General features: G+C 39.7%; 52 protein-coding genes, 11 tRNA genes and 5 rRNA genes (2 of these 68 cut by a window edge). 49 read left to right on the top strand and 19 right to left on the bottom strand.

Features of this window, described 5'->3' with window-relative positions:
• The 16 genes from MKY49_RS00305 to rrf (MKY49_RS00380) all read left to right on the top strand — a co-directional run.
• Positions 1-2,375, top strand: a 23S ribosomal RNA gene (locus MKY49_RS00305); it begins 553 nt to the left of the window's first position.
• Between the two features lie 110 nt (positions 2,376-2,485).
• Positions 2,486-2,601 (top strand): 5S ribosomal RNA (gene rrf, locus MKY49_RS00310).
• Positions 2,602-2,611: 10 nt separating this feature from the next.
• Positions 2,612-2,687, top strand: a tRNA-Val gene (locus MKY49_RS00315).
• Positions 2,688-2,690: 3 nt separating this feature from the next.
• A tRNA-Thr gene (locus MKY49_RS00320) sits at positions 2,691-2,766 on the top strand.
• A 7-nt stretch (positions 2,767-2,773) separates the two neighbouring features.
• A tRNA-Lys gene (locus MKY49_RS00325) sits at positions 2,774-2,849 on the top strand.
• Positions 2,850-2,866: 17 nt separating this feature from the next.
• Positions 2,867-2,951, top strand: a tRNA-Leu gene (locus MKY49_RS00330).
• Positions 2,952-2,987: 36 nt separating this feature from the next.
• Positions 2,988-3,062: transfer RNA gene (locus tag MKY49_RS00335), tRNA-Gly, on the top strand.
• 5 nt (positions 3,063-3,067) lie between these two features.
• Positions 3,068-3,156: transfer RNA gene (locus MKY49_RS00340), tRNA-Leu, on the top strand.
• 7 nt (positions 3,157-3,163) lie between these two features.
• Positions 3,164-3,240 (top strand) — tRNA-Arg (locus tag MKY49_RS00345).
• Between the two features lie 10 nt (positions 3,241-3,250).
• A tRNA-Pro gene (locus MKY49_RS00350) sits at positions 3,251-3,327 on the top strand.
• Positions 3,328-3,341: 14 nt separating this feature from the next.
• Positions 3,342-3,417 (top strand) — tRNA-Ala (locus tag MKY49_RS00355).
• Positions 3,418-3,560: 143 nt separating this feature from the next.
• A 16S ribosomal RNA gene (locus MKY49_RS00360) occupies positions 3,561-5,112 on the top strand.
• A gap of 94 nt (positions 5,113-5,206) precedes the next feature.
• A tRNA-Ile gene (locus MKY49_RS00365) sits at positions 5,207-5,283 on the top strand.
• Between the two features lie 12 nt (positions 5,284-5,295).
• Positions 5,296-5,371, top strand: a tRNA-Ala gene (locus tag MKY49_RS00370).
• Positions 5,372-5,458: 87 nt separating this feature from the next.
• Positions 5,459-8,386: ribosomal RNA gene (locus MKY49_RS00375) — 23S ribosomal RNA — on the top strand.
• A 188-nt stretch (positions 8,387-8,574) separates the two neighbouring features.
• A 5S ribosomal RNA gene (gene rrf, locus MKY49_RS00380) occupies positions 8,575-8,690 on the top strand.
• The 16S, 23S and 5S rRNA genes sit together here with 11 tRNA genes alongside, the layout of an rRNA operon.
• A 44-nt stretch (positions 8,691-8,734) precedes the next feature.
• Here the strand turns inward: rrf (MKY49_RS00380) and MKY49_RS00385 are convergent.
• Positions 8,735-9,406 (bottom strand): LytTR family DNA-binding domain-containing protein, encoded by a 672-nt coding sequence (locus tag MKY49_RS00385; RefSeq protein ID WP_274795191.1) that lies wholly within the window; start codon positions 9,404-9,406, stop codon positions 8,735-8,737.
• Between the two features lie 213 nt (positions 9,407-9,619).
• Here MKY49_RS00385 and aceA point away from each other — a divergent pair, with 213 nt between their 5' ends.
• A complete protein-coding gene (gene aceA, locus MKY49_RS00390) occupies positions 9,620-10,903 on the top strand; it encodes an isocitrate lyase (RefSeq protein WP_274795192.1) in 1,284 nt (427 codons plus the stop codon).
• A 110-nt stretch (positions 10,904-11,013) separates the two neighbouring features.
• Positions 11,014-12,612, top strand: coding sequence for a malate synthase A (aceB, locus tag MKY49_RS00395; RefSeq protein ID WP_322612078.1), 1,599 nt, complete (start codon positions 11,014-11,016; stop codon positions 12,610-12,612).
• A gap of 238 nt (positions 12,613-12,850) precedes the next feature.
• Here aceB and MKY49_RS00400 read toward each other — a convergent pair whose 3' ends face one another.
• On the bottom strand, positions 12,851-13,516 hold the full coding sequence (locus tag MKY49_RS00400) for an O-methyltransferase (RefSeq protein WP_396631772.1): 666 nt from the start codon (positions 13,514-13,516) through the stop codon (positions 12,851-12,853).
• Between the two features lie 128 nt (positions 13,517-13,644).
• Between MKY49_RS00400 and MKY49_RS00405 the strand changes: the two genes are divergently transcribed.
• The 6 genes from MKY49_RS00405 (at position 13,645) to MKY49_RS00430 (ending at position 18,697) form a co-directional block, all read left to right on the top strand.
• Positions 13,645-14,538, top strand: coding sequence for a LysR family transcriptional regulator (locus MKY49_RS00405; protein WP_341385375.1), 894 nt, complete (start codon positions 13,645-13,647; stop codon positions 14,536-14,538).
• Between the two features lie 68 nt (positions 14,539-14,606).
• The gene (locus tag MKY49_RS00410; RefSeq protein ID WP_274795196.1) at positions 14,607-15,002 is read left to right on the top strand and encodes a GntR family transcriptional regulator; all 396 of its coding nucleotides are present in this window, start codon (positions 14,607-14,609) and stop codon (positions 15,000-15,002) included.
• 4 nt (positions 15,003-15,006) lie between these two features.
• The gene (locus MKY49_RS00415; protein WP_322612080.1) at positions 15,007-16,104 is read left to right on the top strand and encodes a DUF1648 domain-containing protein; all 1,098 of its coding nucleotides are present in this window, start codon (positions 15,007-15,009) and stop codon (positions 16,102-16,104) included.
• A 72-nt stretch (positions 16,105-16,176) separates the two neighbouring features.
• The gene (locus tag MKY49_RS00420; RefSeq protein ID WP_274795199.1) at positions 16,177-16,848 is read left to right on the top strand and encodes a response regulator transcription factor; all 672 of its coding nucleotides are present in this window, start codon (positions 16,177-16,179) and stop codon (positions 16,846-16,848) included.
• Positions 16,845-18,218, top strand: coding sequence for a HAMP domain-containing sensor histidine kinase (locus tag MKY49_RS00425; protein ID WP_274795200.1), 1,374 nt, complete (start codon positions 16,845-16,847; stop codon positions 18,216-18,218). The genes MKY49_RS00420 and MKY49_RS00425 overlap by 4 nt, the downstream gene beginning before the upstream one ends.
• Before the next feature lie 74 nt (positions 18,219-18,292).
• Complete coding sequence (locus tag MKY49_RS00430) at positions 18,293-18,697, top strand: hypothetical protein (RefSeq protein ID WP_274795201.1); 405 nt, start codon at positions 18,293-18,295, stop codon at positions 18,695-18,697.
• 71 nt (positions 18,698-18,768) lie between these two features.
• On the opposite strand, the gene MKY49_RS00435 is transcribed toward MKY49_RS00430, so the two are convergent.
• On the bottom strand, positions 18,769-18,891 hold the full coding sequence (locus MKY49_RS00435; protein ID WP_312507184.1) for a hypothetical protein: 123 nt from the start codon (positions 18,889-18,891) through the stop codon (positions 18,769-18,771).
• Between the two features lie 170 nt (positions 18,892-19,061).
• On the opposite strand from MKY49_RS00435, the gene MKY49_RS00440 reads away from it, so the two are divergent.
• From MKY49_RS00440 to MKY49_RS00450, 3 genes are all read left to right on the top strand, one after another.
• Positions 19,062-19,775, top strand: coding sequence for a glycosyltransferase family 2 protein (locus MKY49_RS00440; RefSeq protein WP_274795202.1), 714 nt, complete (start codon positions 19,062-19,064; stop codon positions 19,773-19,775).
• Positions 19,776-19,858: 83 nt separating this feature from the next.
• Entirely contained in the window at positions 19,859-20,119 is a 261-nt protein-coding gene (locus tag MKY49_RS00445; protein WP_004233098.1) for a metal-sensitive transcriptional regulator, read from the top strand.
• A 126-nt stretch (positions 20,120-20,245) separates the two neighbouring features.
• Complete coding sequence (locus MKY49_RS00450; protein WP_341385376.1) at positions 20,246-21,550, top strand: transglutaminase domain-containing protein; 1,305 nt, start codon at positions 20,246-20,248, stop codon at positions 21,548-21,550.
• A 28-nt stretch (positions 21,551-21,578) separates the two neighbouring features.
• Here MKY49_RS00450 and MKY49_RS00455 read toward each other — a convergent pair whose 3' ends face one another.
• The 7 genes from MKY49_RS00455 to MKY49_RS00485 all read right to left on the bottom strand — a co-directional run bounded on the left by MKY49_RS00455 (position 21,579) and on the right by MKY49_RS00485 (position 29,752).
• A complete protein-coding gene (locus tag MKY49_RS00455) occupies positions 21,579-22,526 on the bottom strand; it encodes an N-acetylglucosamine kinase (protein ID WP_274795204.1) in 948 nt (315 codons plus the stop codon).
• On the bottom strand, positions 22,523-24,037 hold the full coding sequence (gene argH, locus MKY49_RS00460) for an argininosuccinate lyase (protein WP_322605224.1): 1,515 nt from the start codon (positions 24,035-24,037) through the stop codon (positions 22,523-22,525). The genes MKY49_RS00455 and argH overlap by 4 nt, the downstream gene beginning before the upstream one ends.
• Before the next feature lie 26 nt (positions 24,038-24,063).
• Positions 24,064-25,785, bottom strand: coding sequence for an ABC transporter permease (locus MKY49_RS00465; RefSeq protein ID WP_274795206.1), 1,722 nt, complete (start codon positions 25,783-25,785; stop codon positions 24,064-24,066).
• Positions 25,786-25,797: 12 nt separating this feature from the next.
• Positions 25,798-26,868 carry an ABC transporter ATP-binding protein gene (locus MKY49_RS00470; protein ID WP_274795207.1) on the bottom strand — a complete coding sequence of 357 codons (1,071 nt, stop codon included), beginning with the start codon at positions 26,866-26,868 and terminating at the stop codon, positions 25,798-25,800.
• 83 nt (positions 26,869-26,951) lie between these two features.
• Positions 26,952-28,058, bottom strand: coding sequence for an extracellular solute-binding protein (locus MKY49_RS00475; protein ID WP_341385377.1), 1,107 nt, complete (start codon positions 28,056-28,058; stop codon positions 26,952-26,954).
• A gap of 197 nt (positions 28,059-28,255) precedes the next feature.
• On the bottom strand, positions 28,256-29,170 hold the full coding sequence (locus tag MKY49_RS00480; RefSeq protein ID WP_322612084.1) for an EamA family transporter: 915 nt from the start codon (positions 29,168-29,170) through the stop codon (positions 28,256-28,258).
• 18 nt (positions 29,171-29,188) lie between these two features.
• Positions 29,189-29,752, bottom strand: a complete 564-nt coding sequence (locus MKY49_RS00485; protein WP_274795210.1) for a GNAT family N-acetyltransferase — start codon at positions 29,750-29,752, stop codon at positions 29,189-29,191.
• A gap of 145 nt (positions 29,753-29,897) precedes the next feature.
• Here MKY49_RS00485 and MKY49_RS00490 point away from each other — a divergent pair, with 145 nt between their 5' ends.
• From MKY49_RS00490 to MKY49_RS00510, 5 genes are all read left to right on the top strand, one after another.
• Positions 29,898-30,845, top strand: coding sequence for a carbohydrate kinase family protein (locus MKY49_RS00490; RefSeq protein WP_274795211.1), 948 nt, complete (start codon positions 29,898-29,900; stop codon positions 30,843-30,845).
• A 20-nt stretch (positions 30,846-30,865) separates the two neighbouring features.
• Positions 30,866-31,303 (top strand): protein-tyrosine phosphatase family protein, encoded by a 438-nt coding sequence (locus MKY49_RS00495; RefSeq protein ID WP_274795212.1) that lies wholly within the window; start codon positions 30,866-30,868, stop codon positions 31,301-31,303.
• A 119-nt stretch (positions 31,304-31,422) separates the two neighbouring features.
• Positions 31,423-31,626: a PLDc N-terminal domain-containing protein gene (locus MKY49_RS00500; protein WP_016992404.1), complete on the top strand. Its 204-nt coding sequence runs from the start codon at positions 31,423-31,425 to the stop codon at positions 31,624-31,626.
• Entirely contained in the window at positions 31,623-32,507 is an 885-nt protein-coding gene (locus tag MKY49_RS00505) for an ABC transporter ATP-binding protein (protein WP_274795213.1), read from the top strand. Before MKY49_RS00500 ends, MKY49_RS00505 begins: the two co-directional genes overlap by 4 nt.
• Entirely contained in the window at positions 32,504-33,286 is a 783-nt protein-coding gene (locus tag MKY49_RS00510) for an ABC transporter permease (RefSeq protein ID WP_341385378.1), read from the top strand. The genes MKY49_RS00505 and MKY49_RS00510 overlap by 4 nt, the downstream gene beginning before the upstream one ends.
• A gap of 54 nt (positions 33,287-33,340) precedes the next feature.
• Here MKY49_RS00510 and MKY49_RS00515 read toward each other — a convergent pair whose 3' ends face one another.
• Both MKY49_RS00515 and MKY49_RS00520 read right to left on the bottom strand, forming a co-directional pair.
• A complete protein-coding gene (locus MKY49_RS00515) occupies positions 33,341-33,994 on the bottom strand; it encodes a GAP family protein (RefSeq protein ID WP_322605221.1) in 654 nt (217 codons plus the stop codon).
• A complete protein-coding gene (locus tag MKY49_RS00520; RefSeq protein WP_341385379.1) occupies positions 33,984-34,757 on the bottom strand; it encodes a MerR family transcriptional regulator in 774 nt (257 codons plus the stop codon). Before MKY49_RS00520 ends, MKY49_RS00515 begins: the two co-directional genes overlap by 11 nt.
• Positions 34,758-34,946: 189 nt before the next feature.
• Between MKY49_RS00520 and MKY49_RS00525 the strand changes: the two genes are divergently transcribed.
• A complete protein-coding gene (locus MKY49_RS00525; RefSeq protein WP_274795217.1) occupies positions 34,947-35,651 on the top strand; it encodes a CBS domain-containing protein in 705 nt (234 codons plus the stop codon).
• A gap of 24 nt (positions 35,652-35,675) precedes the next feature.
• On the opposite strand, the gene MKY49_RS00530 is transcribed toward MKY49_RS00525, so the two are convergent.
• Positions 35,676-36,395, bottom strand: a complete 720-nt coding sequence (locus tag MKY49_RS00530) for a YetF domain-containing protein (protein ID WP_274795218.1) — start codon at positions 36,393-36,395, stop codon at positions 35,676-35,678.
• 106 nt (positions 36,396-36,501) lie between these two features.
• Between MKY49_RS00530 and MKY49_RS00535 the strand changes: the two genes are divergently transcribed.
• Positions 36,502-37,707, top strand: a complete 1,206-nt coding sequence (locus MKY49_RS00535; protein ID WP_341385380.1) for an MFS transporter — start codon at positions 36,502-36,504, stop codon at positions 37,705-37,707.
• Positions 37,708-37,735: 28 nt separating this feature from the next.
• Here MKY49_RS00535 and MKY49_RS00540 read toward each other — a convergent pair whose 3' ends face one another.
• On the bottom strand, positions 37,736-38,422 hold the full coding sequence (locus MKY49_RS00540) for a histidine kinase (protein WP_274795220.1): 687 nt from the start codon (positions 38,420-38,422) through the stop codon (positions 37,736-37,738).
• 567 nt (positions 38,423-38,989) lie between these two features.
• Between MKY49_RS00540 and MKY49_RS00545 the strand changes: the two genes are divergently transcribed.
• The 11 genes from MKY49_RS00545 to MKY49_RS00595 all read left to right on the top strand — a co-directional run bounded on the left by MKY49_RS00545 (position 38,990) and on the right by MKY49_RS00595 (position 48,542).
• Positions 38,990-41,401, top strand: coding sequence for a Na+/H+ antiporter subunit A (locus tag MKY49_RS00545; protein WP_341385381.1), 2,412 nt, complete (start codon positions 38,990-38,992; stop codon positions 41,399-41,401).
• Positions 41,391-41,813 (top strand): Na(+)/H(+) antiporter subunit B, encoded by a 423-nt coding sequence (locus MKY49_RS00550; RefSeq protein WP_341385382.1) that lies wholly within the window; start codon positions 41,391-41,393, stop codon positions 41,811-41,813. Before MKY49_RS00545 ends, MKY49_RS00550 begins: the two co-directional genes overlap by 11 nt.
• Before the next feature lie 3 nt (positions 41,814-41,816).
• On the top strand, positions 41,817-42,155 hold the full coding sequence (locus MKY49_RS00555) for a Na(+)/H(+) antiporter subunit C (protein WP_274795223.1): 339 nt from the start codon (positions 41,817-41,819) through the stop codon (positions 42,153-42,155).
• Positions 42,148-43,653: a Na+/H+ antiporter subunit D gene (locus MKY49_RS00560; RefSeq protein ID WP_341385383.1), complete on the top strand. Its 1,506-nt coding sequence runs from the start codon at positions 42,148-42,150 to the stop codon at positions 43,651-43,653. The genes MKY49_RS00555 and MKY49_RS00560 overlap by 8 nt, the downstream gene beginning before the upstream one ends.
• Positions 43,653-44,135 (top strand): Na+/H+ antiporter subunit E, encoded by a 483-nt coding sequence (locus MKY49_RS00565; RefSeq protein WP_274795225.1) that lies wholly within the window; start codon positions 43,653-43,655, stop codon positions 44,133-44,135. Before MKY49_RS00560 ends, MKY49_RS00565 begins: the two co-directional genes overlap by 1 nt.
• On the top strand, positions 44,135-44,419 hold the full coding sequence (locus tag MKY49_RS00570) for a Na(+)/H(+) antiporter subunit F1 (RefSeq protein ID WP_274795226.1): 285 nt from the start codon (positions 44,135-44,137) through the stop codon (positions 44,417-44,419). Before MKY49_RS00565 ends, MKY49_RS00570 begins: the two co-directional genes overlap by 1 nt.
• Positions 44,397-44,756: a Na+/H+ antiporter subunit G gene (locus MKY49_RS00575; RefSeq protein ID WP_341385384.1), complete on the top strand. Its 360-nt coding sequence runs from the start codon at positions 44,397-44,399 to the stop codon at positions 44,754-44,756. Before MKY49_RS00570 ends, MKY49_RS00575 begins: the two co-directional genes overlap by 23 nt.
• 323 nt (positions 44,757-45,079) lie before the next feature.
• Complete coding sequence (locus MKY49_RS00580; protein WP_341386904.1) at positions 45,080-45,874, top strand: transporter substrate-binding domain-containing protein; 795 nt, start codon at positions 45,080-45,082, stop codon at positions 45,872-45,874.
• A gap of 172 nt (positions 45,875-46,046) precedes the next feature.
• Entirely contained in the window at positions 46,047-46,706 is a 660-nt protein-coding gene (locus MKY49_RS00585; protein ID WP_036125759.1) for an amino acid ABC transporter permease, read from the top strand.
• Positions 46,699-47,421, top strand: a complete 723-nt coding sequence (locus MKY49_RS00590) for an amino acid ABC transporter ATP-binding protein (protein WP_274795228.1) — start codon at positions 46,699-46,701, stop codon at positions 47,419-47,421. Before MKY49_RS00585 ends, MKY49_RS00590 begins: the two co-directional genes overlap by 8 nt.
• A 305-nt stretch (positions 47,422-47,726) precedes the next feature.
• Entirely contained in the window at positions 47,727-48,542 is an 816-nt protein-coding gene (locus MKY49_RS00595) for a metallophosphoesterase (RefSeq protein ID WP_322612086.1), read from the top strand.
• 14 nt (positions 48,543-48,556) lie between these two features.
• Here MKY49_RS00595 and tatC read toward each other — a convergent pair whose 3' ends face one another.
• The 4 genes from tatC to MKY49_RS00615 are packed head-to-tail and all read right to left on the bottom strand — an operon-like array spanning position 48,557 to position 52,123.
• Complete coding sequence (tatC, locus tag MKY49_RS00600; RefSeq protein ID WP_312507203.1) at positions 48,557-49,405, bottom strand: twin-arginine translocase subunit TatC; 849 nt, start codon at positions 49,403-49,405, stop codon at positions 48,557-48,559.
• Positions 49,406-49,416: 11 nt separating this feature from the next.
• The gene (tatA, locus tag MKY49_RS00605; RefSeq protein WP_036122204.1) at positions 49,417-49,620 is read right to left on the bottom strand and encodes a twin-arginine translocase TatA/TatE family subunit; all 204 of its coding nucleotides are present in this window, start codon (positions 49,618-49,620) and stop codon (positions 49,417-49,419) included.
• 28 nt (positions 49,621-49,648) lie between these two features.
• Positions 49,649-51,361 (bottom strand): GMC family oxidoreductase, encoded by a 1,713-nt coding sequence (locus MKY49_RS00610; RefSeq protein WP_274795231.1) that lies wholly within the window; start codon positions 51,359-51,361, stop codon positions 49,649-49,651.
• A gap of 12 nt (positions 51,362-51,373) precedes the next feature.
• Positions 51,374-52,123, bottom strand: coding sequence for a gluconate 2-dehydrogenase subunit 3 family protein (locus tag MKY49_RS00615; protein WP_274795232.1), 750 nt, complete (start codon positions 52,121-52,123; stop codon positions 51,374-51,376).
• 313 nt (positions 52,124-52,436) lie between these two features.
• On the opposite strand from MKY49_RS00615, the gene MKY49_RS00620 reads away from it, so the two are divergent.
• Positions 52,437-54,446, top strand: a complete 2,010-nt coding sequence (locus MKY49_RS00620; RefSeq protein WP_341385385.1) for a methyl-accepting chemotaxis protein — start codon at positions 52,437-52,439, stop codon at positions 54,444-54,446.
• Between the two features lie 36 nt (positions 54,447-54,482).
• On the opposite strand, the gene MKY49_RS00625 is transcribed toward MKY49_RS00620, so the two are convergent.
• On the bottom strand, positions 54,483-55,673 hold the full coding sequence (locus MKY49_RS00625) for an alanyl-tRNA editing protein (RefSeq protein WP_341385386.1): 1,191 nt from the start codon (positions 55,671-55,673) through the stop codon (positions 54,483-54,485).
• A 155-nt stretch (positions 55,674-55,828) separates the two neighbouring features.
• Between MKY49_RS00625 and MKY49_RS00630 the strand changes: the two genes are divergently transcribed.
• From MKY49_RS00630 to MKY49_RS00640, 3 genes are all read left to right on the top strand, one after another.
• On the top strand, positions 55,829-56,116 hold the full coding sequence (locus tag MKY49_RS00630) for a DUF6509 family protein (RefSeq protein WP_322605215.1): 288 nt from the start codon (positions 55,829-55,831) through the stop codon (positions 56,114-56,116).
• Between the two features lie 156 nt (positions 56,117-56,272).
• A complete protein-coding gene (locus MKY49_RS00635) occupies positions 56,273-57,418 on the top strand; it encodes a VanZ family protein (RefSeq protein ID WP_341385387.1) in 1,146 nt (381 codons plus the stop codon).
• A gap of 13 nt (positions 57,419-57,431) precedes the next feature.
• A protein-coding gene (locus MKY49_RS00640) for an FAD-dependent oxidoreductase (RefSeq protein ID WP_322605213.1) crosses the window boundary here: on the top strand, positions 57,432-57,671 show its start. Its footprint extends 1,095 nt past the window's final position; 240 of the gene's 1,335 nt are visible here — the first part of the coding sequence; the start codon lies at positions 57,432-57,434; its stop codon lies off the right edge, out of view.

Below are 57,671 nucleotides of genomic sequence, written 5' to 3' on the forward strand. Positions count from 1 at the left end.
CCTGAAACCGTGTGCCTACAAGTAGTTAGAGCCCGTTAATGGGTGATAGCGTGCCTTTTGTAGAATGAACCGGCGAGTTACGATTACGTGCAAGGTTAAGCTTTAGAAGGCGGAGCCGCAGCGAAAGCGAGTCTGAATAGGGCGAAATAGTACGTGGTCGTAGACCCGAAACCAGGTGATCTACCCATGTCCAGGGTGAAGGTAAGGTAACACTTACTGGAGGCCCGAACCCACGCACGTTGAAAAGTGCGGGGATGAGGTGTGGGTAGCGGAGAAATTCCAATCGAACTTGGAGATAGCTGGTTCTCTCCGAAATAGCTTTAGGGCTAGCCTCGTGATGAGAATACTGGAGGTAGAGCACTGTTTGGACTAGGGGGCCATCCCGGTTTACCGAATTCAGACAAACTCCGAATGCCAGATATTTATACACGGGAGTCAGACTGCGAGTGATAAGATCCGTAGTCAAAAGGGAAACAGCCCAGACCACCAGCTAAGGTCCCAAAGTAATCGTTAAGTGGAAAAGGATGTGGCGTTGCACAGACAACCAGGATGTTGGCTTAGAAGCAGCCATCATTTAAAGAGTGCGTAATAGCTCACTGGTCGAGTGACGCTGCGCCGAAAATGTATCGGGGCTAAACGATTCACCGAAGCTGTGGATTGACATCTACGATGTCAGTGGTAGGAGAGCGTTCTAAGTGCGTTGAAGTCAGACCGGAAGGACTGGTGGAGCGCTTAGAAGTGAGAATGCCGGTATGAGTAGCGAAAGACGGGTGAGAATCCCGTCCACCGTATGACTAAGGTTTCCTGAGGAAGGCTCGTCCGCTCAGGGTTAGTCGGGACCTAAGCCGAGGCCGACAGGCGTAGGCGATGGACAACAGGTTGATATTCCTGTACCACCTCCTCACCGTTTGAGAAATGGGGGGACGCAGTAGGATAGGGTAAGCGCGCTGTTGGTTATGCGCGTCCAAGCAGTAAGGCGTGTGTGTAGGCAAATCCGCACACTGTAACGTTGAGCTGTGATGGCGAGTCCGTATGGACGAAGTTCCTGATTTCACACTGCCAAGAAAAGCCTCTATCGAGGTGAGAGGTGCCCGTACCGCAAACCGACACAGGTAGTCGAGGAGAGAATCCTAAGGTGTGCGAGAGAACTCTCGTTAAGGAACTCGGCAAAATGACCCCGTAACTTCGGGAGAAGGGGTGCTCTTGAGCGTGCAAGCGCATGAGAGCCGCAGTGAATAGGCCCAGGCGACTGTTTAGCAAAAACACAGGTCTCTGCAAAACCGTAAGGTGACGTATAGGGGCTGACGCCTGCCCGGTGCTGGAAGGTTAAGAGGAGTGGTTAGCGCAAGCGAAGCTGCGAATTGAAGCCCCAGTAAACGGCGGCCGTAACTATAACGGTCCTAAGGTAGCGAAATTCCTTGTCGGGTAAGTTCCGACCCGCACGAAAGGCGTAACGATCTGGGCACTGTCTCAACGAGAGACTCGGTGAAATTATAGTACCTGTGAAGATGCAGGTTACCCGCGACAGGACGGAAAGACCCCGTGGAGCTTTACTGTAGCCTGATATTGAATTTTGGTACAACTTGTACAGGATAGGTAGGAGCCAGAGATCTCGGAGCGCCAGCTTCGAAGGAGGCGTCGGTGGGATACTACCCTGGTTGTATTGAAATTCTAACCCATGCCCCTTAGCGGGGCAGGAGACAGTGTCAGGCGGACAGTTTGACTGGGGCGGTCGCCTCCTAAAAGGTAACGGAGGCGCCCAAAGGTTCCCTCAGAATGGTTGGAAATCATTCGTAGAGTGTAAAGGCACAAGGGAGCTTGACTGCGAGACCTACAAGTCGAGCAGGGTCGAAAGACGGGCTTAGTGATCCGGTGGTTCCGCATGGAAGGGCCATCGCTCAACGGATAAAAGCTACCCCGGGGATAACAGGCTTATCTCCCCCAAGAGTCCACATCGACGGGGAGGTTTGGCACCTCGATGTCGGCTCATCGCATCCTGGGGCTGTAGTCGGTCCCAAGGGTTGGGCTGTTCGCCCATTAAAGCGGTACGCGAGCTGGGTTCAGAACGTCGTGAGACAGTTCGGTCCCTATCCGTCGTGGGCGTAGGAAATTTGAGAGGAGCTGTCCTTAGTACGAGAGGACCGGGATGGACACACCGCTGGTGTACCAGTTGTCTTGCCAAAGGCATCGCTGGGTAGCTATGTGTGGACGGGATAAGTGCTGAAAGCATCTAAGCATGAAGCCCCCCTCAAGATGAGATTTCCCATTACGCAAGTAAGTAAGATCCCTCAAAGACGATGAGGTAGATAGGTTCGAGGTGGAAGTGTGGTGACACATGGAGCTGACGAATACTAATCGATCGAGGACTTAACCAAATTGTTTGAAGCAGTCAATGCACGTTTATCCAGTTTTGAAAGAATAAAATATTATAATATACTTGTAATTTTGATAAAATATGTTATAATAGGTGTTGTCTTTCAAATAGTCTAGTGATGATGGCAAAGAGGTCACACCCGTTCCCATACCGAACACGGAAGTTAAGCTCTTTAGCGCCGATGGTAGTTGGGGGCTTCCCCCTGTGAGAGTAGGACGTCGCTAGGCATAATACCCAGGAGGATTAGCTCAGCTGGGAGAGCACCTGCCTTACAAGCAGGGGGTCGGCGGTTCGAGCCCGTCATCCTCCACCATATGCCGGTTTAGCTCAGCAGGTAGAGCAACTGACTTGTAATCAGTAGGTCGTGGGTTCGATTCCTATAGCCGGCACCATTTTTTCGAGCCATTAGCTCAGTTGGTAGAGCATCTGACTTTTAATCAGAGGGTCGAAGGTTCGAGTCCTTCATGGCTCACCATTTTGAAATAATAATAAGCGGGTGTGGCGGAATTGGCAGACGCACTAGACTTAGGATCTAGCGCCGCAAGGCGTGGGGGTTCGACTCCCTTCACCCGCACCATTATTTTCATTGCCAGATAAAAAAACTTATGCACATGCGGAAGTAGTTCAGTGGTAGAACACCACCTTGCCAAGGTGGGGGTCGCGAGTTCGAACCTCGTCTTCCGCTCCAAATGTGCCGGGGTGGCGGAACTGGCAGACGCACAGGACTTAAAATCCTGCGGTAGGTGACTACCGTACCGGTTCGATTCCGGTCCTCGGCACCATTATTATGCGCCCGTAGCTCAATTGGATAGAGCGTCTGACTACGGATCAGAAGGTTATGGGTTCGACTCCTGTCGGGCGCGCCAAAAGAACGAACGGGAAGTAGCTCAGCTTGGTAGAGCACTTGGTTTGGGACCAAGGGGTCGCAGGTTCGAATCCTGTCTTCCCGACCATTTCCTAAATTTATGGGGCCTTAGCTCAGCTGGGAGAGCGCCTGCCTTGCACGCAGGAGGTCAGCGGTTCGATCCCGCTAGGCTCCACCAATTCAATTAAATGAACCTTGAAAACTGAACAAGCAAAACGTAATCAATAAAGTTTTAAGTAACTAGTTTCGGCTAGTGAACGAAACAAAATTTTGGACATCAAAATTGATGCCAGCAAAACAATTTGAGCTAATCAAATTTCTTTTATGGAGAGTTTGATCCTGGCTCAGGACGAACGCTGGCGGCGTGCCTAATACATGCAAGTCGAGCGAACAGAGAAGGAGCTTGCTCCTTTGACGTTAGCGGCGGACGGGTGAGTAACACGTGGGCAACCTACCTTATAGTTTGGGATAACTCCGGGAAACCGGGGCTAATACCGAATAATCTGTTCCACCTCATGGTGGAACACTGAAAGACGGTTTCGGCTGTCGCTATAAGATGGGCCCGCGGCGCATTAGCTAGTTGGTGAGGTAACGGCTCACCAAGGCGACGATGCGTAGCCGACCTGAGAGGGTGATCGGCCACACTGGGACTGAGACACGGCCCAGACTCCTACGGGAGGCAGCAGTAGGGAATCTTCCACAATGGGCGAAAGCCTGATGGAGCAACGCCGCGTGAGTGAAGAAGGTTTTCGGATCGTAAAACTCTGTTGTAAGGGAAGAACAAGTACAGTAGTAACTGGCTGTACCTTGACGGTACCTTATTAGAAAGCCACGGCTAACTACGTGCCAGCAGCCGCGGTAATACGTAGGTGGCAAGCGTTGTCCGGAATTATTGGGCGTAAAGCGCGCGCAGGCGGTCCTTTAAGTCTGATGTGAAAGCCCACGGCTCAACCGTGGAGGGTCATTGGAAACTGGGGGACTTGAGTGCAGAAGAGGAAAGTGGAATTCCAAGTGTAGCGGTGAAATGCGTAGAGATTTGGAGGAACACCAGTGGCGAAGGCGACTTTCTGGTCTGTAACTGACGCTGAGGCGCGAAAGCGTGGGGAGCAAACAGGATTAGATACCCTGGTAGTCCACGCCGTAAACGATGAGTGCTAAGTGTTAGGGGGTTTCCGCCCCTTAGTGCTGCAGCTAACGCATTAAGCACTCCGCCTGGGGAGTACGGTCGCAAGACTGAAACTCAAAGGAATTGACGGGGGCCCGCACAAGCGGTGGAGCATGTGGTTTAATTCGAAGCAACGCGAAGAACCTTACCAGGTCTTGACATCCCGTTGACCACTGTAGAGATATAGTTTCCCCTTCGGGGGCAACGGTGACAGGTGGTGCATGGTTGTCGTCAGCTCGTGTCGTGAGATGTTGGGTTAAGTCCCGCAACGAGCGCAACCCTTGATCTTAGTTGCCATCATTTAGTTGGGCACTCTAAGGTGACTGCCGGTGACAAACCGGAGGAAGGTGGGGATGACGTCAAATCATCATGCCCCTTATGACCTGGGCTACACACGTGCTACAATGGACGATACAAACGGTTGCCAACTCGCGAGAGGGAGCTAATCCGATAAAGTCGTTCTCAGTTCGGATTGTAGGCTGCAACTCGCCTACATGAAGCCGGAATCGCTAGTAATCGCGGATCAGCATGCCGCGGTGAATACGTTCCCGGGCCTTGTACACACCGCCCGTCACACCACGAGAGTTTGTAACACCCGAAGTCGGTGAGGTAACCTTTTGGAGCCAGCCGCCGAAGGTGGGATAGATGATTGGGGTGAAGTCGTAACAAGGTAGCCGTATCGGAAGGTGCGGCTGGATCACCTCCTTTCTAAGGATTATTTCGGAATACAAACCTAGGGTTTGTAAGATTACGTTTTGCGTTCAGTTTTGAAGGTTTATGAAATATTATAAAACTTCCAAGAGGGCCTATAGCTCAGCTGGTTAGAGCGCACGCCTGATAAGCGTGAGGTCGATGGTTCGAGTCCATTTAGGCCCACCATATATACCTCTTGGGGCCTTAGCTCAGCTGGGAGAGCGCCTGCCTTGCACGCAGGAGGTCAGCGGTTCGATCCCGCTAGGCTCCACCAATTTTGTTCTTTGAAAACTGGATAAAACGACATTGAAATTGTAACAAACACATTTATTTTTTAAGTTTTTTATAGGCTTAATAACTTGGTTAAGTTATTAAGGGCGCACGGCGAATGCCTTGGCACTAGGAGCCGAAGAAGGACGGCACTAACACCGATATGCTTCGGGGAGCTGTAAGTGAGCTTTGATCCGGAGATTTCCGAATGGGGGAACCCACTACGTTTAATCGCGTAGTATCTTGACGTGAATACATAGCGTCTTGAAGGCAGACCCAGGGAACTGAAACATCTAAGTACCTGGAGGAAGAGAAAGAAAAATCGATTCCCTGAGTAGCGGCGAGCGAAACGGGAAGAGCCCAAACCAAGAGGCTTGCCTCTTGGGGTTGTAGGACACTCTATACGGAGTTACAAAAGAGCGAGTTAGATGAAGCGACTTGGAAAGGTCCGCCAGAGCAGGTAAAAGCCCTGTAGTCGAAAGTTCGTTCTCTCCTGAGTGGATCCTGAGTACGGCGGAACACGTGAAATTCCGTCGGAATCCGGGAGGACCATCTCCCAAGGCTAAATACTACCTAGTGACCGATAGTGAACCAGTACCGTGAGGGAAAGGTGAAAAGCACCCCGGAAGGGGAGTGAAAGAGATCCTGAAACCGTGTGCCTACAAGTAGTTAGAGCCCGTTAATGGGTGATAGCGTGCCTTTTGTAGAATGAACCGGCGAGTTACGATTACGTGCGAGGTTAAGCTTTAGAAGGCGGAGCCGCAGCGAAAGCGAGTCTGAATAGGGCGAAATAGTACGTGGTCGTAGACCCGAAACCAGGTGATCTACCCATGTCCAGGGTGAAGGTAAGGTAACACTTACTGGAGGCCCGAACCCACGCACGTTGAAAAGTGCGGGGATGAGGTGTGGGTAGCGGAGAAATTCCAATCGAACTTGGAGATAGCTGGTTCTCTCCGAAATAGCTTTAGGGCTAGCCTCGTGATGAGAATACTGGAGGTAGAGCACTGTTTGGACTAGGGGGCCATCCCGGTTTACCGAATTCAGACAAACTCCGAATGCCAGATATTTATACACGGGAGTCAGACTGCGAGTGATAAGATCCGTAGTCAAAAGGGAAACAGCCCAGACCACCAGCTAAGGTCCCAAAGTAATCGTTAAGTGGAAAAGGATGTGGCGTTGCACAGACAACCAGGATGTTGGCTTAGAAGCAGCCATCATTTAAAGAGTGCGTAATAGCTCACTGGTCGAGTGACGCTGCGCCGAAAATGTATCGGGGCTAAACGATTCACCGAAGCTGTGGATTGACATCTACGATGTCAGTGGTAGGAGAGCGTTCTAAGTGCGTTGAAGTCAGACCGGAAGGACTGGTGGAGCGCTTAGAAGTGAGAATGCCGGTATGAGTAGCGAAAGACGGGTGAGAATCCCGTCCACCGTATGACTAAGGTTTCCTGAGGAAGGCTCGTCCGCTCAGGGTTAGTCGGGACCTAAGCCGAGGCCGACAGGCGTAGGCGATGGACAACAGGTTGATATTCCTGTACCACCTCCTCACCGTTTGAGAAATGGGGGGACGCAGTAGGATAGGGTAAGCGCGCTGTTGGTTATGCGCGTCCAAGCAGTAAGGCGTGTGTGTAGGCAAATCCGCACACTGTAACGTTGAGCTGTGATGGCGAGTCCGTATGGACGAAGTTCCTGATTTCACACTGCCAAGAAAAGCCTCTATCGAGGTGAGAGGTGCCCGTACCGCAAACCGACACAGGTAGTCGAGGAGAGAATCCTAAGGTGTGCGAGAGAACTCTCGTTAAGGAACTCGGCAAAATGACCCCGTAACTTCGGGAGAAGGGGTGCTCTTGAGCGTGCAAGCGCATGAGAGCCGCAGTGAATAGGCCCAGGCGACTGTTTAGCAAAAACACAGGTCTCTGCAAAACCGTAAGGTGACGTATAGGGGCTGACGCCTGCCCGGTGCTGGAAGGTTAAGAGGAGTGGTTAGCGCAAGCGAAGCTGCGAATTGAAGCCCCAGTAAACGGCGGCCGTAACTATAACGGTCCTAAGGTAGCGAAATTCCTTGTCGGGTAAGTTCCGACCCGCACGAAAGGCGTAACGATCTGGGCACTGTCTCAACGAGAGACTCGGTGAAATTATAGTACCTGTGAAGATGCAGGTTACCCGCGACAGGACGGAAAGACCCCGTGGAGCTTTACTGTAGCCTGATATTGAATTTTGGTACAACTTGTACAGGATAGGTAGGAGCCAGAGATCTCGGAGCGCCAGCTTCGAAGGAGGCGTCGGTGGGATACTACCCTGGTTGTATTGAAATTCTAACCCATGCCCCTTAGCGGGGCAGGAGACAGTGTCAGGCGGACAGTTTGACTGGGGCGGTCGCCTCCTAAAAGGTAACGGAGGCGCCCAAAGGTTCCCTCAGAATGGTTGGAAATCATTCGTAGAGTGTAAAGGCACAAGGGAGCTTGACTGCGAGACCTACAAGTCGAGCAGGGTCGAAAGACGGGCTTAGTGATCCGGTGGTTCCGCATGGAAGGGCCATCGCTCAACGGATAAAAGCTACCCCGGGGATAACAGGCTTATCTCCCCCAAGAGTCCACATCGACGGGGAGGTTTGGCACCTCGATGTCGGCTCATCGCATCCTGGGGCTGTAGTCGGTCCCAAGGGTTGGGCTGTTCGCCCATTAAAGCGGTACGCGAGCTGGGTTCAGAACGTCGTGAGACAGTTCGGTCCCTATCCGTCGTGGGCGTAGGAAATTTGAGAGGAGCTGTCCTTAGTACGAGAGGACCGGGATGGACACACCGCTGGTGTACCAGTTGTCTTGCCAAAGGCATCGCTGGGTAGCTATGTGTGGACGGGATAAGTGCTGAAAGCATCTAAGCATGAAGCCCCCCTCAAGATGAGATTTCCCATTACGCAAGTAAGTAAGATCCCTCAAAGACGATGAGGTAGATAGGTTCGAGGTGGAAGTGTGGTGACACATGGAGCTGACGAATACTAATCGATCGAGGACTTAACCAAATTGTTTGAAGCAGTCAATGCGCCGTTTATCCAGTTTTGAAAGAACAATACTTTCAAAAATGAGAGCTTCAAGACACAAGTAGAACAAGGAAGCAATCGAGTGATTGAGGGAGCGTACTATTGTACGTGACTGATTGAGCGAGAGCAGCTGACGCAGTAATACGCCGTGTATTGAAGGTCGAACATAGTCTAGTGATGATGGCAAAGAGGTCACACCCGTTCCCATACCGAACACGGAAGTTAAGCTCTTTAGCGCCGATGGTAGTTGGGGGCTTCCCCCTGTGAGAGTAGGACGTCGCTAGGCAATTAAAAGACCAGAGAATATTTTCTCTGGTCTTTTTTGATACCTTAAAATTCAAGAGCACTTCTAAGATTATTAATATATGATTGGCTCACAGGTAATTCACTTCCGTCAATTAATGTAACAATAAAGTTTGATGTTAGGTCTCGTGCCATTTTTTTTATAAAATAAATATTTACAATATAGGAACGATGAATGCGAATAAAGTAGGTCGGTAATCTTAATTGAAGTTCTTTGAGTGTAATATTCGTTTTAAACTGTTCTTTTTCTACATAAAACCATGTTTTTTTCTGCAAGCTTTCTATATGAGATATTCTATCGATTGCTACTGGCTTCCATTCCTCCTCCTGCTTTCCTGTTAAAAACTGAAATGGTTCAGTTTTTTTCTTGGTGAAGGTGGACGGTAAGACAACGACCAGTGCAGCTGGTTTATGATCAATGTATATTGGATAACCCATACCGTAATATGGCGTATCGAATAAGGAATTATCTAATATGGCATCTGTTTTTTTCTGAGTCCGTAGCACTTGCTCCGCAATACTCCCTGGCATCACTTGTTGTCCGATCTCTAGATGAATATTTTGATGGCCTGAGTGAAAGTAAATATAAGAATTATCAACTGCAATTGCAAAGGATGAATCGGCTGGTACCCAGTCTTGCATCATTAAAATATATTGTTGTGAAATATCTTTTGCAAATGAATTTACCTCATTGTTCATTGTAACATCCCCCTTGTTTGTAAACAGCCTTCCAAATTTCATCGTTTAAAAAGGTAGTTTTATCCTGAAATTCCGATATTTTATCAAAAAATAGTGAAAATTTAAACACTCTGTTATATATTAATTTACAACAAATAAACCTGTTATGGAACAGTGAATTAAAAGTTTTTTAACAGAGTATATTGTACACAAAAGGGAAGGTGGAATTTCAATATGTCAACTCGTCAAGAAAGAATCGAAGCTTTAGAAAAACAATGGGCTGAAAACCCACGCTGGGCTGGTATTGAGCGCACATATTCAGCTGAAGAGGTTGTTAAATTACAGGGCACAATTGTACTTGAACAAACATTAGCCCAAAAAGGCGCTACTAGACTTTGGAATTCGTTACATGAGGAACCGTTTATTAATGCATTGGGGGCATTAACGGGTAATCAGGCAGTGCAACAAGTAAAAGCCGGATTAAAGGCTATTTATCTATCAGGCTGGCAAGTAGCTGCGGATGCAAACCTTTCTGGACAAATGTATCCTGATCAATCTTTATACCCTGCTAACTCTGTACCAGCAGTAGTAAAACGTATCAATCAAGCACTACAACGCGCCGATCAAATTGATCATGCTGAAGGTCGTGTCGATCAATTTGATTGGTTCGCACCAATCGTCGCAGATGCAGAAGCAGGTTTTGGTGGTCCTCTAAACGTGTTTGAACTTGTAAAGGGCATGATTGAAGCTGGGGCTGCTGGTGTTCACTTAGAAGATCAATTAGCGTCAGAAAAGAAATGTGGGCATCTAGGCGGTAAAGTTTTACTTCCAACACAAAATGCTATCCGTAATTTAATTGCTGCTCGATTAGCAACAGATGTTATGGGTGTAGATACAATTTTAATTGCTCGTACGGATGCAGATGCTGCAGATATGGTTACTTCAGATATTGACCCACGTGATGCGGAGTTCATAACTGGTGAACGTACACCAGAAGGTTTCTTCCGTACAAAAGCTGGTATTAAACAAGCAATTGCTCGTGGATTAGCTTACGCACCATATGCAGATTTAATTTGGTGTGAGACTTCCAAACCATCACTTGAGGAAGCTCGTGAATTTGCTGAAGCAATTCATGCTGAATTCCCAGGTAAAATGCTTGCGTACAATTGCTCACCTTCGTTCAACTGGAAAGCAAATCTTTCAGAAGAAGAAATTGCAGAATACCAACGAGAACTTGGTAAGTTGGGTTACAAATTCCAATTTGTTACGTTAGCAGGCTTCCATGCACTTAACCACTCCATGTTTGAGCTTGCACATGATTATAAAGATAATGGTATGGCTGCATATTCTAAACTACAGCAAGCTGAATTTGCTTCTGAATCCAAAGGGTATACAGCTACACGCCATCAACGCGAAGTAGGTACTGGATATTTTGATGAAATTTCTCAAGTTATTTCTGGTGGTACTTCTTCTACAACAGCAATGGCAGGCTCTACTGAAACTGAACAGTTTGTTTAAGTAACATTTTATACGTGTTTTCCTAAATTCATAATCATAGAATAGTCTCCTCCGTTTCTCCTAAAACGGAGGATGACGAAACTAAAATTGCAAAGGTGGGTAAACAACTAATGGAACAAGCAACAACAGGTAAGCTTAAAATTGTTGGAGAACAGAACGAGCAAACAAAAGAAATTTTAACACCTGAAGCTCTTGATTTTGTTCTTGCCCTGCATGAAAAATTTGATACTCGCCGTAAGGAGTTGTTGGATGCTCGTCAAGAACGCCAAAAACGACTTGATGCGGGAGAAAAGCTTGATTTCTTAGCAGAGACGAAGCATATTCGTGAAGGTGATTGGACAATTGCACCACTTCCAAAGGACCTGCAAGATCGCCGTGTTGAGATTACAGGACCTGTTGATCGTAAGATGGTTATTAATGCTTTAAACTCGGGAGCAAAAATGTTTATGGCATGTTTCGAGGATGCTTCTTCTCCGACATGGGAAAATATGATTGGTGGTCAAATTAATATGCGTGATGCTATTAATAAGACGATAGAATTTTCACAAGCATCCAATGGTAAAACGTATAAATTAAATAAAGAAACAGCAGTGCTTTTAGTTCGTCCACGAGGTCTACACTTGCTTGAGAAACATGTTCTTGTCGATGGAGAGCCGATTTCAGGTAGCTTCTTTGATTTTGGTTTATATCTATTCCATAATGCAAAAAATGCGCTAGCGCAAGGTACTGGTCCATATTTCTATCTGCCAAAGCTTGAAAGTCATTTAGAGGCTCGTCTATGGAATGATGTCTTTGTATTTGCCCAAGATTATATTGGCATTCCACAGGGAACAATAAAAGCTACTGTACTAATTGAAACGATTTTAGCGGCGTTTGAGATGGATGAAATTTTATATGAGCTACGCGAACATTCAGCTGGTCTGAATTGTGGACGTTGGGATTATATTTTCAGTTATATTAAACGTCTTCGCAATCAAGCTGATGTTATTTTGCCAGATCGTGGGCAAGTAACAATGACCGTACCGTTTATGAAGGCCTATACGTCTTTATGCATACAAACATGTCATAAGCGTAATGCACCAGCAATGGGGGGAATGGCTGCACAAATTCCTGTTAAAAATGATGATGAGGCGAATGCTATAGCATTTGCGAAAGTGGCAGAAGATAAACGTCGTGAAGCAACAGAGGGGCACGATGGTACTTGGGTAGCACATCCTGGTATGGTTGCAACTGCAATGGAGCAGTTTGATGCCATTATGACAACACCTAACCAAATTCATAAAAAACGTGAGGATGTACACGTAACTGCAGAAGATTTAGTAGCGGTGCCAGAGGGAACAATTACGCTTGAAGGTCTTCGTATTAACTGTAGTGTCGGTGTACAATATATTGCTTCATGGCTACGGGGTAATGGTGCTGCACCAATTAACAACTTGATGGAGGATGCCGCAACAGCAGAAATTTCTCGTACGCAAGTATGGCAATGGATTCGTCATCCAAAAGGAATCTTAGATGATGGACGTGGTATTACGTTAGCATTTGTCCTAGAAATATTGGAAGAAGAGCTTGTGAAGATTAAAGAGGCTGTTGGGGAACAAGCTTATAGCAGTGGTCGCTACATTGAAGCAGCTGAACTGTTTAAATCCTTAATTGAGCAAGATGAATTTGCGGAATTTTTGACACTTCCAGGATATGAAAAATTAGCATAAGACATAAATCTACTATCAGCATATTTCAACTTTCCTAATTCCACTAACATAGCGTGACGGGGTCTGTTCCCCCGTTTAGGCTAAAGAGATGAGCACGATTGAATTAAAGGGGTCTACTAATAAAAGTAAAGAGATTTTAAAGGGGTGAAAGATCTCTTACTAGCTTTGATGGGGAGCTTGTAAGGCATCTTTTATTAGGGGAATCCGCGTTAATATGGTAACGCGGATTTTTTCTATATTAGTTTACGATAGCAAGTACAAAGCCGTCATAGCCTTTTACACCAACTGTTTGTATAGCTGTTGCCTCAATTCTAGGTTCCTCTTTTAGTAGTTCCATAAATTGCTGAATACCGCGTACACGTTCATCCTCACTATTTTTATCAGTTATTGCACCATCACGTACTACATTATCTGCAACGATTATAGCACCTAAATGAGCTAATTGTATGGCCCACTTCAAGTAAGCGGGGTTATTCGGTTTATCAGCGTCAATAAAAATAAAGTCAAATAAGCGCCCTTCATTTTTTAACTCTGGCAATGTTTCTAATGCGTTTCCAACAATAACCTCAATTTTTTCCTCATAACCTGCATTCTTGATATTTTTCCTTGCAACCTTTGCGTACTCTTCATTAATTTCTAAAGTAACTAGTTTACCTTCTCGAGGAAGAGCTTGGGCTAAGCAAATACTGCTATAACCACCAAGTGTGCCAATTTCTAAAATATTTGCTGCGGCTTTCATTTTGGCTAATAAATATAATAGTCTCCCTTGCGTAGGAGATACATCGATCTCTGGAATACTTGCAGCTTTATTCGTCTGTAGTACAGCATTAAGATGTTTGTTTATTGGGAGGAGCTTATCCATAAAATAATGATCTACATTTTGCCAAACATTCATCTCTGTCATCATACAGTCCTCATTTCTTTAATTTATACGTGCAAGCTTGCAAATAAAGTGTATGATAGAATGAATCATAATAAAAATATATTCTAATTATTTATGTATAACTTTAGATTATGAGTAGGAGTAAAATCATGAATATTCATGGCTTAAAATTGTTTTATCAAGTTGCAACTACAGGTAGTTTCACAAAAGCTGCAGAAATATTACGTATAAGCCAGCCCGCTGTTTCGAGTCAAATTAAACGATTCGAACATGAAATAGGAGTACAGCTTTTTAAGCAACAGGGACGAGGGGTAGTTCTCACAGAATTTGGTGAGGCACTAGCGGAGAAAGCTCAAAATCTTATCGCCCTTGAACATCATATTGAAACATTTATAGAAGAATACCGGCTTGCAAAGGCAGGAAATTTACATATAGTCGCTACCTACCTGCCAGCAAATTTTCTAATTCCAAAATGGGCTGCTCACTTCAAGGCTGTAAATGAGCATGTCAATTTAATGATTACAACGACCAATACAAAGGATGCCTTTGAACAACTTATTCATTATAAAGCGGATATTGCTATTTACGGGGGAGGAATGTCCGAAAGACCTAAAGAAATAGAGTGGGAGGAGCTTTATGAAGATGAATTATGGTTTGTCGTGTCTCCAACTCATCGCTATGCACACCAAAACATTACCTTAGTTGAAATGTTTCAGGAGCCGTTTATTATGAGAGAGGAAGGAAGTTCGATGAGAGAGCATCTTTTTTCACTATGCCAAACATATCAGGTGAAACCTCCGAACATTGCGCTTCAATTTAATGGAATTAATGAAACAATTCGATCGGTCATGGCGGGTTATGGAGCGAACTTTATTTCTTCTCTTGCAGTTAGAGAATATGTAGAGAATGGGCAATTGGCTAGGGTTTATGTTAAGGGTATCCATGCTATTAAACATAAAATTGCTATTTGTACGAGGAACAATGAAAAGCATAACTTGCTTGTACAAAAATTTATTGAAACCATCAAGAGTTCTCCTATTTGATATGTACATCATGCATAATAGTAGGAAATTTGTTATACTAGTTATATAACAATATGGAGCTGATAAACATGTTCATTCAAATAGAGCCACAATCGGACGTACCTATTTATGAGCAGGTGACACGTCAAATCATTGAAGGCATTGCAAGAGGTGAGATGAAGCCAGGGGATACCCTACCATCTGTTCGGAGTTTAGCTGCTGATTTAGGTGTAAATATGCATACTGTTAATAAGAGCTATCATGAATTAGAAGCCAAAGGTATTATAGTTATTCGGCCAAAATCGGGAGCTATTATAAGTTCTACAGAGGAGCGAGCTTTGACACCTGAGCAATTACAACAAATCGAAAAGAATTTGAAGCCTGTTGTGGCAGAAGGTATGGTGCTCGGCGCAACAGCAGAACAAATTGAGCACATGATGAAAAAGGTGTTCGCTGAATTGCAAATACCAGCAGAGGGAGTGTAGCACAATGCTACTTGTTGTTTTTATAACGATCTACATCATGACATTAGCTTTGCAATTGGTGGTTCCTTATATTGTGCGAGATACTATTGTTTTTGGGGTCACTGTACCAGATCAAAATATTATGCACCCCGTCTTAGCTAAAATGAAAAAGCAGTATGTTCAATTAGTGGGGGGCACTGGAATAGTATTCTTACTCATTATGATTATTAGTTACAATTGGTTAGCCCCTTCTGAATCGATTCAAAGTATCGTTTTATTAAGCTGTCTATTTAGCATGCTTACGGTCAGTATGGTGCTGTACTGGATAAGTCATCAAAAGGTATCAAGGCTGAAAAAGCAGGAACAATGGGGCGTAAATATTAAGCAAGTACGTGCCGTTGATTTAACTGCGCGAAGCCGTGATGAAATGCTACCTTGGTCATTTTTTGCTGTACCTTTAGGAATTTCAGTATTTTTAATCATTTACACAATGCTCCATTACGACCAAATGCCGAATGATATAGCTGTACATTGGGGGCCAAGTGGAGAAGCGGATGAGTGGAGGAAGAAGACGTATTTTACGGCTATTTCGTTGCCGCTTGTTATGCTAATGATGCAATGTATGATGTGGGGAGTTAGCGATTCCATTAAACGTTCTGCAATTAAGCTGGCTGTCAATCGCAAAGAACAATCATTAGAGGACCAGCTAAAAACTCGAAAATATATGAGCTGGCATATATTGTTGATTAGCTATGCTTTAACCATCTTATTAACAGTGTTACAACTAAGCAATATCTATCCCTTCATGACTGTAGGCTATAAGCTATTGCCAGTCTTTATTTCGTTTTTAGTTGTACTGTTTGGTTCACTATTTATTTATATTGTGAAAAAGCATAAACATAAAGTACGCTATGAAGAAAATATTGATTCACAAGTAATGGATGTAGATGAAGATAGGTATTGGAAGGGTGGCTTAATTTATATTAATCGACAGGATCCTTCCGTTTTTGTGGAAAAACGCTTTGGAGTAGGGTGGACGATGAACCTTGCGAATCCTAGAGGTTATATTTTCATTGGTCTGCCTTTTGTGTTATTGCTGTTGATTTCAATTTTTTCGTTATAAAATAATAGTAATTTGTAGGGGGAAAATTCGTTCCATGTGAACGGATTTTTTCTTATTACTGGAGGTAGGCAGATGAAAATTCTTGTAGTCGATGACGATATTCATATTTTAAAACTAGTTACAATTTATTTAACAAAGGAAGGTTATCAAGTGTTATGTGCAGAAAATGCCGAGCAGGCACTAGCATTACTTGAAGGAAGTCTACCTGATTTAGCTGTTGTAGATGTAATGATGCCAGGAATGGATGGTTTTACACTAACTGAGACTTTAACACAAGATTATGACATTCCTGTCTTATTATTAACAGCGAAAGGCGAGTTAGAGGATAAAGAGCGAGGCTTTTTAGCAGGATCAGACGACTATGTTGTAAAGCCCTTTGAACCAAAAGAGTTATTATTTCGCATAGCAGCTATATTACGGAGATTGGATAAGAAAAATCAAATAACGATTCAAGTTGGAAATATAGTGATTGATCGCCGAAGTTTTGAAGTTGTAATAGGAGAAGATACTCTTATTCTTCCTTTAAAGGAATTTGAATTACTGGCCTTATTGGCGTCACGGCCCCATCAAGTGTTTACGCGTAGCTATATTATGGAGCAAGTATGGGGCTATGACTATGATGGAGACGAGCAAACGCTGAATACACATATGAAGCGGATTCGCGAAAGAATAAGTAGGTATGACACTGCTGTTGAGATCACAACAGTGCGTGGTGTGGGCTACAAGCTAGAGGAAACAACATGAAGACTTTATACAGTAAATTTGTAGTGACGACAATGCTTGTCATGATTGGTAGCTTATGTATTGGTTTTTTAGCGACGAATACATATTATCATCAAGTGGTAAAAGAAAAAAATGATGCAAAAAATGTTACTATAGCTCAGGATATTGCGCAATATATTGAAACGGCCAAGCCAGAGGATTTAGATCATTACTTGATGACACTGGGCAAAGTTGGCTATCAAATATATGTAACATCAGGTGAGGAAGGGCAATTTTTTGGTGGAGAATATCGAGATAAAACATTGTCAGCATCTGTTGTTGAACGTGTTTTAAATGGAGAAGTCTATCATGGAATGCGAGATTTTCCAAAGGAAACTTTTGTAACAGGCTTTTTTGCTAATGAACTAATTAATACAATTGGTGTGCCATTTACATATGAAAAAAGGCCATACGCATTGTTCATAAGACCTGATATTCGTTTATTATTTTCTGAGGTGCATACGATACTTGCTGGATTAATGCTCGTTATGACCGTATTGAGCCTATTAGCTATGCTAATGTTTGCTAAAGCATTAATTCGTCCAATTACAAAGCTTACAGCTGCAACACAACAGCTTGCACATGAAAAGTTTGACACTGTTTTAGACATTGATCGTGCGGATGAAATCGGTCAATTAGCGGCTAGCTTTAATACGATGACAGAGAAATTACAAGAAAATGATCGTTTGCGGAAGGAATTTATTAGTAATGTATCACATGATTTTCAGTCTCCTTTGTTAAATATTCAAGGCTATGTAGATCTCCTTAAAAATCCTTTGCTAACTGAGCAGGAAAGACAGGAATATGCAGGGATCATTGAATTAGAAACAAAGCGTCTATCTACATTAACCAAGCAATTATTATTACTAACATCGCTGGATCAATCGACAAGAATGGTAAAACGGGAACGATACAGCTTAGACGAACAACTGAAAGAAACAGTACGAAAATATCGTTGGCAAATAGAAGAGGCACAGCTGCAGATATCATACAAGCTAGATCCAATTCATTATGATGGCGATGCAGGACTTTTGCAAAATGTGTGGGATAATTTGTTGACGAATGCTATTAAATATAATGTAAACGGTGGGCAAATACAAATCCAATTACAAAAGAAAACTACCTCACTAGAAATCCTTGTGGAGGATAACGGTAGAGGCATGACTGCTGATCAATTAGCTAAAGTATATGATCGTTTTTACCGAGGTGACGCCTCTAGAACCACGCAAGGAACGGGGCTAGGACTGGCGATTGTCAAACAAATTATAGAGCTCCATGGAGGCACTATCCATATGGAAAGTGCAATAGATGCTGGTACAAAGGTAACTATTGATTTACCCATTTTGTCATAAGGAGTTCATGTAAAGTTCATGTTCACACGATAAACTGCTACTTAGTTGAAACAAGCTTAGGGGGAGTTTATCGTATGGAACAAAAGTGGAGTATACGCCTTATTCGATTAGCAGCCATTTTTGCCTTAATCGGAACATACTTAGGTTCACATATGTCAGGTTCGGGTAGTTATGAGTATAGACCGATACATGCACATATTTTACTTGTTGGTTGGCTGAGTATGTTTGCGTGGGGTATTTTTTATCGAGTTTTCAAAGTGAAATCACAAAAATTAGTAACCATACATGGATGGACAGCTATTCTTGGTGTTTTAGGATTAACATTAGGCATGTGGTTTTATAATATAAATCCATTTAATTTTAGTAGCACGTTTACATTAGTCTTCTTTATTGTAGGTGGAACTACGCTATTAATTAGCTTCGCTTTATTTATTGTCGTTACATTCATGATTAATCAAAAAGTGGATATGAAAAAATAATGAAACCTACCGTGTCACGATTTGTGAAGCGGTAGGTTTTCATGTTTATTGTATAACTACTAGAGATTTTTTCAGCCATTTTGAAGCTCTTGGTAATCTTGTGCACCATATCCCTTTTCTTGCTTACCAAGTTTGTTTTTTCTTAAATGAATCGTGACAAAATTCGACAGAGAGATAACACGATAGTTAAACAATTTACTGTTCCTACAATAATATATGAGGGTTTAATCGGAGAAATATCGATATTATTGATATGTTTTGATGGGATTCATCAGTTGAATTGTTGCTGTTACATGATACTATTTGATATAAGGGAAATTCGTCTAAGGAGAGCCTGTCAACCTATAGATAGGGGATCGAAATAATGAAAAATATTGTAGCTATTATTCCAGCTTATAATCCACAACAATCACTCATTACTTATGTACACCAATTATTAGCAACGACCATTACACAAATAGTTATTGTCAATGATGGGAGTGATCAAAAATATAATGAGCTTTTTGAAGATCTAATGAAAATAGATCGTTGCCAGGTACTGCAGCATAATGGCAATATAGGCAAAGGGGGAGCACTTAAGACGGCCTTTGCCTATTTACGGAAACAATCGAGAATGTATCATGGCGTCCTTACAGTAGGGGCGCATGGCCAGCACACATTACAAGATGTGAAGCTTATTTTAACAATGACAAGGGTGTTTTCTGAAGGTATTGTATTAGGTGTACGTAACTTCCATTCCGTTGATAGTACGTTTCTTTCTTATTGGGGAAACCGTGCAACAAGCCTCTTTTTTGAGCTGCTGTATCATCGAAAATTAATGGATACGCAAACAGGTCTGCGATATATTTCGATAAATGAGCTGCCTTGGCTGATGAAAGTAAAAGGTGAAAAGTATGACTATGATACAAATATGCTAATTGCAGCACTTAAAAGAAAGTGTCCGATTTTTGAGGTAGAGATTGGGCAATTACGTGTAAAAAAGAATACGATTATTCATTACGATGAAATTACAAATGCAGGAACGTTAATTACGAGAATGCTTATGAATTATTTAAAACCAAGGAATAGTAATAGCTAGGTTTAAATTCGAAATAATAAGCTAGGATAAAGATTAATGATAAATATAGAACGTAGCGAGTTTAGAATAAAGGAGCAATGGAAATGGAATATTCAGATCAAGTGAAAAATCGTGTAAAGCGGATGGAAGGTCAGCTACGTGGGATTCTGAAAATGATGGAGGAAGAAAAGGACTGTAAGGCAGTCATTACACAGCTATCAGCAGTAAGGTCTGCTGTAGATCGTACAGTTGGTGTTATTGTCAGTACAAATTTATTGGAATGTGTACAAAATGCTGAAGGAGATGGCGAAAAAATGAATGAGGCCATTCAGGAAGCAGTTAATTTAGTTGTGAAAAGTAGGTAACAGTTATGAATTTGTAGTATGAATAGAATCATAACTTAAAATATACAAATATTAGCAAGCGCAATTGGACCCTTAAGTGAGTTCTTTGTGCTTTTTTTGTATATAATGAAAAGAAGACGGTTGGAGGTGAGGAATTTGTGGAAGAAATTAGCCATTATCGCCATTATTGTTATTTTTATTGATCCCATTTATTCTGCTGGTAAAGCGGTTGTACAGCAGGTGGTGGATTGGACAAATAATGATGAAATTGAAACTATGCTTCTTTCAACAAAGGAGAAAATTGTGGATGTTACTGCTAGACTTTCAGACAATGCCTCAATTGAAACAGCCATACCCATAGAAGATGTACATGAAGCGGAGGTAGCCCCAACAGCTCCACCAATTAAGAAACCAGAAACGAAGTTAGTCGTGACGAATGCCAAGGAAATGGCGGATGCGATGTATTCATATTATAGTAGTTTTTCACCGAAGTTTGAAATTCAATACAAAGGAAATACCCAACGAATTGAACAAATTGTAGAAGAGGCCTACAACAATGCGATTAAACGAGATGACTATGTTTATGGGCATATTAGTAAACATTCAATCCGATATGAATATGGACGGAATAAGGCTACTGTTTTTGGAGAACAGAGCTATTTAATGACACCAGAGCAGGCAGCATATGTGGAGATGAATGTTCAAGATATTATCGCCAAAATAAGTAAAGAATCGATGACAGAAGTAGAAAAGGTACGAGCTGTCAACGACTATATTGTTACCAATACTTCTTATACGGATCAAACAAATTCAAGTCCGCATAGTGCTTATACGGTTCTTGCTGAGCATGGAGGGGTATGTCAAGGCTATGCTTTACTCGCACATTCAATGCTTCAAAAACTGGGCATTGAAACGAAATATATCGTAGGTTATGTCGGTCAAGAGGGACATGCGTGGAATTTAGTCAAACTAGATGGTCAATGGTATCATCTCGATACGACATGGAATGATCCAGTACCTGATCGCAAGGGAGCTATACGTTATCAATACTTTTTGGTAGATGATCGCACAATGGCGAAAGATCACTCATGGATAGCTGAAGACTATCCAAAGGCAACTAGTACACTTTATAATAACTATCATGATATGGATTTTCCAGCACAGGTTGGAGATCAGTTATTTTTTAGTAATATCTCTGATAATAATAAGCTATATGTATTTGATATAAAGACCGGTAAGACGAAGCGTGTCACAGATTCTCGCGCACAATACATCGTTTATTCGGATGGTTGGCTCTATTTTAGTAATTATTCACGAGGGGCATATTTAACGAAAATTCGTCCAGATGGCAGTGGGGAGCAGGTATTAAATAGAGAGGAAACGAAAGATTTATTTGTGAAGGATGGCTATCTATATTTTACAACAAATGAATTAAAGAGAATGGCACTCTAATTTTTCGGTATAAGAAAAGGGCAATGACTTATAAACAGTCATAGGCCCTTTTTGTTCGTTCAATCAGATAAGTAATAGGTTGATGCTGACAAAGCGTAATAGAAATTTGAGGATATGTTAAGGCAATTTGTTCTGAAAAGGTTTTTAAAATGAGTGGATTATGCTTAATGGCGCCTCCATTACAATAAAGTGAAAAAGGACCATTCTGATAGCCAATTTTTTTTACCACGGCACTTGCTAGAAGGGCTAGTTCATGAGCAGCTTGTTGCGAAATGTGAATGGCACAAGCATCTTCTTGTTCGACTGCTTTAGCCACAAAGGAGCCCATCTTAGCCAATTGTGCATTAGTATAAGAAGGCTGAAATAACCATTCCGCTAGCTCAGTTATATCTTGGATACCTAAAGAACGATAGACAGCATCTTTTAATAAGGTTGGTTGACCACGCCCATCTTCCATTTTAAATATAGCCCTTATAACCTCTTGCCCTAACCAATAACCACTCCCCTCATCCCCAGCTCGATGTCCCCATCCCCCAGCACGAACAATTTGCTGTCCATCATAGGCATAGGCGATGGCTCCAGTGCCAGCAATGAGTAATGCACCTGCCTGTCCAGCAGTCACACCAAGTAGAGTAGCTTCTGCATCATTTTCAATAATCAGTGTATCAATTTGTAGCTGTGCGGCCGCAAGAGCCTTGTGAACGATTGCCGTTACCGTTTTATGATCTTTAGGAGAATCAATACCAGCTAAAGCAAAGGTTGCTACAGCAATTTGTGAACGGGGGAATTTTTGCAAAAATGTTTTTATATTTGCTAAAAGTCCCTGTAATATTGCTGTAGCGGATTCGACACCAATTGCTTGATAATTAGACCCCTTAGTGGATGTAGAATAAGGAATGTCACCAGATTCCGCATGAACTAATGCACATGCTGTTTTTGTCGCCCCACCATCAACAATCAGAAGCCATTTCTTCATTGATTCCATTCCTCTAGAAATGTTGATAAGATTTTTTCCGCTTCGATAATGCCATTTTCCTTTAAGCGTACCCATTCATAAAGGGTATGAGTATTCATCTTTGAACGTTCTAGAGCTGCTTTCATAGTGGCTGGAGCTGGACCACCTGGTAATGTTCGTACACCAACGAAAGATTCTGGTTTTAATGTCTTATAAAAGTCCTCTTCTGTAATAGTTAATTCTTTTCCTGTAATTAATTTAGATTGGGTATTAGCAAGGCCCCACGTAAGGCTTGCTAGCGATTCCTCGCCATGAGCAAGTAAAACTTTTATACATTTACTAACAATACTATGTGCTTGTCGAAACGAGATTCCTTCCGAACGTACTAACGTATCAGCAAGTTCTGTAACATTGGCAAAGCTATTTTCCGCACGACTTCTTAACTTTTTCTTATTGACATCCATTGTGACAACGAGAGAACCAAATAATTTGTAAATACCTAGTAAGCGATCGATGGCACGCCATAAATAAGGCTGCATGTCATCCTCAGTATCGACGATATCTCCGAATGGTGTATTATGTACCATCTGTAATACTGTGCCCGCATCGCCAACAACAGCAGATAGTAATGAGCGTGTATGCTCTATGGAAACAGGATTACGCTTTTGAGGCATAATAGAGCTAATTTGTACATACGGACTTGCTAGAGTAAATGCGTTAAACTCCTGTGTAGCCCATAATAAAAAATCCTGAGATGTACGACCAAGATTTAGCGCAGCAAGCTGTACAATACTTGCAGCTTCTGCAATGTAGTCTGCACCTGCAACAGCATCCCACGCATTTTCGATAATGTCATCAAATGCCAGTAATTCACGCATACGTTCTCTACTAATATTAAAGCCTGTCGTCGTTAAGGCAGCTGCTCCCATACTACTACGATTGACAGTTTTATAGACATGCTGCATTCGCTCAAAGTCACGCTCAAGCTGATCAATAACAGCTTTTAAATAATGGGCAAAGGTTGTAGGCTGAGCCTGCTGAGTATGTGTGTAGCCAATCATGATCGTATCCACATGTTCCTCTGCAGCAGCAATTAAATCATCACGTAATGTTAGTAACTCACGCATTAATAATAATAATTTTTTTCTTAATGTCATTCGATAGATGGCGATGCCCATATCATTCCGACTTCTACCAATGTGAAGATTTCCAGCAACATCACCAGCAAGCTCTATTAATTTATTTTCAATGCGGAAAAATAAATCTTCGTATTGGGGACTGTAATCCTCTAAACGATAATAATTTAAGTCTATTTTTTTTAGAGCCGCCCCAATCTGTTTCGCTTCATCTTTTTTTACAAGTCCTTGTTCTTCTAACATTTTTAAATGTGCAATATTAATTTGTAGCATAATGGATAAAAAATTTTTTTTCGCCTCATCATAAGCTGGCTGTAAGACAATTTTTCGATAGATGTTAGAAGGAAAGATCATCCCATCCTCAAGCTGTGTTTTGTTGCGAAAATCTTCAAACATTGTAATGGCCCCCTAATAGATGGCAGCTAGATGGCTGTACCAGCACTGCCCTTTGATAATTTTTCAGAAATAATAAGGACAACTAAAATTAAGCAAATTTGTAAGACACCATAAGCACAGGCGGTCCCAAATTTAAATGCATATAATTTTTGGAAGATTGCTACAGACAATGGAATAGTGGATGTACTATAAATTAGAATGGATGCAACAAACTCACCGAAGCTTTGTACGAGGGCTAAAAGTGTCCCTGCTAATATACCGGTGAATGTTAAAGGAACGACAATACGTCTAAATGTATACCACCAATTGGCGCCTAAGCCACGAGATGCCTCTTCAATCGATTGATCTAGTTGTACAAGAGAAGCGGATGTCGATCGAAAAACAAGTGGTAAATGTCGAATAAAATAGGCTAATGGTAAAATCCAAAATGTACCGATCAATACTTGATTAAAGCTAAAAATACTTTCGGTACTAAAGGCAGCGATTAAATTGACTGCAACTACTGTCCCTGGTAAAGCCCAAGGCACCATAATCAAAATATCGAGTAATGTTTTCCCTTTAAAATTTAAGCGAACCATCGCATACGCTGCGGCTACACCAAAGATAATATTGCCGATTGTTGCGACGACACCCATTTGTATTGAATTCCAAATAGGTCGCCATGTGCGTTCGTCAGTAAAAAGGGCAATATAATGATCAATTGTATAGTCTGTTGGAAGAATTTGTGTCTTCCAAGCACCGTCAACAGAAAAGGATATCAATATCAGAACTAAAATCGGTAAAATTAATATTAATGTGCCAACAAAAGAGGCGATGGTTGCCAAAACTCTTATTTTCTTAGAGGATACCTCTGAACGATGAACACTAATTCCCTTACTGAGATTTTGATAATTTCTCCGATTTTGATACCAACGCATAATGATTAAAAAAGTAATAGACACAAAGGATAAAATCATCGACTGAGTTGCAGCCATCTCAAGATTTCCATTCGTTCGAGATAAATAGATTTGCATCGTCATTGTGCGTTCTACACCAAACATTAATGGAGCAGTATAAGAAGCCATTGAAATCATAAACACTAATAAGGATGAGGCGACAATGGAAGGTGTTAGCATCGGCAAAATAACCTTTGTCCATACGCGAATACGGCCTGCGCCTAAACTTGTTGCAGCCTCTTCTAGAGCAGGATCTAGCCCCTTAATTGCAGCCGAAGCGGTTAAATAAAAGTAGGTATACATCGTGAATGTATGGACGACGATAACTCCCCAAATGCCTTTCAATGAAAATGGTACATGATCTAAACCAAATAAATGCTGAAAGATTCGAGGGAAAATACCACTATCCCCGTACAAGAAAGAAAAGGATAACACACCCACTAGGGGAGGAAGAGCCATAGGAACTAATACTAAAATGGACAGGATCCGTCTACCTGGGAAGTTATAGCGTTCAAGTAAAAAGGCCATCGTTACCCCAACAATTGCGCAGCAAATGACACTAATAATGGAAATGTAGATACTGGTCCATAAAGCCTCTAAGTTTGCAGGGCTAGCTACATTAAAAAACTTCTTATAATGAAAGAGAGCCTCATCACCAGCAAAGCTTTGAATAAACGTTTGATAGAAGGGATAAACCACGTAGGCGAACAACACTAAAAATAGTGGCGCTATTAACACATAGACAAACCAATTGGATTGAAAAATTCGTGTCCAGATACTTTCGTGAGGGGCATTGATAGATTGTTTTTCCATATTGGCTTCCTCCTATTCTCCTAAAAAATATAGTGAGTCATGCGCAATATTGATTGTAATGTCTTCACCGAGCTTTTTTATGTGGTCATAAGAATTGATAATCATTACTTTGAGTGAAAATGCAGTAAAATCCACAATGTAATTCACGCTTATACCTGTAAATTCAACGAAGGTAATTTTCCCTGTTAAGGTGTTATCACCAACACCTAAATGAATAGATTCCGGACGAATTGAAATAAATACTTTGTCTCCAATCATATGCGTTAAAGTTGGAGAGCTTTGTTGCTTTCGCCCAGTAAAAATATGTCCATTGGCTGTTTTCACTTTTATATCTTCGTCATTTATTTCTTGTATTGTGCCTTCGATTAAGTTGGTTTCGCCAATGAAATTTGCTACAAAGCGATCTACAGGCCGATTATATATTTCTTGAGGAGTTCCAATCTGCTTGATATGGCCATTCTCCATGACCATGATTCGATCAGACATAGCCATTGCCTCCATTTGATCATGCGTAACGTAAATCGTTGTCACACCAAGCTCTGATTGAATTCGTTTGATTTCAATACGTGTTTCCTCACGCAATTTGGCATCAAGATTGGATAGAGGTTCATCGAGTAATAAAATGTCTGGCTCAATTACTAGTGCTCTAGCTAAAGCAACTCGTTGCTGTTGCCCACCAGATAGTTCGTTGATTTTTCTGTTGCCATAAGCGGCTAAATGTACTTGTCCTCTAATTCGATCAACTTTGTATTGAATCTCGGCCTTCGAAAATTTACGAACTTGTAAACCAAAGGCAATATTTTCATCAACCGTCATATGAGGGAATAGAGCGTAATTTTGAAATACCATACCGATATTCCGTTTATTTGGTTGAAGTCGAGAGACATCTCGCTCATCAAAAAAAATTTTACCTTTAGAAGGGTAATAAAAGCCTGCTATCATTCTTAAAGTAGTGGTCTTGCCGCAGCCACTAGGTCCGAGAAAAGTAAAGAACTCACCTGCTTTGATTTCCAGGTTTAAATCTTTCACACCATACATTTGGCCAAATTGCTTCGAGACATTTTCGATGTTGACACTTCTCAATGATAAACTCCTCTCTAACAAAGAATCCAGATGATACAGAAAGGTAAAAATTCGCTGCATAAGCCGAATTTTTACCAGTTATACTATTTGCCGCGCCCTTTAATATTGTTATCCCAATACTCCATCCATTCGGCTTCTTTGTCAGACATTAGCTGCCAATCTATATCGAATGTTTTTAAATCTAACTCCTGATACCATTCAGGCATAGAGGCTTTATCAATGTCAGAACGTGTAGGAATTTGATAATAATCATTCGCTAACTGTGTCACCATTTCCTTTTCAAATAGGAATTCTACAAATAGTTTTGCATTCTCTAAGTTTTTCGCATTATTTACAACGGCTACACCATCTACTAAAATAGGTGCTCCACTTTTTGGATAAATATAATCAAAAGGATAATCTGTCGTATATTTCTTTAATAAAATATCTTGAAGATTCCATAAGGAGACACTGCCTTCTTGACGTGTTAGCTTTAAATACAAAGCATTAGGATCCTGTGTATACTCTTTTGTATTTGCGTCTAATTGCAATAACCATTCATAGCCTTTATCTGGTGAATTGGCATCTTGTCGTACAATCATAGAGGAATAAATCGTACGCATTGTCCCTGATGCAAGCACGCCGCGGATTAAAATTTGATCCTTCCATTTAGGATCTAATAGGTCATCCCAGTCCTGTGGTCCTGTTTCTTTTGTCAGTAGATCACTGTTAATCATGATGACTTCTGGTAGCAACATCTCGCCAAACCAACGTCCATCGGCATCTTTATGGGCAGCATCAATGGCATTGATAAAGCTAGGCTGCCAAGCATGCAGTAGGTCTTCATTTGCCCCAACCATGAGTGCTGATTGAGTACCACCCCACCAAAAGTCTGCCTGTGGATTGGCCTTTTCACCACGGAGGCGCTCCAAAATTTGCTGTGCCCCCATTGTTAAAAACTCCACTTCAATGTCTGGATATTTTTCATTAAACTGATCGATCACATTTTGCACCATTTCCTCATCGCGACCTGTGTAAATCACAAGTTTTCCTGATGGCGTCGTAGCTGTTACTTCTGTCTTGTCGCCATCAGCGTTTTTGTCGTTATTTGCTGAATTACTTGTGGAATTTTGCTGTTCCTTGCCGTTACAGGCAGTTAAAACCAAGAGCAGAAAGATAAGGAAAAGACTAAGAATATGGTGTTTTTTCATCAACTTCCCCCTTCTTAAAGTAAGTTACTTGCATATTGCAGTATAATACGAAGGGATATCATTAATGTTAGAATTATTAAAAAATTAAACTTACCTTCATCATAGCGAAGCACCAATCCATTAGCAACGGCATTTTGTAAAGTTAAAAAAACTCCTTGAAAAGGAGTATTCCATTTTCAAGGAGTTTTTTTGACTATTTAAGAATGTACCTCTAAGAAGCTATCTTTTTGTCGACGTTGTGCAACAATCGTTGGTAGCATCATACCTGCAATAACGAGAAGAATCCCGATGATTTGTATAGCTGTTAAAGGTTCATGTAGCACAATAACAGAAACAGTAACTGCAACGGGTAATTCAATGGCACTTAAAATTGAAGCAAGTGCACCACCAATTTGGGGGATGGCTATTGAAAATAAGTATATCGGTAATATGATACCGAAAAGACCAAGGGCTAGTCCAAATTTCCATAAGCCTTGCATAAATAACTTGCCGTTCCAAATAACCTCAGGGCTAAGGAAAATACTTATCATAATAAGGGCTATAAAGGAAACGATTAATACCCTTGATGTTGTTGTAACGCCTTCGACAGGTCGAGAATTGAATTGTATGAAGCAGGCAAAGGTGACGGCTGCCGCAAAGCCGAATAGCCATCCTTGGATAGGGATGCCGCTTAAATCTACATTTAATACACCTGCCGCTAAAATAGTTCCTACAAATAAAATAATGATCGAAATCACTTCAGGGCGACTTGGTAAACGTTTATGTAGTGCACAATCAATCAGCAGACCAATCCATGTAAATTGGAATAGCATGACTACTGCAAGAGAAGCGGGAAGATACTTTAGCGATTCCCCGTATACGATACCTGTCGTCCCAGTAAAAATACCAGCACAAATTAATATAGCTAAGCCTTTTCTGGGGGGCTTTGGTAATTTCCTGTCTGTAAAAATAAAAATAGCTACTACGAGTATAAAGCCAATAATATATTGACTTGATACAGCCTCTGCTGATGTAAAGCCATGTTGCATGGCTACTTTGACAATAGTCGACAAAATACCATAGCTACTAGATGCAATAACGATCAAAAGAGGGTAAAGAAAATTTGTTTTCATATTTTCGTTGTTCACTTCCTAAAACTGTTTCACCATATGATGAAATGGTTCGTCAATTATGGACCATGGCTCGGTAATAACAAAACCTAAACGCTCATAAAGACGGCGTGCATCTTCTTTTTGAGTTTCAACATTTAGTGATAACTTTTTATAACCACGCTGCTTTGTAAGCTCTTCCGCAAACTGTAATAGCAAGGTTCCGATTCCTTTGCCTCGTGCTTGTGGTGATACACATACAGTATCGATATAGGCCTCATCTTCATGGGCTTCTTGATCAATAATGATAGACGGTGCATTTTTTTCTTCTAGCCATTTAACAAGGTTAGCATCCATATCAACGGCTTGTGCGCCAAAATAATAAACGAGAATCCCTAAAATTTGCTCACCTTCAGTTGCGACAAAGGTATTTAAATAAGAATGTCGATTGTCGTCACGTTGAAAAAGAATTGTCAGCTCTTGACTAACGGCTTCGGACGATTGCTCGCCAGTTAAGCGATTTGCAATATCACCAATTGCATCGATTATTAGAGGCACAACAGCATGGGCATCATCTGGTTGCGCTTGTCGAATTGTAATACTCATCTTGAAAATCCCTACCTTTCTATAGGCAAGTATAACAAAGATAGAGAATGACTCAAATTTTCAGACATGCTCTTCAAAGTTAAACCTTTATAGAATGACAATTTTCGTGTTAATCTATAATGACTAGACTTTCAGGAGGACAATCATGACAAAGCAAGAGAAGGATTTTATTTTAGTCTATGGAGATGCTTTTATTGACTATATTGCTGATGATGTAACAAACACATCATTTACTAAATATATGGGTGGCGCAACGGTTAATGTTGCAGCTGGTATTAGCCGTATTGGAGCGCCATCAGCCTTAATTACAATTACCGGAGATGACGAGGGTTCTCAATTTGTGCGTGATGGACTTGCACAAGAGGGGGTAAAGCTAGATTATGCTATATTTAATCCGGCTAAGCGAGTAAGTGGTGTATATGTTCATCTAACAGAAGCGTGCGAGCGAATTTTTAAAGATTATGTCGATGAAACACCGGACTTACAAGTCGAACCATCACAATTAAATGAAGCAGCCTTTAAACACGCCTCAGCTTTAACAGTATGTTCAGGTACTATGTTCCATCCAACAGCACTTGCTACAACTCGAGCTGCTGTAGAAATGGCAAAGGACAAGGGTGCAATTATTGCGATGGATGCGAATATTCGCCCCTTACGCTGGAGTAGTGAGGAAATTTGCCGAGAAACAATAACGTCATTTTTTGAAGATGTAGATATTTTAAAGGTGACAGATGATGAATTATTCTTCCTGACAGAGACAACGAGCTTAGAAGAAGGTATTGAACAACTAAATAGCTATCTTGTCCCTATTATTCTAATCACAGTAGGAGAAAACGGAACTTACGCCGTGCTGAATGGTGAGGTTATCCATGTACCTACTGAGAAAGTAGTGCCAGTGGATACTACAGGTGCAGGAGATGCATTTATGGCAGGTGTATTACGCGATGTCCATTACAATGGCTTACCTACGACGAAAGAAGAACTAGTTCGTTGTACAAGCTTTGGAAATAAATTAGGGGCATTTGCTGCTACGAAAGCAGGGGCATTAACCGCTCTACCGTATTATGAGGATATTAAGCATTTACTGAAATAAACATATGGAGTGGGTAAAGTATGGAAAAAAACTATGATGTTTTAGTAAAAGATCAAATATTCTTTGGTGGTGCAAAGGATGCGGAGGCTGCATTTGCACAAGAATCAGTAGATGTAGTGATAGATGTTCGTGTTAAGGGGCTTTCATCACAAGAGCAAGAAGCTGTATCTTATGCATACAAGCATATGCCTATTGCAGATGAAGATATTGAGGTAGCACCTTCCATTCAACAAGTAGCGAAAGAAATTGCTACAGCCTATGAGGCAGGTAAGAAAGTATATGTCCATTGTGGCAGTGGTGGTGGTCGTGCAGGTGTTGCCGCAACAGCCTTGTTAATGGAGCTAGGAATGGCTAATTCATTAGAGGAAGCGGAAACAGCAGTAAAAAAAGCTCGTCCACAAGTAACCATTCGACCAAAAATGGAAGATGCTTTGCAACAACTATATAAACAAAGCTAGAGATGAAGATGTACCGATGATGGTGCATCTTCTTTTTTATTCCTTGTCATAAAATTGTTCTATACATATTAGAACAAAATTGTTATAGTAAATATATAACAACTAATGGGGTGATCTGTATGATGGAGGAATTAGCGAAGGTGCCATGGGCTGTTATTGCGCCACTTATCATTGTCCAAATTATTTTAATGATTGTAGCACTTATAGACTTACGTAAAATACATGCAACCAACGGTCCTAAAATTTTATGGGTATTTATCATTATATTTGCTAATTTATTAGGGTCCATTGCGTACTTTATTGTAGGGAGAAAGCAGTCATGACAACATTACTTCAAGTAACGGGTTTAACAAAGCAATTTGCAGAGCATAAAGTTGTGGATGATATTCATTTTACTTTAGAAGAAAAGACTTCTACAGCTTTAATTGGTCCAAATGGTGCTGGTAAAACAACGACATTATCCATGTTAACTGGTCTTTTAAAACCTACTGCTGGGAGTGTAAGAATGCTGAATGGGGATGTACGTGCGAATATAGGGTTTTTGCCACAATATCCTCAGTTTCATCCTTGGCTTAGTGCATTAGAGTTTACCGAGATGGCTGCGAGGCTGAATGGTATCACAGCAAAAAAGGCTAAATTGGAAGCACAAAAAACATTGGAGTTTGTAGGGCTAGGAAACGCACAACATAAAAAGATTGCTACTTTTTCTGGTGGAATGAAGCAACGTCTAGGTATTTCCCAGGCAATTGTGCATAAGCCTAAATTACTGCTATTAGATGAGCCTGTTTCAGCATTAGATCCTGTTGGTCGTAGGGAAGTCCTCGATTTATTAAAAGGATTGCAACAAGAGACAACTATTTTATATTCAACACATATTTTAAATGATGCCGAGGAAATGACAGATCAGTTATTATTCTTGCAGGATGGCAAGCTAGTAGAGCAAGGAACATTACGTGAGGTACGCCAACGTTTTGATGAGCAAAGTTATGTAGTTGAATTTAATAATGAAGAAGAGGCAAGGCTATTTGCAGGCCCAACAGAAAGTGTAAAGGGATGCTATGTGTATATAAATATTTTGAATGAAGAGCCAACGATGAAGGAGTTATTGCACCGTTTAAGTATATGCCCATATACGATACGAAAAGTGGAGAGACAAACAGCATCTTTGGAGGAAATTTTCATGAAGGTGGCGAAAAAAGCATGAGGGGATTCAGTGTACTTCTAAAAAAGGAATTTAGAGAGGCTTGGCGGAGCTGGAAATTTCTATGGATACCTCTTGTGTTTGCTCTGCTAGGAATGAGTGACCCGCTGACAAATTATTATATGATGGATATTTTAAATGCTGTTGGGAACGTACCTGAAGGCTTTGAAATGTTAGTGCCAGAATTAATGCCAGTTGACTTAATACAAGCTTCTATAGGACAGTTTCAAACAATAGGATTGTTAGTGATGATGGCTACTTTTGTGGGTATTATTAGTAAAGAACGTGCTAGTGGGATGGCTACCTTATTATATGTCCGCCCCATTTCTTTTGGCGCCTATTTTATGAGTAAATTTATTGTTATGAGCTCAGTTGGCTTTGTAAGTATTTTAGCTGGCTTTGCGGCGAATATCTACTACACTAGTATCCTATACGGAACTTTAGAAGTTGGGTCACTGTTTGCAATCTTTTTTACGTATTATGTGTGGCTACTATTCGTCATCGCTGTAACCTTAATGATGAGTGCTAGTTTTAAAACTATTATAGCTACGACATGTGCCTTTACGGTTATCTTTGTAGGACAAATAGTAGATATGATAGTGGGTCTTTTTTGGACAATATCTCCTTGGAAATTAGCGAGCTATGGAACTTTGCTAGCTCGAGGCACAATGGCGATGTCCGATTACTGGTGGAGCCTGATAATTACTGTAGCACTGACAATGCTCTGTATTAGTATTGGGATCCTCATGATGAAGAAAAATGCGCCTATGACAAAAATATAAAGAAATAAAAACGGTAAAAATCCCTTTTTGACGGATATTTACCGTTTTTTTATTTTAGATCATGCCACCATTGATTAACAAAATTAGGCCAACAAAAAACATAATCCATGAAAGGGCAGAACTTGTACTTTGATCAAAAAGTGATTGAATTTTTCTTAAGGGCTGATGCATATATCGACGGAATAAAAGATGGAAACAAAGCAGGATGATTCCAGGTGTAATCATCATCAAATTGTAACCTGCCAATATTGGTAACCATTCATAGAACGATAAATGATGGCTCGTTAAAATGCCAATTGCTGCAAAGTAAGGGAGAGCTGTTGCAACTTCTAAAATAGAAGTAGTGAAACCTAGGGCTATCATAGCACTAACATGTAAAGTTTTTGGTCTAGGTGCTCCCGTTGTCTTTTTCTTTGGTACTAGCCAACTACCTATGAATAAAATTCCGCCCACAATGGTCATGGTTAAACGAGCAGAGTAGCTGCTTAGCAAATTAGCGATTGGATCAAATATGACATCTAGACCCAGCATTAGAAAAATGCCAGTGCTAAAGTAAAATAGTGCAACAGTTATCAAATAGGTAAGGACAAGTCGCAATTGGTGCTTTTTAGCCACAAGTAATAAATAGACGGTAACACCAATAATAGAGGGACTAAACATATCTAATAAAGCTAAAGCGCCAACCAACAACAGTATTTCATTGCTCATACTTAGGATCACCGAAGGCCTTTTTTGTTTCATAAACATGGAAAGCCTGTTCGATAAAATGCAGAAAATCCTCCTCTAAGGGATATAATCCAATCTGTTCAGATTTTTGAGGAGACTTACGTATTGCCCACATTTTTTCTAAAAATTCTTCATTTCCTTCGAATTCTACTTGTGACTTTTCCATCATTCGTTTAATAATGTTCTGTACTGAAACTGCTTCAGGGCTCTCATTACTAAGTTGTTCTAACTGACCTAACAAACCAATCCATTCTAAAGTATTGGGGTCATTACGATTGACATTAGGAAGTTTTTGAAGAAGTTCTATTTCGGCTGCTGCAAAAATTTGCTTACACAATGCTTGCTTGTTCCCTTGATCTCGATTGGAAAGCTGAATAAATTTTTGAATAAGAGACTCAGTTAACCCTCCCTCAATAGCTGAAGCATTCTTTAATCCGTGTATAGCGTTCTCCATCTGTTGAAGTTTTCTTTGCTCTTCTATTAGAAAAGTTAATTGCTGATCTAAGCTAGCTTCCCAATCCCATGTATTATGAAGAAGTGTTTGAATTTCTTTTAATTTAAATCCTAATGCTTTTAAAAATACGATTTGCTGTAGTGTTTTCAGTTCATTCTCACCATAAATCCTATGTCCTCCATCAGTCCTTGTTGTTGGAAGTAATAATCCGATCTCCTCATAATAACGTAATGTTCGAACAGATATACCAGTTTGTTTTGATACAGTGTGAATCGTAAGCAAAATAACCATCCCCTCTCCTGTTATTGCCATTATACAAAATGACGTAACGTAACTTTCAAGGGGGAAAATACATACAAATGCTAACAAAATTACTTTCTTGGAATTTCCATAACTTAGGAATATAATGGGGATGTAACTCGAAATTTGTCAAATAACTCGGAAAATAAAAAGATCATGTAGAAAGAAGGTTTATACAAAGTGGGAACTGAAAATTCCGATCGTTTTCTGACAGCGTTTAATCGGATAGACCATAGATTAAGAGATATTGTAGGCATAAAGGATTTTATGCCATTTTATCGGCTTATTGATCAAGCGAAGAAAAAAGAGGTATTAGTGAAAAAATATGAAGATGATTTACGCTCATACGCTGATTTGCGAAATGCCATTGTACATCATCGTACGGCTTTAAACTATGTTATTGCAGAACCACATACTGATGTTGTAGAAAGAATTGAATACATAGATGCTACTCTTGCTAAGCCTATGCTTGTAGGGCAAATGTTTCGAAAGAGAGTCTTTGTTTTTCAAGAGAATGATTCACTAGCACATGTCTTAAAAGTAATTCGCCAACGAAAATATACACAGTTCCCTGTCTATTATAATCGACAATTTAAAGGACTTATCACAACCGTAGGAATCACCAATTGGCTTGCTTCAAAGATGGGTGGCGATCATTTACCGAAAGGTATTCCGACGTTGTATGATATTTTAATGCATGAGAAAAATAGGGTGAATTATAAATTCGTCAGTAGATACATTACGATTTATGAGGCAGAGGAAATATTTAAACAGGGAGTAGAAAGAGGTAGGCGTTTTGAGGCATTATTAATAACGGAGCATGGCAAACCACATCAAAAATTAATTGGAATTATTACACCATTAGATATTGTTAAAATTGATTAATAAAAGAACGAGACAAACAAGCAATTATGGGCTTGAATGTCTCGCTTTATCTTTTAAGCTGATATATAAGGAACCATTTGTTTGAACTTGTGCAAAAAAGACATCCTCAACTGACTGCACGTTTTGCTTTTTTAACTTTTTCATTACCCAGTCTTCTGTTAACTCAAGCTCCACAATATTCTCCTTAATAAGCTGACCATCAGAAATAACCTCAGTAGGTAAATAGGTAGGTGGCGAAACATCTGCTTTAACATCCTGCTTCGTAGCAACTTGTTCAGATGTTTTTTGCAGCACACTAAGCTTCCCGTTTGTTTCAAGCAATGCGTACTGGACGTCCTGTACAGAGAAAATGGCTTGCTCTCGTAGCATCATTGTTAGTTCGTCCATATGCAAACGATTTTTCTTTAAAGCTGATTCTAAAATAAGACCATTTTGTACAACAATCGTAGGCTTGTCATCAATCAGTACGCGTGCCTTTTTAGACTTAATTGTAATAATGGTCATTAAATAAGTTAAAGCACTCCACCAAATAAGGGAAATCATACCGTCTAAAAAAGGCGTTTCTTCTTGTGAGGCAATTTCTGAGGCAATCGATCCAAATGTGATACCCGTAATATAATGGAAGAACGTTAGTTGACCTAATTGCTTCTTCCCAAGGATACGAGCCAGAATAAGTAAGACAAAAAATGAAAGCGTTGTTCGAAGAATCATTTCCCAAAAATGAGCATGAATAAAGCTTTCCATGCATATATCAACTCCTTTTACAGCTGTCGAAACATAGCTTGTGCAAAATGATTGATAGTATGCGACAATCAAAAATAACCAAAATTTATAAGAGCGAGGTGGCAGCATGAATAATCAATTAAATGTGGCAAATCCTATCTATCCAATAATGATTGCAATAGGTGTTGCTCACCTAATCAATGATACGATGCAAGCAGTAATACCAGCGATGTTTCCGATATTCAAAAGTGAGTTAGGACTGACCTTCACACAAATTGGACTCATATCATTTGTCTTAAATATATTTGCTTCTGCCTTACAGCCTATTGTAGGGTTTGTCAGCGATAAAAAGCCAATGCCATATGTGTTACCGATAGGAATGATAAGTTCTTTTATAGCCATTGCTATTATTGCGTTCACAACACAGTATTGGATTATTCTTATTGCAGTATTATTTTTAGGCTTTGGTTCCGCAATTTTTCACCCAGAGGGATCTAGAGTATCATTTATGGCAGCAGGCTCTAAAAGGGGACTTGCTCAATCTATTTATCAAGTTGGAGGAAACTCAGGGCAAGCTCTTGCACCATTGATTAGCGCCTATATTTTTGATATTTTTGGTCAGCGTGGTGCAGCAATCGTATTAGTGGCGGCAACTTTTGGAATTATATTATTAAGTAAGATTGCAGGATGGTATAAGAAACAATTGGAGCAAGAACGTGAGGCGAAGAAAAAACGTGTTTTAGTTTCATCATTGCCACCTTTAACAAAGAAACAAGTAGGGATTGCTTTAACTTTATTGTTTACTATTATTTTTGCGCGATCATTTTATACAACAAATATAACAAGCTTTTACGTCTTTTATCTGATGGATCATTATGATGTCAGTCTACGACTAGGGCAAATACTTATTTTCCTCTTCATGGCATTTGGGGTAGTAGGTACATTTTTCGGAGGCTCTTTGTCTGACAGGATTGGGAGGAAAAACGTCATCATCCTTTCTGTTGTAGTACCAATGCCATTTTGTTTAGCATTACCTTATGTGCCATTATGGGCTGCTATGATCTTTTTAGTCATTATCGGTACATTGATTATGATTAGCTTCTCCGTGACAGTGGTCTATGCACAGGAACTCGTCCCTACAAAAATTGGCACAATGGCTGGCTTAACGACAGGCTTTGCTTTTGGTATGGGAGCAATAGGTGCGATGGTTATCGGTGTATTAATGGATCATAAGGGTATTGATTTTACAATGATAGTTGTTTCGTTATTACCTTTATTATTGTTAGTTGCTTTCTTCTTACCGAAGGATAAACCCGCATCTCCTGTAGTTTAATAAAAAAAACGCGTCTAGGACGCGTTTTTTATTGTCTTAATGGGGCTAAAAATTCGGCAGGAAGCTTCTCTTGATCGATCACATAGCCTTCTGAAATATGGACTTCATGCATTTTATCGTTGTAAGTGAACTTGAAAATGCCATTATCAAAATCTGTGCCGATTTCCTTGAAAAATATCCCTTCAATCGATACATATTTAGGGCATGTAAAGGCTACTTTGAAGTCTTCCTGCTCTTTAATTAAGTAAGCACGTACTCCTTTTTCGTATGTTTCATTTGCATCATCATCTGTTGGACGTTGAACAGCAACAATATGAAAATCCACAAAAGGAACTTCTTTTAACAGAACGTTGAGGAAAGAACCTTTAGTAATTTCCTCCCACCTGCTTTGAGCGCTTTGCCCTACGATAATTTGAGAAATTCCATAATTTTTTGCGACTTCTGCAATTACTTTCTGTATGGGGCGTTTTTCATTATCTTGCAAAATGAATTTTTCAACCTCTAGTTCATCTGATAACTTCTTCCACTGCTCAATATAACTAGATTTCTCTGCGTCAAATGCATCAAGGGGTTGCGAATCGACTGAAAGAATATAGAGTGGGCAATCTAGCATGGAGGCCATCTTGTGACCACGACGTATTAAACGTTCGCCATTTAAGCCGTAGTAAACGCAAACTAATATACTTTCATCCAAACGCCCTTTTACATGCTTCATAAAAAATGTACACCTCTTATCTGTTGATATTTTATTAATTTCACTGCTGATTTTGAAAAAATTATCCTAAAACAGCTAAATTCGATGCTGTTACAGTGCATTATGCTCATTTATATTGTATACTTTAAAATGTATAAAAGTTAACGAAAATATATTGGAAAACCCTTGAAGGATAAAGCTTAAATCAATGATTTATAATTATTTAATTTATGCATCATGTGCATCAAAGATAAATTGCTTCCATATGCCACACTATTATGCAGGGAGTTAAAAATATAGTCAAGTGTCTTCATTGTGCTGATATAATTGAGTTGAATTGATTTGCGACCGTATAAATTATTTGATTTTCCACAAGTTATTTAAGCTTGCATCGGGTTAGATGTAACGAAGTAACTAAAAAGGATCCATTTGTTAGGCATTTTAATACCCCGCACCTTCCAATTACAAAAATTTCAAGAATATATCTAATATGTTACTTAGCTTAAACAAAATTCTAAAGTCTTAGCACTTATTATTCCAATTCACCATAAAAATTGCTAGATGATTTTGATTGTAGGAGGTTTTCATTTGGTTACAGTTCTCATTGCGATACTTTTGCCATTTGTTTGTGCTGCTCTAATCCCATTGCTTTATAGGCGACTAAGGCGTGTTACACATCTTGGCTGGTTTGTTTTATCCGTTCCATTCATCTTGTTTGTTTTACTCGCGCGCTATATTCCTCAAATTGCCGAGGGTAAGACGTTTATCCATACATATGAGTGGATTCCCTCTTTTAATATAAATTTCACAACTTATCTTGATGGACTCAGTATGATTTTTGGCTTGCTGATTACAGGAGTAGGTAGTTTAGTCATTTTATATTCTATTTTTTATTTATCAACGAAAGAATCTCTTCATCATTTTTACTGCTATTTATTACTATTCATGGGCGCTATGCTTGGCGTTGTTTTTTCAGATAACTTAATGATATTATACACATTTTGGGAATTAACAAGTGTGTCATCATTCCTATTAATTGCATTTTGGCATCATAGAAAGGCATCACGTGCAGGAGCAAAAAAAGCAATGATGATTACAGTCTTTGGCGGACTATCAATGCTTGCAGGCTTCTTAATGCTCTATGTAGCTTCCAATACATTTAGTGTTCGTGAAATTGTGGCCAATGTAGAAGTTATACGTGATCATGCACTATTTACTCCCGCACTAATTTTAATTTTATTAGGGGCTTTTACGAAATCGGCACAATTTCCATTCCATATCTGGTTACCTGATGCAATGGAAGCGCCAACTCCAGTTAGTGCTTACTTACACTCAGCCACGATGGTTAAAGCAGGTATTTATTTAGTTGCGCGTTTTTCTCCAATCTTTGGTGGAGAATCAATCTGGTTCTGGCTAGTGAGCGTTATCGGTTTAGTAACGTTATTCTGGGGCTCCTTTAATGCTGTTCGACAAACGGACTTAAAAGCTTTATTAGCCTTTTCTACAGTAAGTCAGCTAGGCTTAATTATGAGTCTATTTGGCCTTGGGTCTGTTGGACATTATTATGGCTATGCAGAAAGCTCGATTGTGTATACACAAGCAAGCTTTGCGGCACTATTTCATCTTGTCAATCACTCTACATTCAAAGGTGCTTTATTTATGATGGTTGGAATTGTCGATCATGAAGTAGGGACACGAGATATCCGTCGTCTTGGTGGTTTAATGTCTTTGATGCCTGTAACTTTTACAATTGCAGTAATCGGAAGCTTCTCAATGGCAGGATTACCGCCGTTTAATGGTTTCCTAAGTAAAGAAATGTTTTTTGCAGCTGTATTGGCTATAAGGGATGTAGAAGCTTTCTCTATTGCTGATGTAGGTTTATTTTTCCCTTTCATAGCATGGGTGGCAAGTATCTTTACCTTTGTTTATAGTATGATTTTAATTTTCCGTACATTTTTGGGTAAACTACAGCCTGAAAAAATGGATCGAAAACCACACGAAGCCCCATTTGGCATGTTAATTTCACCCATTATTTTATGTTTATTAGTAGTCGGTATCTTTTTCTTCCCAAATGTGCTCGGCCACTATATTTTAGAGCCTGCAATGGCAAGTATTTATCCTACATTTCCGTCCTCAAGTGAATTAACGCCACATATTCATGCATGGCACGGCATTAATGCAGAGTTATGGATGACGTTAGGTGTCATTATTATCGGTATTATCTTATTTAAAACATTAAAAAGTTGGAAGCCACTGTATCGTATATTTTCTCAAAAGTATACGTTTAACACATACTACAATCGATTGATCGAAATTAGTGAAAATGGCTCTGAGAAGCTCACTCGTAAATATATGACTGGCAATTTAACGCATTATTTTGTCTATATATATGTATTTTTCATTGCGCTTATAGCTGGCTACTTTATATGGTCAGATGCAATGACCTTTCATTTTGACATGGACTCGGTCATTGAGTCTTACGAGTTAATTCTTGTGTTTGTTATGATATTTGCGGCTGTTTGGATGATATTTGCAAAGGGCCGGGTTACAGCGATGTTGTTAAATGGTGTTTTAGGCTATTCCATTGCATTTTTCTTTGTTATTTTCCGTGCTCCAGATTTGGCTTTAACACAATTAGTTGTTGAATCGGTAACAACCGCTCTATTCCTTCTATGTTTTAAATATTTACCGGATTTAATGCCTGAAGCGCCTCCTAAAAGGGTGCAATGGTCAAAAGCGGTGATTTCTATTTTTGTTGGGGCAAACGTAACGATGGTTGGATTAGCAGTAGTGCACTACGACCGCTTTGAGCCAGTGTCCACTTATTTTAATGATGCCTATGAGTTAGCAGGTGGTTCCAATATTGTTAATACAATTTTAGGGGATTTCCGTGCCTTTGATACAATGCTTGAGGTTGTGGTTCTTCTGATTGCTGGCTTAGGGGTTTATACATTAACGAAGCTTAAGCCACGAAAGGAGGAAGCGGATCGTGAAAATTAATGATGTGATATTAAGGACAGTCACAAAGGCAGTCGTGTTCATTATTTTAACACTTGGCGTGTACTTGTTCTTTGCTGGTCATCATGCTCCAGGTGGTGGCTTTATAGGGGGCCTTGTGTTAGCTTCTGGCATTGTTTTATTATATCTCGCTTATGATATAGAGACTGTTCATAAAGGAATGCCTTTCGATTTTAAAAAGGTTGCTGCTCTTGGTGTTTTACTTGCGACTGGAACGGCAATTGGTGCATTGTTTTTCGATGTGCCATTTTTAACGCAGACATATACGTATATAGATGTTCCGATATTTGGAAAAATGGGCTTTTCAACCGTAACTATTTTTGAAGCGGGTGTCGCATTAACGGTTGTAGGTGTTGTTGTAACAATTATTTTAAGTATAAGTGAGGATGAGTAGCCAATGGAATCTTTAATACTTGTTTTAGTCGGTATATTAGTAGCTGTTGCGACGTACTTAATCCTCTCTAAGCAGTTATTGCGTGTAATTTTAGGAACAGCTGTTTTATCTCATGCTGCCCACTTACTGATTCTGACAATGGGGGGTCTTAAAAAAGGGGATGTACCGTTATTAGGGGAATCAGAGGGCCCTTATACAGATGCATTACCACAGGCATTAATTTTAACAGCCATTGTTATTAGCTTTGCTGTTACAGCTTTTGTTCTCGTTTTAGGCTATCGAGCGTACAAAACAAATGGATCAGGTAATTTTGATGAAATGAGAGGTACGCCGGATGAGTAATATGATTGTTTTACCATTAATTGTACCGGTAATTACTGCCATTTTACTGGTATTTTTAAAAGAGCATGTTATTTTACAACGCATCATTAGTTTACTGACTTTAAGCTTTATCGTTATTATTAGCATCATTTTATTACTAGAGATTCAAGAGCAAGGTGTGATGCGAATTGATTTTAGTGGTTGGACACCACCTTTTGGTATATCGTTTGTTGCAGATTCTTTTGCAATATTATTAGTATTAGTGGCCAATCTTGTAGCTGTTATTTGTATGCTATATGCAATTTTTACAATGGAGCTTGGATATGAAAAGATGTATTTTTATCCATTTACTCTGCTTATGGTTGCAGGGGTTAATGGTTCATTTTTAACAGGGGATATTTTTAACTTATTTGTATGCTTTGAAGTAATGTTGCTCGCTTCTTATGCATTGATCAGTCTAGGTGGCGAAAAAATTCAACTACGAGAAGCATTAAAATATGTGTTAATTAATATTGTTGCTTCTTGGATTTTCTTAGTAGCTTTAGCCTTTCTATATGGTACAGTTGGTACTTTAAATATGGCCCATATTTCTGTTCGTGTCATGGAGGCAGGAGCGAATCCTCTCATTACAACAGTGGCGCTAATATTCTTAATCGTCTTTAGCTTGAAGGCTGGACTTTTATTATTCTTCTGGTTGCCTGGCTCCTATAGTGTACCACCAACTGCCATAGCGGCTTTATTTGCGGCATTATTAACAAAGGTTGGGATATATGCACTTGTGCGGACGTTTACATTGCTTTTCCCTAATAACACTGAAGTGACACACATGGCTCTTGGTATAATGGCAGGGATAACGATCGTAGCAGGTTGTATTGGTGCTCTATCAGGGCGCGATGTTAGAACGATTGCTTCATACAATGTGCTCATTGGAGTTGGATTTATAGTCACTGGTTTAGCGATTGGCACAGAGTCTGCTTTACAAGGTGTTATCTATTATTTAATGCATGATATGGTTGCTAAGGCAATGCTTTTTTTAGCGGTGGGCATGATGATTTATGTTACGGGGGAAACGGTCATAGATAAAATGAGTGGGCTTATCAGGAACTATCCCTTTTTTGGATGGATGTTCTTCATCGCCATGTGCTCATTAGCAGGTATACCCCCTTTAAGTGGCTTTTTAGGGAAAGTTTTAATCGGACAAGGAGCAATAGAAGGAGGCCATTTTGTTCTATTAGGTCTAGGATTTTTCTCTAGTTTAATTGTTTTGTATTCACTGCTGCGAATATTCCTTTCCTCCTTTTTTGGAGAAACCATTATTAGCTTGGAAGATGAAAAGCCATTACCCAAGCGAATTTTGCTACCTATAACATTACTGGCTGCTTGTACAATTGGCTTAGGAATTGGAGCAGAGAAATTGGCTCCTTTTGTAACGGATGCGGCAGAAACACTTTATACGCCTTCCATTTATATTGATGCAGTATTAGATGGGGAACTATGGCAAGGTGAGGTGAATAAATAATGGCAATGCAGTTTATATTGAATTTATTTATTGCAACACTTTGGTTACTCTTACAGGATGAAGTGACACCCCAATTTTCGACATTTTTAATGGGCTTTATCGTAGGAGTGGGTATTTTATATGCTATGCACCGTTTTTATGGCACCCAATTTTACTTGCGACGAGTATTTTCCATTATAAAGTTATTATGGCTTTTTAATTGGGAGCTATTTTTATCAAGCTATAGCGTATTAAGACAAATTACAACGCCAAAGCTTACTATTACACCTGGTATTTTCACTTATAAAACAGTATTAAAGGGTGATTGGGAAATTACAGCACTTGCATTATTGCTTACACTAACACCAGGTTCTGTCGTTATGGAAGTATCAGAAGAGGGGGATGTTTTTTATATTCATGCCATGGATATTGAACAGTCCAAAGATGCTGTCATACGCTCTATTGGGAAATTTGAACAAGCAATAATGGAGGTGACACGTTAATGATTGATAATATTTTACTTTTAGCACTGGCTTTCTTTAGTATCTCCATTGCATTATCGCTGTACCGTGTTATTCGTGGTCCATCAATGCCTGATCGAGCTATAGCTCTTGATACAATTGGCGTAAATCTATTATCAGCCATTGCCATCGTATCAATAATTTTAAAAACAAAGGCATATCTAGAAGCTATTCTTATTTTAGGTATATTAGCGTTTATTGGAACAATTGCCTTTACAAAATATATAGAAAGAGGTGTGATTGTTGAACGTAAATCAAATGATTGAGTGGGCAGCAGTCATCCTTATTCTTATAGGTTCAATTGTGAGTATGATTAGTGCATTTGGTATGATTCGCTTACCAGATGTCTATACACGATCACATGCTGCTACCAAAAGCTCCACGTTATCAGTATTAACATGCCTATTAGGTGCATTTATTTACTTTTGGGTGCATGATGGCTTTGTCAGTGTACGTTTAATTTTAGGTATTCTATTCGTCTTTGTGACAGCTCCCGTCGCAGGACATTTAATTTGTCGGGCCGCCTATCGTTCTCGCGTTCCATTAGCAGAAGGCTCTGGAGAGGATGAGCTAAAAGCTAAGCTATTTACAGAAGAAAAATAAGCGCTGGACCTCCATATGGGGGTCTTTTTTATTAACTCGAAATTTTAATTTTTTACTTACCGAACGATGGATAATATTCGAGCTTTCGGAAAATAGTATAGTAAAGCCTTTATGAAAAATAAATAAATTGACTTGTCTGAAAATTATGTATATAATATTTCACTAAATTTTTTTTAGTTTGTCTTGATTATTATTTCAAAAGAGTATATCTTAATTAGCAGATAGATTTTTTATTCTTTAACATGAATAAATATCCAATCGACTATTTTCGAGAAATGTATTCTCATACACAATAAATTATAAATAAAAGGAGAGTATAAATGATGAAGAACAAGTTATTCTTGTTAATGCTTGTACTTGTAATAGGTGTACTTGCAGCATGTGGCAGTAAAGATAATAATGCTAGCAATGCAGGATCAAATACTAATACAGAGGACAAGCAAGTATTAAAAGTTGGTACATCAGCTGACTATGCACCATTTGAATATGTGGACGCAGCGAAAGGCGAAGAAATTATTGGCTTTGATATTGATTTAATCAAGTTAGTTGGCGAAAAAATAGGCGTTGATATGCAAGTGCAAGATATGGACTTCAATAGTTTAGTACCAGCGCTACAGGCAGGAAAAATTGATGTCGTTATTTCTGGTATGACGCCGAACCCAGAACGTGAAAAAGTGGTTGATTTCTCTGATAAATACAATGAAACAGAGCAAGTAATCATTGTTAAAAAGGATAGCGGTATTAAAAAAGAGGCTGATTTGGCTGGTAAAAAAATTGGTGTACAAACAGCATCTATTCAAGAAAATTTAGGTAATGAAATCGCGAAAAAAGTAGATGTATCAGTAGAAGGACGTACACGTATTCCTGAGATTATTCAAGATATGATGTCTAAACGCTTAGACGCAGGTATTTTAGAGGGTGGCGTTGCGAAAGGTTATTTAAAAACAAATGATCAATTAGAAGCCTTCCCTGTAGAAGAACAACCAGAAGATTTCAAAGCGATCGCGGTTCCAAAAGGAAGCGATTTAAAAGATAAAATTAATAAAGCATTAAAAGAACTAGCTGATGAAGGCAAAATTCAAGAGCTAGAAGAAAAATGGTTAGAAAAAGTTGAATAATTAAAGCATGCGATAGCTCCTATTTGGGCTATCGCTTGTGCTTTTCTTTTTATCAATTCCGCCTCGGCATAACCTCGTCTGGATTTATTTATGAAATTTCTGTATTTGAGATTGTACATTCGGTGCAAAAAATAAAAGCTGTATTAAGTTGAAAAAGAAAGGAGGGAGCGCTGTGAATTTAGATTTTACGGCGATTGTTCCCTCTATTCCTTATATTTTAAAAGGGATAGGTGTTACACTTCAAATTGCAATCGGTGCATCCATCATCGGTTTTATTGTAGGTATACTTTTAGCATTATGTAAAATTGGAAAGGTCAATGTTTTACGTTGGTTTGCAGATTTCTATACGTCGATTTTCCGTGGTACACCACTTGTATTACAATTATTAATTATTTATTATGCAGTACCACAATTATTAGATATTCAAATTGAACCTATACCAACAGCCATTATTGCGTTTGGTCTAAACTCGGGTGCTTATATTTCGGAAATTATCCGTGCCGGTATTAATGCAGTGGATAAAGGGCAAATGGAAGCAGCACAAGCTCTTGGTATTCCATATGCAAAAATGATGAAGGATATTATTATTCCACAAGCAGTAAAAAATATTTTACCATCTTTAGTGAATGAATTTATTACATTAAATAAAGAAACAGCTGTTGTAACAGTTATTAGTGCATTAGATATTATGCGTCGCGCCTATATTGTAGGGGGTTCAACATACCGTTATCTTGAGCCATTACTTTTTGCAGGGGTCATCTATTATCTCATGACGCTTGTTTTAACGTTCCTTGGTAAACGAATTGAGAAAGGAATGAGAAAAAGTGATTAAAATTGAGGATTTACACAAATCGTATGGACAGAATGAAGTATTAAAAGGTATTTCAACTGAAATTAAGGAAAAAGAAGTAATTGCGATTATTGGACCTTCTGGATCAGGTAAATCGACCTTTCTTCGCTGCTTAAACTTGTTGGAAACTCCTACAAGTGGAAAGGTAACGATTGCAGGTGATGTCCTTACAGATAAAGGGACAAATATTATGAAAATACGGGAAGAAGTAGGGATGGTATTTCAGCATTTTCATCTTTTCCCTCATAAAACAGTGCTCGAAAATTTAACGTATGCTCCAATCAATGTTAAAGGAATGGACAAGGCTGCTGCAGTGAAAATGGCTGAGGAGTTACTAAAAAAAGTTGGTCTTTTTGAGAAGCGTCACGAATATCCAAATCGCTTATCTGGGGGACAAAAGCAACGTGTTGCTATTGCACGTGCACTAGCGATGGACCCTAAAGTCATATTATTTGATGAGCCTACATCAGCGCTTGACCCAGAAATGGTTAAAGAGGTATTGGATGTTATGAAAAGTCTTGCAGATACTGGTATGACCATGCTCATTGTGACGCATGAAATGGGCTTTGCTCGTGAGGTTGCTGATCGTATTCTCTTCCTTGATGGCGGCAAGCTTATTGAGGACGCATCACCCGAACAGTTTTTCACAGCCCCATCAACACAGCGTGCGAAGGATTTCTTAGAGAAGGTTTTATAAATAACGAAACGCATTTAGCTCTCCTACCTAATTGAGTGCTAAATGTGTTTTTTTATTAACAGGAATAGGGAAAATTTCTGTTCCTACAAATAGGAAAGGATTATAGAGACTATATTTTAAAAAACTATGCTTATAATCTAGTGAATTAGTATTGAAGATCTTCTATCACTTTCGGTAGGATAGCTTATCCCAATGCATTCTTTGTAATTTCGGTGCATATACTTACAATCACTCTGTTTTTTGCTTATAATAGAGAAGTCAGAGTTTTTTTCTGAAAAAAGTAGCCACAAAGTGAGCGATTGCGATTGAAAAAATTATTATATGGTATTTTCTTTGTCGTTTTTATAGTCATTTTTTTGTACGTAAACAATCACTGGCTCGTTGTAAGTAAGCATGTGTTCGAATCGGAAAAAGTGCCTGCTAGCTTTGATGGGCTACGCATAGTACAAGTATCAGATTTACACGATGCCCTCTTTGGCGACAACCAAAAAAATTTGATTGCTAAGGTTAAGGCTACGAATCCTGACTATATTTTTATTACGGGTGATGTTATTGATAGCAATCGCTATGATTTAGAACAAAGCCTTCAGGCAGTGAAAGGACTAGTTGCAATAACGGATGTTTATTATGTACTGGGAAATCATGAAGTAGCGACGAATAAGGTGAATGAAATTTATGAGGCGCTGTCATCGTTAGGGGTACATATAATGGCCAATGAATCGACTGTTTTAGAGCGCGACGGGGAGCGTTTGGCGATTGTTGGAATTGAGGATCCGTTAATGGGTAGACCAACAGAAGACATGCTGGACATTGCAACAGCTTATTTACCAGATGACATGTTTAAGCTGTTACTAGCGCATCGACCAGAAGTATTTCATACGTATGTAAATTATCACATAGATTTAGTCTTTTCGGGACATGCGCATGGTGGGCAAGTTCGTATTCCTGGGCTTGGTGGTCTAGTTGCACCAGGTCAGGGGCTGTTTCCAAAATATACGGCTGGTGTCTACGAAGCTGCATCCACTAAGATGGTAGTTAGCCGTGGATTAGGCAATAGCTCTGTACCCTATCGCATTTTGAATCTTCCAGAAATTATTGTGATGGATTTAAAGAAAAAATAAGCACTGCGTTCAATTTACGCAGTGCTTTCAATTTGTTTACGTTCTATACGTTTGACAAGGTATATGCTTATTTCATACAAAATAATCATCGGTATTAACACAAGGAGCTGACTAATGAAATCAGGTGGCGTGATAACAGCAGAACCTACGCCCATTGCGATGTAAGACCAACCTCTTATTTTTTTCATGGATTCAGCAGTTAGTACACCAATGGCTGATAAGAAAAGGGCGACAATCGGTAACTCAAATAATAAGCCAAGTGGTACTGTGGTCATGATTAAAAAATGCATATATTCACTCGCTGATACCATGACATCGAAATTAGTTGCTCCTATGCTCACTAAAAACGAGTAACTTAGCGGGTTTACAACAAAGTAACCGAAAGCTATTCCTAATAAGAAAAGGACTAGCATAATTGGTGCATAGAGACCTAGAAAGCGGCTTTCCTCTTCCTTTAACCCTGGTTTTATAAAACTCCACAAAAAATGAACGAGAAAAGGCATAGAAAGACCAAATGCTAAAGTAGTTGAAATAGTCATATAAAATTTAACGACCTCAAGGGGTCCTAATATAATGAGAGAATGGCCTCGAGTTACAAAGGGAAACCAAATATTGATAGTAGAGAAAACCACAATAAAAAATAAAATAAAAACAGTTAACCCTTTTATAATTTGCTTACGTAGCTCAGAAAGGTGTTCAAATAGGGAATTAACAGGTATAAGTGGTTCATCTGCTACATGCTCCTGCTCCTCAACTACTACCGTTGGCATTTCAACTAAAGCCTCCACTGGTGGGGGAGGCTCAGTTTTTGGTTTATCGAGAGGGCTTAAATATTTTCTTTTTCCATCTTCATATGGATCCATAGGAAACCCTCCTACGAAGCATCAGATTTTTTTTCGACCTTTTTCACTGAATCATCATCATCGTCTATAAGCCCCTTAGTGGACTTTTTGAATTCTGCAAACGTTTTACCAACTGCTCCACCGATTTCGGGCAATTTTTTTGGACCAAATACAATTAACACAATGACCAAAATAATGATTAATCCAGGTACTCCAATTGCTCCAAGACCTCCCATAAGTCTTGCCTCCTTTAAATTAAGGTATTTACACTAAAGAACCGCCAGATTGACTATATTTTATAACCCCTTCCGCACAGCGGTATGCAAGTGCTCCTAATGTGCCTGTTGGATTGTACCCACTATTATGTGCAAAGTTACCAGCACTCACTGCGAAAAGATTATCAACATCCCAGTGTTGTAGATAATTATTCACGACGCCTTGTTCTGGAGTTAAACTCATCACTGTTCCACCCGTGTTATGCGTTGTTTGGTAAGGTACGATATTGTAATCCTTAATTTCAGCATTTGGAACAATCGTTTTAGCGCCCATTTCTTTCATAATGTCAGCTGCACGTGCAGAAATATATTTATGAAGCGCACGATCCTGATCTGTAAAGTTGTATGTCAATTGTACTAACGGTAAGCCATAAGCATCCTTGTAGGTTGGATCCAGAGATAGATAATTTTCTTTATGTGGCATAGATGCTCCCTGTGCACCAATCCCGAAGGAGCGTGTATAGTAATAAATAGATTGCTTTTTAAATTCTGGTCCCCAAGTAGGTGTATCTGGTGGTGTCGGATTTGAGCCAATTGGACGGGCACCTGTCTGAGTAAGGGCAAGATTTCCTCCATGAATAAAATCTAAATCACTATGATCAAAATTATCCCCATTGTAGTCATCTAGACACACACCTAAAGAACCTGCTCCCATAAACGTATTGTATTGTTCATCAAAGAATCCAGCAGCACCAGGTAAAATTTGATAGCAATAGTTTCTACCAAGTGTACCTTTGCCAGTAGTAGGATCGTATCTTTCTCCAATGTTAGAGACCATTAATAGCTTGGCATTATTAAAGACATAACTAGTTAAGACAACAGCATTAGCGGGCTGAATGAATTCTTCTCCAGACACGGTATCGATATATCTTACACCAGTAGCCTTATTGCCTTGCTTTAAGATTTCGACAACATTCGAGTTGTAGCGTAAATCAAAATTACCTGTCTTTAAAGCGGTAGGAACAACCGTAACTTCTGCAGAAGATTTGGCACCATATTCGCAACCAAAGCGTTCGCAAAAACCACAATATTGACAAGCATTGATTGTTTCACCATCAGGATTTTTATAAACCTCTGATAAGTTGGCGGATGGCACCATATAAGGTGTTAGCTTTAAGTTTTTTGCAGCTTTTTCAAATTGCGTAAGCATAGGTGTTTTTTTCATAGGACCTGTTGGATAAGGATTTGAACGTTTACCACTAAATGTGTTTTTGTCATCCCCTGAAATACCAGCGGTTTTTTCAAACTTATCCATATAAGGTTCAAGCTGATCATATGTTAAACCCCAATCTTGAATGAGGTAATCCGGACCGAGTTTGTTTGGCCCATAACGTTTATCTGTTAGCGTTTTGATTTGAAAATCATAGGGTAAGAAACGGAAAGTCATTCCATTCCAATGGGTACTTGATCCACCAAGGCCTTCTCCAAGTAAAAAGGAGCCTAGCTGGCGCATTGGCAAAGCCTTCATATTACGATCATTACGGAAGCTTACCGTCTCTTTGGATAAATTTTGCATTAAATCATATCGTATGGCATAGCGGTATTCATCATGAACATTTAAATAATCTTCGGTACCACGCTTTTGTCCGCGCTCTAAACCGACCACCTTTAGGCCAGCTTTGGCACATTCAGCAGCAACGATACCACCTGTCCAACCTACACCAACTGTTACAACGTCTACACTCGGCAATGTTTTAGCCATATTCTAACCCCCTTAATGGTTGCCTAATGGATTAGGCTCAATTTTTTGGAACTTTGTATCTTCTATTTGTGTAATATAAGCCATTTGGTGGCCAGGGAAGCCCTTCATACGCCAGCCATCCATATTACGATTTCCTCCATACATTGGATCGGAATAGGCACCCTCTAAAGTAGCCGCGCGTAAGAGTGTAAAGAAGAATGCAGATGTAACTCCGACCATTTCTATGTCACCCTTTTGAAAGGCTGTTAAAATTTCATCCATTTGTTTTCCATCTAAATCATTAAAGCTTTTTTTATATCGCTTTTGAGCTTCATCCTCCATCGTTTGAATGCCCTGTCTAAAAATCTCTGCTCTTGTTAGGCGACTTTGATAACCTTGTGTAGGGGCACCTACGTCAAATGGCCCTTGCATATACTCTTTAGAGTTACTTCCATAATTACCTGCAAGTTGATGATCGATAAAATAGGGAACATCCAAGCCTATAGCACCTGGCCCTAAATCATCTTCTGGGAAGATGCGTTCTGTAGCATTTGATAAGATACTAAAATCTCTTTCATTTCTAAAAAACATCTTAGCCTTTGGTGAACCAGTAGCCTCATTTGTTGTTCCATGCCCACCATGCTCCAGAGTAGAAGTTCCTTTACCATGGATGTTGTAACCTACTAGCCCTCCTATTAATCCACCACCGACTAATGTACCAGCAGCAATACCTGTTGTTTTCAAAAAGTCTCGACGCGAAACATTGTTTTTGTCTGAACTCATGGAAATCCTCCCCTCAAAATGTTTTAAACTGATTCTATCTTTAATAATCAGCAAAAAATGTGGATTATAATCAATTTTTGTTGGAAAAAGTTTTAATTTCATCCAACAGCGCAATATATTCTGTCTTTCTAAAGCGAGTTTTGTCCTATAAGTTGAAAATTTGTAGAAAATGGTTAGCACTATATCAATAGTATAAATGGTATTATTATACATTTATTAATCAAAATGGAAAACTTTTGTTGACTTCTACTTTTGGTGACTTTACTCTGTAGTTATAAATAAGCGAAATAGTATAGCTAAAAGTGGAAGTAGTGTGATAAAAGGAATGTGGATAAAAGGTATTGGTGGTAAATTAGTCGTTGCGATCATAGCGCTTGTGTTTGTAACATGTGGTACGCTTGGTCTATCCACCTGGATAAATAGTACGAAGGCAATGAATGAACAAGTGGAATCCAATTTGGTATCCAGAGCAGAGGATGTTTCAAAATACATAGAAGAACACTTCCAGCTAACATTGGTAGAAGTTGAGGCAATTGCTGAGCAAGAGGCAGTTCGTAGTATGGACTTTGCAAAACAAAAACAATATTTGTCAAAGCGTCTTGCTAATAATGAAAATTATTTAGGATTTGGCATTATTAAAGCAGATGGGGTTGCCCATTATTTAGATGATACAACCGCAGAATTAGGTGATCGTAATTATGTAAAAGAAGGCTTTACAGGTAAGTCAGTTATGTCTGACATAACAATTAGCCGTGTAACGGGTGAACCAGTCATTTTAATCGTTTCACCAATTAATACTGTCACAGGCGAGCAAGCTTTATTATTAGCTCGTATTGATGGCTATTATTTATCCAATATTGTAGAGGGCATTAAAGTTGGAGACAATGGATATGCATTTATGCTCGATGCCAAAGGGACTATCATTGGGCATAATAATCATACCTATGTGAAGGAGCAGAACAATCCCATCGAAGAAGCCGAGGAAACGGGTGTCATGACAGGCAGAGCATTAGCTGCAAAAGAAATGATTGCTAATAAAAGCGGCTACTTTTCGTTTAAAACAGAAGATACAGGAACAAGCTTAATGGGCTTCCATACGCTTAATAACGGTTGGAAAATGGGAGTTATTGCTTTAGAAAACGAGATGTTTACAGGACTATCTAAGCTAAAGACGAACTTTATTGTCACAACCATTATTGTTTCGATACTGGGCCTTTTCATTTCTTTTGCTATTTCGCGTTCTGTCAGTAGACCACTCCGTCACGTGCTGCGTATAAGTGAAGGCTTATCAGAAGGTGACTTTACACAAGAGATTCCTGAGAAATATTTGAAACGAATTGATGAAATGGGGACAATGTCACGTGCATTAAATCGCATGACTGATAATATGCGAGAAATGATAGCGAAAGTGAGCCATGAAGCGACCGCAGTGAACGATGCCTCATGTGATTTAATGGGAGATGTAATTGCAGTCACAAAACATTCTGAGCAAATAGCTGGTGCAATTAGTGAAGTAGACAGAGGGGCACAGAGTCAAACCTCTATGGCAGAAGAAAGTGCCTCAGCTATGGAACAAATGGCGCTTGGCATACAAAATGTTGCGGAAGTTGCTTCAACAATTGCTTCTAATACAGAATTTATTTCCCAGAAAATTAGTGAAAGTAACGATGCAGTGCAGCAATCTATTTGTCGTATGAGTGAGATTCAGCAAGGTACGACAGCTGAGCTAACCATTATTCACAAACTAGAAAAGGAGTCAGAGGAAATTAGCTTAATTTCTAAAATGATTACCGATATTTCTGATCAAACCAATTTATTGGCACTAAATGCTTCTATTGAGGCTGCTCGTGCAGGAGATGCTGGTAAAGGTTTTGCTGTTGTTGCCGATGAAGTTCGTAAGCTATCAGAGCAAACAGCAGAATCTGCTATTAAAATTAATGTGTTAATTCAACGAGTTCAATCCTACACATTAGAAGTAGTAAAGGCTGCAGAATCTGGTGAGCATAACGTGGAACGTGGATTAGCTTCAATCGAGGCAGTAGGAAATCGCTTCGAGGAAATGATACGAGCAGTTGGAGAAATAGCAGGCCAAATTGAAGAAATGAATGCTTCAGCTGAACAAATGTCTGCAAATACTGAAGAAGTTTCAGCCTCTATGGAAGAAATGGCAGCTACAGCACATGCGGCTAGTGACTATGTGCATGAGGTAACAGCTTCCACAACGGAACAGATAAAAACAGTCACAACGATGAATAATCAAACCGAGAAGTTATCAGAAATGGCAAAACGTTTATATGGAGCCATTCAAAAATTTAAATATTAAAGAAGTAGGAGCTGTCGCTGGTGACAGCTCCACTTTTTAATAGTGGGATTCAGCGTTTTGCAATACTTCTAGTAGCTCTTCTTTAGAAATTGTACATTCTCCACCGCCTTGTACCATTTGGTCACTTCCGCCACCCTTACCATTAATAAGTGGTAGTACTTTTTCGGCAATGACTTTCATGCTTTTTGCAACATTTTTCCCTTTTGCTGCTACGAACTGCAATTTGCCTTCATTTTCTGAAGCAAGAAGGGCCGTAACATCTGGATTATCGATGACAATAATACGAGCTATTTTTTGCAATTCCTGCATTGTTCGTTGGTTAAAGGCTGCTGCAACTACATCCTCGTTCCCAGCAACAAGTGCTTTTACTTCGTACGCTAGTAATTCCTCTTTTGCGGCAGCAAGTACTTTTTCAGTATTTTTTTGAGAGACTAGAATTTTAGAAAGTGCTGTAGCAGCTTCGACCTCTGGTACACTTAATTGACGAGCTACATCAGCTAAAACCTCTTTACGCATAGCAAGCTCGGATAAGACACGTTGCCCACAAACAAAAGAGACGCGTACATTGCCCTTCATTTTCTCGGTGCCAAGAATTTTAATGGCACTAACTTGCCCAGTAGATACAGGATGTGTTCCACCACAGCCGTTATAGTCAAAATCAGGGATGATTACAAGCCGAATATCTCCTGTCACAGCGACTTCTTTGCGAAGATTATAGTTGGCAAGCTCATTTTCTGTAATCCAAGTCGTTTGAATTGGACGGTTTTCTAAAATGATATCATTTGCTCTTGCTTCCGCTGCTGCTAACTGTTGTTCTGTTAGTGTATCGGTAGCAATATCTATCGTGACATGCTCACTTCCTAGGTGAAAACTTACAGTCTGTGCATTGAAAAGTTCAACAAATGCAGCTGTTAAAATATGTTGACCAGCATGCTGCTGCATATGATCAAATCGTCTAGCCCAATTTAATTTGCCATGGACGACACCGTCTAAAGTCGACGGGTCACCTTGAATATAATGACGAATCTCATCGTTAATTTTCTCGACATCTAAGACCTCAATAGCATCCAATGTACCTGTGTCATGAGGTTGTCCACCACCTGTTGGATAGAATGCAGTATTAGATAGCACAACATAATGACGACCAACTTCATCAGTTCCCTTACTGACAATAGTAGCTTCAAACTCACGTAACATAACGTCTTGGTAATATAATAGCTCTTTCAAGAAAAAGCCTCCTTTATGTAGATATTTTAGTCTCTAAATTATTTCCATTTTATTGTGGCATAATTACTTACAGGTGTATACGGCTTTTCTAGTTGACCCATGCTGAAATTGATTTAATATAGAAAGGAACAGCTAAAGATAAAGGAGCTAGCATAATGGAAATTACACAATTCTCAATGGAAGAAATTTTAGACCCAACAAATATTATTGAAGGTAAGCGTTACGAATTTATTTTAGATGTAGAGATCGATGAGGATGATGAGCTATATCACGAAGCGGGTATAGAAATTCGTGTACTGATTGGTGAGAAGGGCGAGGAGCCATTTATTTTAAACTATTTCATCATGGAAAAAGCAGAGGGTGAATATTTAGATTTCGCATTAGAGGATGAAGAGCTAGAGGAAATTTTAGCATTTTGTAAGGAAGAAATGGCAAAAGCATAAAAATATTGCAGGGACAGGTAGAGAGTAATATTCTTTACCTGTTTTTTCTGGAGTTAAGGATTATGTAAGCTTGCTGAAATATATATGTTGTATTAGATGTCTAAACTTAGTTTTAGCGTTCAGGAAATCGGGCAACTTAAATAGCGAGGTGCTTATATGTCAACTTACACAGAATCCATTTTCATAGCATTTTTTATTACTATTATTTTATCATTTGTACTTTTCATTCCATGGCTAATTTATACGTATCGCAAATATGGTTACTTATCGATGTCTAAAACTATTATTATGTTGTCATTTATCTTTTACTTTTTATCCGCACTATGTTTAGTATTACTACCATTTCCATCTACAAGAGATACATGCTCACTGCAGCCTACAGATACCATTCATTCCAATTTACGATTATTCCAATTTGTTGAAGATATTTTAAAGGACAGTGGAGTTGTCGTGACAAATCCGTCTACATGGCTTGCAATCACAAAACAGCAGGCATTTTATCAAGCTTTCTTTAATTTTTTATTACTGATGCCATTTGGCGTATACTTACGATATTTTCTTAAAGAAAGAAGGTACTGGAAACGTGCATTTATCATTAGCTTTTTGCTAACATTGTTTTATGAGATCACACAAAGAACAGGTATTTATGGCATTTTTAATTGTGCCTACCGTCTCTTTGATGTTGATGATTTATTACTAAACAGTGTAGGCGCGTTACTGGGGTTCTTTTTAGCACCAATTGTATGGGCATTATTCCCTTCTCATGAAGAAGTTGAGGCTAAAGCGGCTGAAATGGAAAAAAGAGATATTGTTAAACCTATTTCTATTTTGCTGGCACTCGTTATTGATTTATGCATTGCACAAATGATTTGGCTCATAATTGGTGCTCTGACAGGATATAATGGAACTTTTGAGTTTTTAGTAAAAATAACGCTGTACATGTTACTTTTTGGTGTGATGCCAAGCATGCTAGATGGTGCAACACTCGGTATGAAGGTAATGCGTTTTACAATGGTTAATAAGAATGGAAAAAGTATTGTAAGGCAGTCGTGGCGTCGCTGTGTTGCCATTATTGCTACGGCTTGTATATTTGAGGCCATTACAACGATTGGTGGTATTCAATTAAATATCGATTCACCATTTTATGTTCTGCAAATTATCATTTCTCTCTTTGCAGCAACAGCAGGTTTTATACTAACAATGATTATAGCCATCCATGTCCTACGCGTCATTGTAAGTGGTGGAAAACGACGTTTATATATCGATCAATACGCAGATTTAATGGCAACAAGGAAAAAATAAGGGGGCTTGTAGAATGAAATACGTCATCATCGGGGGAGATGCTGCAGGTATGTCTGCAGCAATGGAAATCTATCGTAATGTACCGGGGGCAGAAATTACCACTTTAGAGCGTGGCTTTATTTATTCGTATGGGCAATGTGGTTTGCCCTATGTTGTAGATGGTCGTATTTCTTCAACTAATCGTTTAATTGCAAGAGATGTCGAGACTTTCCGTGATAAGTATGGCATTGATGCAAGAGTGGGCTATGAGGTA

It is taken from the genome of Lysinibacillus sp. FSL M8-0134 (genome assembly GCF_038069745.1).
In the GTDB taxonomy this organism is placed as follows: domain Bacteria; phylum Bacillota; class Bacilli; order Bacillales_A; family Planococcaceae; genus Lysinibacillus; species Lysinibacillus irui.

Bases quoted from the DNA above. Each gene is read 5' to 3' on its own strand.
- MKY49_RS00385 (WP_274795191.1), bottom strand. From the start codon at position 9,406: ATGAACAATGAGGTAAATTCATTTGCAAAAGATATTTCACAACAATAT.
- aceA (WP_274795192.1), top strand. From the start codon at position 9,620: ATGTCAACTCGTCAAGAAAGAATCGAAGCTTTAGAAAAACAATGGGCT.
- aceB (WP_322612078.1), top strand. From the start codon at position 11,014: ATGGAACAAGCAACAACAGGTAAGCTTAAAATTGTTGGAGAACAGAAC.
- MKY49_RS00400 (WP_396631772.1), bottom strand. From the start codon at position 13,516: ATGACAGAGATGAATGTTTGGCAAAATGTAGATCATTATTTTATGGAT.
- MKY49_RS00405 (WP_341385375.1), top strand. From the start codon at position 13,645: ATGAATATTCATGGCTTAAAATTGTTTTATCAAGTTGCAACTACAGGT.
- MKY49_RS00410 (WP_274795196.1), top strand. From the start codon at position 14,607: ATGTTCATTCAAATAGAGCCACAATCGGACGTACCTATTTATGAGCAG.
- MKY49_RS00415 (WP_322612080.1), top strand. From the start codon at position 15,007: ATGCTACTTGTTGTTTTTATAACGATCTACATCATGACATTAGCTTTG.
- MKY49_RS00420 (WP_274795199.1), top strand. From the start codon at position 16,177: ATGAAAATTCTTGTAGTCGATGACGATATTCATATTTTAAAACTAGTT.
- MKY49_RS00425 (WP_274795200.1), top strand. From the start codon at position 16,845: ATGAAGACTTTATACAGTAAATTTGTAGTGACGACAATGCTTGTCATG.
- MKY49_RS00430 (WP_274795201.1), top strand. From the start codon at position 18,293: ATGGAACAAAAGTGGAGTATACGCCTTATTCGATTAGCAGCCATTTTT.
- MKY49_RS00440 (WP_274795202.1), top strand. From the start codon at position 19,062: ATGAAAAATATTGTAGCTATTATTCCAGCTTATAATCCACAACAATCA.
- MKY49_RS00445 (WP_004233098.1), top strand. From the start codon at position 19,859: ATGGAATATTCAGATCAAGTGAAAAATCGTGTAAAGCGGATGGAAGGT.
- MKY49_RS00455 (WP_274795204.1), bottom strand. From the start codon at position 22,526: ATGAAGAAATGGCTTCTGATTGTTGATGGTGGGGCGACAAAAACAGCA.
- argH (WP_322605224.1), bottom strand. From the start codon at position 24,037: ATGTTTGAAGATTTTCGCAACAAAACACAGCTTGAGGATGGGATGATC.
- MKY49_RS00465 (WP_274795206.1), bottom strand. From the start codon at position 25,785: ATGGAAAAACAATCTATCAATGCCCCTCACGAAAGTATCTGGACACGA.
- MKY49_RS00475 (WP_341385377.1), bottom strand. From the start codon at position 28,058: ATGAAAAAACACCATATTCTTAGTCTTTTCCTTATCTTTCTGCTCTTG.
- MKY49_RS00480 (WP_322612084.1), bottom strand. From the start codon at position 29,170: ATGAAAACAAATTTTCTTTACCCTCTTTTGATCGTTATTGCATCTAGT.
- MKY49_RS00485 (WP_274795210.1), bottom strand. From the start codon at position 29,752: ATGAGTATTACAATTCGACAAGCGCAACCAGATGATGCCCATGCTGTT.
- MKY49_RS00490 (WP_274795211.1), top strand. From the start codon at position 29,898: ATGACAAAGCAAGAGAAGGATTTTATTTTAGTCTATGGAGATGCTTTT.
- MKY49_RS00495 (WP_274795212.1), top strand. From the start codon at position 30,866: ATGGAAAAAAACTATGATGTTTTAGTAAAAGATCAAATATTCTTTGGT.
- MKY49_RS00500 (WP_016992404.1), top strand. From the start codon at position 31,423: ATGATGGAGGAATTAGCGAAGGTGCCATGGGCTGTTATTGCGCCACTT.
- MKY49_RS00505 (WP_274795213.1), top strand. From the start codon at position 31,623: ATGACAACATTACTTCAAGTAACGGGTTTAACAAAGCAATTTGCAGAG.
- MKY49_RS00510 (WP_341385378.1), top strand. From the start codon at position 32,504: ATGAGGGGATTCAGTGTACTTCTAAAAAAGGAATTTAGAGAGGCTTGG.
- MKY49_RS00515 (WP_322605221.1), bottom strand. From the start codon at position 33,994: ATGAGCAATGAAATACTGTTGTTGGTTGGCGCTTTAGCTTTATTAGAT.
- MKY49_RS00520 (WP_341385379.1), bottom strand. From the start codon at position 34,757: ATGGTTATTTTGCTTACGATTCACACTGTATCAAAACAAACTGGTATA.
- MKY49_RS00530 (WP_274795218.1), bottom strand. From the start codon at position 36,395: ATGGAAAGCTTTATTCATGCTCATTTTTGGGAAATGATTCTTCGAACA.
- MKY49_RS00535 (WP_341385380.1), top strand. From the start codon at position 36,502: ATGAATAATCAATTAAATGTGGCAAATCCTATCTATCCAATAATGATT.
- MKY49_RS00540 (WP_274795220.1), bottom strand. From the start codon at position 38,422: ATGAAGCATGTAAAAGGGCGTTTGGATGAAAGTATATTAGTTTGCGTT.
- MKY49_RS00555 (WP_274795223.1), top strand. From the start codon at position 41,817: ATGGAATCTTTAATACTTGTTTTAGTCGGTATATTAGTAGCTGTTGCG.
- MKY49_RS00560 (WP_341385383.1), top strand. From the start codon at position 42,148: ATGAGTAATATGATTGTTTTACCATTAATTGTACCGGTAATTACTGCC.
- MKY49_RS00565 (WP_274795225.1), top strand. From the start codon at position 43,653: ATGGCAATGCAGTTTATATTGAATTTATTTATTGCAACACTTTGGTTA.
- MKY49_RS00570 (WP_274795226.1), top strand. From the start codon at position 44,135: ATGATTGATAATATTTTACTTTTAGCACTGGCTTTCTTTAGTATCTCC.
- MKY49_RS00580 (WP_341386904.1), top strand. From the start codon at position 45,080: ATGAAGAACAAGTTATTCTTGTTAATGCTTGTACTTGTAATAGGTGTA.
- tatC (WP_312507203.1), bottom strand. From the start codon at position 49,405: ATGGATCCATATGAAGATGGAAAAAGAAAATATTTAAGCCCTCTCGAT.
- tatA (WP_036122204.1), bottom strand. From the start codon at position 49,620: ATGGGAGGTCTTGGAGCAATTGGAGTACCTGGATTAATCATTATTTTG.
- MKY49_RS00610 (WP_274795231.1), bottom strand. From the start codon at position 51,361: ATGGCTAAAACATTGCCGAGTGTAGACGTTGTAACAGTTGGTGTAGGT.
- MKY49_RS00615 (WP_274795232.1), bottom strand. From the start codon at position 52,123: ATGAGTTCAGACAAAAACAATGTTTCGCGTCGAGACTTTTTGAAAACA.
- MKY49_RS00630 (WP_322605215.1), top strand. From the start codon at position 55,829: ATGGAAATTACACAATTCTCAATGGAAGAAATTTTAGACCCAACAAAT.
- MKY49_RS00635 (WP_341385387.1), top strand. From the start codon at position 56,273: ATGTCAACTTACACAGAATCCATTTTCATAGCATTTTTTATTACTATT.